This window comes from Streptomyces hokutonensis, assembly GCF_042751305.1.
Lineage (GTDB): Bacteria > Actinomycetota > Actinomycetes > Streptomycetales > Streptomycetaceae > Streptomyces > Streptomyces hokutonensis_A.
This window is the reverse complement of record NZ_JBHYWD010000012.1, coordinates 1-56,622: the sequence shown is the minus strand read 5'-3', so window position 1 is coordinate 56,622 and position 56,622 is coordinate 1. Positions and strand designations below refer to the sequence as shown.

The 56,622-nt window shown below is 70.5% G+C and carries 53 protein-coding genes (1 of these 53 only partly in view); 27 read left to right on the top strand and 26 right to left on the bottom strand.

Annotated features, from left to right (window positions below; genetic code table 11):
• Both pepN (ACFXC1_RS29470) and ACFXC1_RS29465 read left to right on the top strand, forming a co-directional pair.
• Positions 1–792: the 3' portion of an aminopeptidase N gene (gene pepN / locus ACFXC1_RS29470; protein WP_381247920.1), read on the top strand. Its footprint begins 1,806 nt before the window's first position; 792 of the gene's 2,598 nt are visible here — the last part of the coding sequence; its start codon lies beyond the left edge, outside the window; its stop codon occupies positions 790–792.
• 230 nt (positions 793–1,022) lie between these two features.
• Positions 1,023–2,060, top strand: a complete 1,038-nt coding sequence (locus ACFXC1_RS29465; protein ID WP_381247917.1) for a hypothetical protein — start codon at positions 1,023–1,025, stop codon at positions 2,058–2,060.
• Positions 2,061–2,159: 99 nt separating this feature from the next.
• Here the strand turns inward: ACFXC1_RS29465 and ACFXC1_RS29460 are convergent, their stop codons facing one another.
• Together ACFXC1_RS29460 and ACFXC1_RS29455 are read right to left on the bottom strand one after the other, a co-directional pair.
• Positions 2,160–3,365, bottom strand: coding sequence for a glycosyltransferase family 4 protein (locus ACFXC1_RS29460; protein ID WP_381248421.1), 1,206 nt, complete (start codon positions 3,363–3,365; stop codon positions 2,160–2,162).
• A gap of 154 nt (positions 3,366–3,519) precedes the next feature.
• Complete coding sequence (locus ACFXC1_RS29455; RefSeq protein ID WP_381247914.1) at positions 3,520–3,915, bottom strand: ATP-binding protein; 396 nt, start codon at positions 3,913–3,915, stop codon at positions 3,520–3,522.
• Positions 3,916–4,115: 200 nt separating this feature from the next.
• On the opposite strand from ACFXC1_RS29455, the gene ACFXC1_RS29450 reads away from it, so the two are divergent.
• Positions 4,116–4,997, top strand: a complete 882-nt coding sequence (locus tag ACFXC1_RS29450; RefSeq protein WP_381247911.1) for a helix-turn-helix domain-containing protein — start codon at positions 4,116–4,118, stop codon at positions 4,995–4,997.
• A 4-nt stretch (positions 4,998–5,001) separates the two neighbouring features.
• Positions 5,002–5,208 (top strand): DUF397 domain-containing protein, encoded by a 207-nt coding sequence (locus tag ACFXC1_RS29445; protein WP_381247908.1) that lies wholly within the window; start codon positions 5,002–5,004, stop codon positions 5,206–5,208.
• Positions 5,209–5,215: 7 nt separating this feature from the next.
• Here the strand turns inward: ACFXC1_RS29445 and ACFXC1_RS29440 are convergent, their stop codons facing one another.
• From ACFXC1_RS29440 to ACFXC1_RS29415, 6 genes are all read right to left on the bottom strand, one after another.
• Complete coding sequence (locus ACFXC1_RS29440) at positions 5,216–6,244, bottom strand: aldo/keto reductase (protein ID WP_381247905.1); 1,029 nt, start codon at positions 6,242–6,244, stop codon at positions 5,216–5,218.
• A 95-nt stretch (positions 6,245–6,339) separates the two neighbouring features.
• Positions 6,340–7,476: a serine hydrolase domain-containing protein gene (locus tag ACFXC1_RS29435; protein WP_381247902.1), complete on the bottom strand. Its 1,137-nt coding sequence runs from the start codon at positions 7,474–7,476 to the stop codon at positions 6,340–6,342.
• A gap of 116 nt (positions 7,477–7,592) precedes the next feature.
• A complete protein-coding gene (locus tag ACFXC1_RS29430) occupies positions 7,593–9,365 on the bottom strand; it encodes a TIGR03767 family metallophosphoesterase (RefSeq protein WP_381247899.1) in 1,773 nt (590 codons plus the stop codon).
• A gap of 252 nt (positions 9,366–9,617) precedes the next feature.
• Positions 9,618–10,076: an NUDIX hydrolase gene (locus ACFXC1_RS29425; protein ID WP_381247896.1), complete on the bottom strand. Its 459-nt coding sequence runs from the start codon at positions 10,074–10,076 to the stop codon at positions 9,618–9,620.
• Positions 10,077–10,205: 129 nt separating this feature from the next.
• Entirely contained in the window at positions 10,206–11,096 is an 891-nt protein-coding gene (locus ACFXC1_RS29420; RefSeq protein ID WP_381248418.1) for a pyridoxamine 5'-phosphate oxidase family protein, read from the bottom strand.
• Between the two features lie 11 nt (positions 11,097–11,107).
• Positions 11,108–11,557 (bottom strand): VOC family protein, encoded by a 450-nt coding sequence (locus tag ACFXC1_RS29415; RefSeq protein WP_381247893.1) that lies wholly within the window; start codon positions 11,555–11,557, stop codon positions 11,108–11,110.
• Positions 11,558–11,665: 108 nt separating this feature from the next.
• On the opposite strand from ACFXC1_RS29415, the gene ACFXC1_RS29410 reads away from it, so the two are divergent.
• Positions 11,666–12,208 (top strand): CGNR zinc finger domain-containing protein, encoded by a 543-nt coding sequence (locus ACFXC1_RS29410; RefSeq protein ID WP_381247891.1) that lies wholly within the window; start codon positions 11,666–11,668, stop codon positions 12,206–12,208.
• 129 nt (positions 12,209–12,337) lie between these two features.
• On the top strand, positions 12,338–15,631 hold the full coding sequence (locus tag ACFXC1_RS29405) for a S8 family serine peptidase (RefSeq protein WP_381247888.1): 3,294 nt from the start codon (positions 12,338–12,340) through the stop codon (positions 15,629–15,631).
• 57 nt (positions 15,632–15,688) lie between these two features.
• Here ACFXC1_RS29405 and ACFXC1_RS29400 read toward each other — a convergent pair whose 3' ends face one another.
• Both ACFXC1_RS29400 and ACFXC1_RS29395 read right to left on the bottom strand, forming a co-directional pair.
• Positions 15,689–16,444: a hypothetical protein gene (locus ACFXC1_RS29400; RefSeq protein ID WP_381247885.1), complete on the bottom strand. Its 756-nt coding sequence runs from the start codon at positions 16,442–16,444 to the stop codon at positions 15,689–15,691.
• Position 16,445: 1 nt separating this feature from the next.
• Positions 16,446–16,955, bottom strand: a complete 510-nt coding sequence (locus ACFXC1_RS29395) for a sigma-70 family RNA polymerase sigma factor (protein ID WP_359614267.1) — start codon at positions 16,953–16,955, stop codon at positions 16,446–16,448.
• A gap of 200 nt (positions 16,956–17,155) precedes the next feature.
• On the opposite strand from ACFXC1_RS29395, the gene ACFXC1_RS29390 reads away from it, so the two are divergent.
• Entirely contained in the window at positions 17,156–18,187 is a 1,032-nt protein-coding gene (locus ACFXC1_RS29390) for an aspartate-semialdehyde dehydrogenase (RefSeq protein WP_381247880.1), read from the top strand.
• Positions 18,188–18,257: 70 nt separating this feature from the next.
• Here the strand turns inward: ACFXC1_RS29390 and ACFXC1_RS29385 are convergent, their stop codons facing one another.
• On the bottom strand, positions 18,258–18,752 hold the full coding sequence (locus ACFXC1_RS29385; RefSeq protein ID WP_381247878.1) for a DUF1203 domain-containing protein: 495 nt from the start codon (positions 18,750–18,752) through the stop codon (positions 18,258–18,260).
• A 112-nt stretch (positions 18,753–18,864) separates the two neighbouring features.
• Between ACFXC1_RS29385 and pepN (ACFXC1_RS29380) the strand changes: the two genes are divergently transcribed.
• Entirely contained in the window at positions 18,865–21,438 is a 2,574-nt protein-coding gene (gene pepN, locus ACFXC1_RS29380) for an aminopeptidase N (protein ID WP_381247875.1), read from the top strand.
• A gap of 56 nt (positions 21,439–21,494) precedes the next feature.
• Here pepN (ACFXC1_RS29380) and ACFXC1_RS29375 read toward each other — a convergent pair whose 3' ends face one another.
• The 3 genes from ACFXC1_RS29375 to ACFXC1_RS29365 all read right to left on the bottom strand — a co-directional run bounded on the left by ACFXC1_RS29375 (position 21,495) and on the right by ACFXC1_RS29365 (position 24,559).
• Complete coding sequence (locus tag ACFXC1_RS29375; RefSeq protein ID WP_381247872.1) at positions 21,495–22,268, bottom strand: SDR family NAD(P)-dependent oxidoreductase; 774 nt, start codon at positions 22,266–22,268, stop codon at positions 21,495–21,497.
• Between the two features lie 72 nt (positions 22,269–22,340).
• A complete protein-coding gene (locus ACFXC1_RS29370; protein WP_381248415.1) occupies positions 22,341–23,495 on the bottom strand; it encodes a sigma-70 family RNA polymerase sigma factor in 1,155 nt (384 codons plus the stop codon).
• Complete coding sequence (locus ACFXC1_RS29365) at positions 23,492–24,559, bottom strand: EamA family transporter (RefSeq protein ID WP_381247869.1); 1,068 nt, start codon at positions 24,557–24,559, stop codon at positions 23,492–23,494. Before ACFXC1_RS29365 ends, ACFXC1_RS29370 begins: the two co-directional genes overlap by 4 nt.
• 106 nt (positions 24,560–24,665) lie before the next feature.
• On the opposite strand from ACFXC1_RS29365, the gene ACFXC1_RS29360 reads away from it, so the two are divergent.
• Positions 24,666–25,190, top strand: coding sequence for a MarR family winged helix-turn-helix transcriptional regulator (locus tag ACFXC1_RS29360; RefSeq protein ID WP_381247866.1), 525 nt, complete (start codon positions 24,666–24,668; stop codon positions 25,188–25,190).
• Between the two features lie 24 nt (positions 25,191–25,214).
• On the opposite strand, the gene ACFXC1_RS29355 is transcribed toward ACFXC1_RS29360, so the two are convergent.
• From ACFXC1_RS29355 to ACFXC1_RS29335, 5 genes are all read right to left on the bottom strand, one after another.
• Positions 25,215–25,451, bottom strand: coding sequence for a helix-turn-helix domain-containing protein (locus ACFXC1_RS29355; protein WP_381248412.1), 237 nt, complete (start codon positions 25,449–25,451; stop codon positions 25,215–25,217).
• Between the two features lie 125 nt (positions 25,452–25,576).
• Positions 25,577–25,894, bottom strand: coding sequence for a cupin domain-containing protein (locus ACFXC1_RS29350; RefSeq protein ID WP_381247863.1), 318 nt, complete (start codon positions 25,892–25,894; stop codon positions 25,577–25,579).
• 179 nt (positions 25,895–26,073) lie between these two features.
• Positions 26,074–26,361: a hypothetical protein gene (locus ACFXC1_RS29345; protein WP_381247861.1), complete on the bottom strand. Its 288-nt coding sequence runs from the start codon at positions 26,359–26,361 to the stop codon at positions 26,074–26,076.
• A gap of 66 nt (positions 26,362–26,427) precedes the next feature.
• Positions 26,428–28,560: a 4-alpha-glucanotransferase gene (malQ, locus tag ACFXC1_RS29340; RefSeq protein WP_381247858.1), complete on the bottom strand. Its 2,133-nt coding sequence runs from the start codon at positions 28,558–28,560 to the stop codon at positions 26,428–26,430.
• Positions 28,561–28,803, bottom strand: coding sequence for a hypothetical protein (locus ACFXC1_RS29335; RefSeq protein ID WP_381247855.1), 243 nt, complete (start codon positions 28,801–28,803; stop codon positions 28,561–28,563). It lies immediately after the preceding gene.
• A 189-nt stretch (positions 28,804–28,992) separates the two neighbouring features.
• On the opposite strand from ACFXC1_RS29335, the gene ACFXC1_RS29330 reads away from it, so the two are divergent.
• Genes ACFXC1_RS29330 through ACFXC1_RS29320 form a run of 3 tightly spaced genes read left to right on the top strand, consistent with a single transcriptional unit; the run spans position 28,993 to position 31,579 of the window.
• Positions 28,993–29,526 carry a PadR family transcriptional regulator gene (locus tag ACFXC1_RS29330; RefSeq protein WP_381247852.1) on the top strand — a complete coding sequence of 178 codons (534 nt, stop codon included), beginning with the start codon at positions 28,993–28,995 and terminating at the stop codon, positions 29,524–29,526.
• The gene (locus ACFXC1_RS29325) at positions 29,523–30,221 is read left to right on the top strand and encodes an ABC transporter ATP-binding protein (RefSeq protein WP_381247849.1); all 699 of its coding nucleotides are present in this window, start codon (positions 29,523–29,525) and stop codon (positions 30,219–30,221) included. The genes ACFXC1_RS29330 and ACFXC1_RS29325 overlap by 4 nt, the downstream gene beginning before the upstream one ends.
• Positions 30,218–31,579, top strand: a complete 1,362-nt coding sequence (locus tag ACFXC1_RS29320; RefSeq protein WP_381247846.1) for an FtsX-like permease family protein — start codon at positions 30,218–30,220, stop codon at positions 31,577–31,579. Before ACFXC1_RS29325 ends, ACFXC1_RS29320 begins: the two co-directional genes overlap by 4 nt.
• A 95-nt stretch (positions 31,580–31,674) precedes the next feature.
• Here ACFXC1_RS29320 and ACFXC1_RS29315 read toward each other — a convergent pair whose 3' ends face one another.
• The gene (locus ACFXC1_RS29315) at positions 31,675–32,211 is read right to left on the bottom strand and encodes an HNH endonuclease (RefSeq protein WP_356017467.1); all 537 of its coding nucleotides are present in this window, start codon (positions 32,209–32,211) and stop codon (positions 31,675–31,677) included.
• 336 nt (positions 32,212–32,547) lie between these two features.
• Between ACFXC1_RS29315 and ACFXC1_RS29310 the strand changes: the two genes are divergently transcribed.
• Complete coding sequence (locus ACFXC1_RS29310) at positions 32,548–33,642, top strand: mechanosensitive ion channel family protein (RefSeq protein WP_381247843.1); 1,095 nt, start codon at positions 32,548–32,550, stop codon at positions 33,640–33,642.
• Positions 33,643–34,458: 816 nt separating this feature from the next.
• On the opposite strand, the gene ACFXC1_RS29305 is transcribed toward ACFXC1_RS29310, so the two are convergent.
• From ACFXC1_RS29305 to ACFXC1_RS29280, 6 genes are all read right to left on the bottom strand, one after another.
• Positions 34,459–34,875 (bottom strand): DUF6234 family protein, encoded by a 417-nt coding sequence (locus ACFXC1_RS29305; protein WP_381247841.1) that lies wholly within the window; start codon positions 34,873–34,875, stop codon positions 34,459–34,461.
• Positions 34,876–34,916: 41 nt separating this feature from the next.
• Positions 34,917–35,129: a hypothetical protein gene (locus tag ACFXC1_RS29300; RefSeq protein WP_381247838.1), complete on the bottom strand. Its 213-nt coding sequence runs from the start codon at positions 35,127–35,129 to the stop codon at positions 34,917–34,919.
• Positions 35,129–35,314, bottom strand: coding sequence for a hypothetical protein (locus ACFXC1_RS29295; protein ID WP_381247835.1), 186 nt, complete (start codon positions 35,312–35,314; stop codon positions 35,129–35,131). Before ACFXC1_RS29295 ends, ACFXC1_RS29300 begins: the two co-directional genes overlap by 1 nt.
• A gap of 105 nt (positions 35,315–35,419) precedes the next feature.
• A complete protein-coding gene (locus ACFXC1_RS29290) occupies positions 35,420–35,767 on the bottom strand; it encodes a hypothetical protein (protein ID WP_381247833.1) in 348 nt (115 codons plus the stop codon).
• A 179-nt stretch (positions 35,768–35,946) separates the two neighbouring features.
• Positions 35,947–36,381 (bottom strand): VOC family protein, encoded by a 435-nt coding sequence (locus tag ACFXC1_RS29285; RefSeq protein ID WP_381247830.1) that lies wholly within the window; start codon positions 36,379–36,381, stop codon positions 35,947–35,949.
• 52 nt (positions 36,382–36,433) lie between these two features.
• Entirely contained in the window at positions 36,434–36,892 is a 459-nt protein-coding gene (locus ACFXC1_RS29280; RefSeq protein ID WP_381247828.1) for a hypothetical protein, read from the bottom strand.
• Positions 36,893–37,242: 350 nt separating this feature from the next.
• On the opposite strand from ACFXC1_RS29280, the gene ACFXC1_RS29275 reads away from it, so the two are divergent.
• From ACFXC1_RS29275 to ACFXC1_RS29210, 14 genes are all read left to right on the top strand, one after another.
• Positions 37,243–38,076 (top strand): hypothetical protein, encoded by an 834-nt coding sequence (locus ACFXC1_RS29275; RefSeq protein WP_381247826.1) that lies wholly within the window; start codon positions 37,243–37,245, stop codon positions 38,074–38,076.
• Positions 38,077–38,265: 189 nt separating this feature from the next.
• Positions 38,266–39,492, top strand: a complete 1,227-nt coding sequence (locus ACFXC1_RS29270) for an ROK family transcriptional regulator (protein WP_381247823.1) — start codon at positions 38,266–38,268, stop codon at positions 39,490–39,492.
• A gap of 93 nt (positions 39,493–39,585) precedes the next feature.
• Positions 39,586–40,923: an ABC transporter substrate-binding protein gene (locus ACFXC1_RS29265; protein WP_381247820.1), complete on the top strand. Its 1,338-nt coding sequence runs from the start codon at positions 39,586–39,588 to the stop codon at positions 40,921–40,923.
• Positions 40,924–40,930: 7 nt separating this feature from the next.
• Complete coding sequence (locus ACFXC1_RS29260) at positions 40,931–41,872, top strand: carbohydrate ABC transporter permease (RefSeq protein ID WP_381247817.1); 942 nt, start codon at positions 40,931–40,933, stop codon at positions 41,870–41,872.
• Between the two features lie 3 nt (positions 41,873–41,875).
• Positions 41,876–42,769, top strand: a complete 894-nt coding sequence (locus tag ACFXC1_RS29255) for a carbohydrate ABC transporter permease (RefSeq protein ID WP_381247815.1) — start codon at positions 41,876–41,878, stop codon at positions 42,767–42,769.
• Positions 42,770–42,775: 6 nt separating this feature from the next.
• Positions 42,776–44,041, top strand: a complete 1,266-nt coding sequence (locus tag ACFXC1_RS29250; protein ID WP_381247813.1) for a 6-phospho-beta-glucosidase — start codon at positions 42,776–42,778, stop codon at positions 44,039–44,041.
• A complete protein-coding gene (locus ACFXC1_RS29245; protein WP_381247811.1) occupies positions 44,032–45,003 on the top strand; it encodes an N-acetylglucosamine kinase in 972 nt (323 codons plus the stop codon). Before ACFXC1_RS29250 ends, ACFXC1_RS29245 begins: the two co-directional genes overlap by 10 nt.
• A gap of 185 nt (positions 45,004–45,188) precedes the next feature.
• Entirely contained in the window at positions 45,189–46,634 is a 1,446-nt protein-coding gene (locus ACFXC1_RS29240) for a hypothetical protein (RefSeq protein ID WP_381247810.1), read from the top strand.
• Positions 46,635–46,648: 14 nt separating this feature from the next.
• Positions 46,649–47,707, top strand: coding sequence for a glutamate ABC transporter substrate-binding protein (locus tag ACFXC1_RS29235; protein WP_381247807.1), 1,059 nt, complete (start codon positions 46,649–46,651; stop codon positions 47,705–47,707).
• Between the two features lie 69 nt (positions 47,708–47,776).
• Positions 47,777–49,108 carry a hypothetical protein gene (locus tag ACFXC1_RS29230; RefSeq protein ID WP_381247806.1) on the top strand — a complete coding sequence of 444 codons (1,332 nt, stop codon included), beginning with the start codon at positions 47,777–47,779 and terminating at the stop codon, positions 49,106–49,108.
• Between the two features lie 26 nt (positions 49,109–49,134).
• Complete coding sequence (locus tag ACFXC1_RS29225; protein WP_381247803.1) at positions 49,135–51,663, top strand: serine/threonine-protein kinase; 2,529 nt, start codon at positions 49,135–49,137, stop codon at positions 51,661–51,663.
• Complete coding sequence (locus ACFXC1_RS29220) at positions 51,664–53,007, top strand: PP2C family serine/threonine-protein phosphatase (RefSeq protein ID WP_381247800.1); 1,344 nt, start codon at positions 51,664–51,666, stop codon at positions 53,005–53,007.
• Between the two features lie 98 nt (positions 53,008–53,105).
• Positions 53,106–54,452, top strand: a complete 1,347-nt coding sequence (locus ACFXC1_RS29215) for a vWA domain-containing protein (RefSeq protein ID WP_381247797.1) — start codon at positions 53,106–53,108, stop codon at positions 54,450–54,452.
• Positions 54,453–54,513: 61 nt separating this feature from the next.
• Positions 54,514–56,394: an FHA domain-containing protein gene (locus ACFXC1_RS29210; RefSeq protein WP_381247795.1), complete on the top strand. Its 1,881-nt coding sequence runs from the start codon at positions 54,514–54,516 to the stop codon at positions 56,392–56,394.
• Positions 56,395–56,622: the final 228 nt, after the last annotated feature.

Here is a 56,622-nt window from a genome sequence, read left to right as displayed (position 1 = left end):
GAGACCGACATCGGTGTGCTGCAGATGCTGCACGCGTGGGCGAACTCGGCGCTGGTCAACTACTCGCCGCCGTGGTGGCGGGAGACCGGTGCGAAGCTGCTGGCGCACATCGCGGAGCGGGATCTGCGGGACGCCGAGGCCGGCAGTGAGCAGCAGCTGGCCTGGGCGCGGTTCTACGCGTCGGTGGCGTCGGCGCCGGAGGAACTGGCGCTGTTGCAGGGCCTGTTGGACGGTACGGAGAAGATCGACGGTCTGGTGGTGGACCAGGAGCTGCGCTGGGCGTTCCTTGAGCCGCTGACCGCGCACGGGGTCGCCGACGAGTCCGTGGTGGCCGCCGAGCTGGCCCGGGACGACACCGCGTCCGGCAAGCGGCACCAGGTCCGCTGTCTCGCCGCCCGCCCGTCGGCGGCCGTCAAGGCGCAGGCGTGGGCGCAGGTCGTGGAGTCGGACGCGCTGTCCAACGCGTTCGTCGAGGCGACCATCGCGGGCTTCGCGCAGCCGTCGCAGCGGGAGCTGCTGGCGCCGTACACGGAGAAGTACTTCGCGGCGATCGAGCGGGTGTGGGAGGAGCGGTCGATCCAGATCGCCATGGATGTGGTGAAGGGTCTGTTCCCGGCGTTCCCGACCGCCGAGGAGGGTCCGGCGACGCTGGCCGCGACGGACGCGTGGCTGACCTCCCACGAGGATGCGGCCCCCGCCCTGCGACGGCTGGTGCTGGAGGCGCGGGACGATCTGGCGCGGGCGCTGCGGGCGCAGGAGGCGGACAACGGGGGCCGGGGCGATCAGGGCTGACGGGCCGCGGGGCTGACGGGCTGATCGTTGGCCTGTGATTGGCCTCTGCGTGACCGTTACTGAATACAGGTAATCGCAGCCGTAACCCCTGGTCCACCCCATCCGGACCAGGGGTTTTCGGTGCCTACTCGGCACCCGAACACCCGTCCTTTAGTACCGCCTTGTCCGGATTTGTCGACGAGCGTGTAACAGCGGTTAGGGAGCTGATCCGGCGCGGGAAACCCCGGTTCATGAACCACAACACCCCGCTCTCCCCCCGCCCCCTCAGCCACCTCTCCGAGGTGCACCGCCGCGTTCTGACGACGGCTCAGCTCCGCGCCCACGGCGTCCCGGCCGCCGAGGTGAACGAGCAGTGCCGTCCCGACGGCCCCTGGCAGCAGCTCCTCCCCGGCGTCGTCCTGCTGCACTCCGGTCCGCCCACGGGCGAGGAGCGGCTGCACGCGGTGCTGACGTACGCGGCGCGGGAGCGGACAGCAGGTGTCCCGGTCCAGCCCGGCGCGGAGGAGCCGCACCGGCCGACGTACGCGGAGGCGATGGTCACCGGCCTGGCCGCACTGGCCCTGTACGGCTTCACCTCGGCCGGGCAGCTCGCCTCCCTCGACCACATCGACGTCCTGGTCCCCCGGATGCGCCGGCTGCGCTCCACGGGCTGCGCCCGCATCCTCCGCACCCCGGCGCTCCCGGCCGCGCGCCAGGTGAAGGGCGTCCCGGTCGCCCCGGTGCCGCGTGCCGTCGCGGACGCGGTGGCCGGGCTGTCGGACGCGAACGCGGTCCGCCGGCTGCTCACCGAGGCGGTACGCGGCGGCCACTGCGAACCGGCAGCGGTGGTACGGGAGTTGAACGACGCGAAGCTGCTGAGCCGCCCGCACGTGGTGGACGCGGTGGACTCGCTGCTGGCCGAGGGCCGCGCGATCGCCGAGGACCGCCTCTACCGGATGGTGAGCGAGTACGGCCTTCCCGACCCGGTCTGGAACGTCGACCTCCGCCTGCCCGGCGGCCCGCACCTGGGCGGCCTGGACGCGTACTGGCCCGAGCAGGCGGTCGCGGTGGAACTGGACACCCGCGCACCCCGGCAGGACGAGGACGCGCTGTGGTCGGAGTACGCCCGCAAGCGCGAGCACCTGGAGCGGCTCGGCATCACGGTCGTCCACATCACGCCCAGGAAGCTCCGTGACGGTCTTGAGCAGCAGGCGGCGGTCGTCCGTACGGCACTGATGGCGGCGGCGGACCGTGATCCCGCCGCGTATGTCGTGGTGCTGCCCCGGTAGTGACGGACCGGGACGGCATCAGGAGGGGAGAGGAGGGGCCACCGGGGGTCGGTGGCCCCTCCTCATTGTTTATGCCTGCATTTACGGCTGCTTTTTTGGCTACAGGGGTTCGGGGAGAGGGGGCGGGGTCGCGCTGGTCGTCGTGTGACTGGTGTGGAGGCCGTCGAGGAGGGCGGCGTAGGAGGCGATCATGCGCGTACGGCTGAAGCGTTCGCGGCTGCGGGCGTGGGCCTTGGCGAACTCCGCGCGGCCGATGACCGCATCGGTCCAGGCCGACGCGATGGCGTCCGGGTCGGGGGGCGTGATGATGCCGTGCCCGGCGACGATGGACGCGCTGTCGCCGATGTCCGTGGCGACGGGTACGGCCCCGCACATCATGCCCTCGATGAGACAGAGGGGTGCGGCCTCACCGAAGGACGAGGTCAGCGCGACGACGTCCGACCCTGCGTAGACGGTCTCCATGTCCCGCCGCACACCGAGGAGATGAAGCCGCGAGGCGAGTTCGTTTCTGTCTTCTCCGAAGGCGGCGTCGATGTCGGCGGAGAGGGCGGGCTGGTTGTCGGTCATGCCCGTGCCGCACATGACGACGTGGCCGGCGGGTTCGCGTCGTAGCCACTCGTGGGCGGCGCCGAGGAAGAGCGGGATGTTCTTCATGGTGGCGTAGCGGGCGGCGAACACCACGACGGGGGCGGTGTCCGGAATCCCCAGGGAGGCGCGGAACGCGAGCCGCCGGGCCGGGTCGGGCCGGAAGCGCAGCAGATCGACCCCGTTGGGGATGACGTGGAGGACCTCGGGCGGGATGCCGGCGGCCTGGTAGGCGTCGCGGGTGGACTCCGCGCAGCAGACACAGGCGACGACCTTGCCGTCGGCGATGGCGGCCTTCAGTTCGTCGAGGGCGGCACCCTGGTGTTCGGGGTCCGAACGGTGCAGGCACACGACGACCGGGCGGCGCGGCAGGCCTCCCTGGTTCAGCAGGGAGAGCGGCTGTTCCTTGAGCGACAGCACGACGTCGGCGTCGGCCAGGGCGCGGGCCGCGTCGGCGAGCTCGGGCCCGGTGAAGCCGGTACTGACCTGGCCCTCACCACCGCCGAGACTGCGGCCGAGGGTGGAGACCCCGACACCGGCCGCGGTCAGCTGCTGATAGCAGGCGTCGTTCTCCATGGCCTGCCGGGTCGCTTCCCGATGGACTTCTCCGTGGATGCTCAGCACCGAATGATGCTGGCCGCCCTCCACCAGTCCCAGAACGACGTCGCTGTGGACGATTCGGGCTCCTCCGGAGAAGAAACCCTCGTAGACCGACAGCACGTGCAGTTCGTGTCTAGCGCGCACACGACCACCCGCCTTGCGTATGAATCGAGCCATCCCCGTGAACAGCGGGTTAGCCGTTATGAGGCGGCACGGACATTTCGCTTGAATGAACTGGGCGTCTCGTGTCTGAGTCCGGTTGGTTATCCCGGGGTCAATTGGTGGCGAGGCGGGCGCGGACGGTCTTGCCGATGTCGCCCCGCAGAAACCAGTCAAGAGACTCGGACACCCCGGAAACGACCAAAAGCCCACGCCCGGATTCCCCACCGGTCGTCTGCTTCACCACGGGAAACTCCAGCACCGGGTCCGATACGTCGATCGTCAGCACGGAGTCCTTTTCTTCGTCTACGGCGACCCGAAGCCAGACCTCGTGTCCGGGTCGCCGTCCGTGCCGCACCGCGTTCGCGACGAGCTCGGAGGTGACGAGGACGGCGTCCTCGATGTCACCGGGCCAGTTCCAGAGGGTGAGGCGACGGCGGGTGTGGAGACGGGCGAGACGGACGCTGCGGGGGGTCATGGGGTAGCTCATGGACCAGTCGGGGGTGGGCATGGGGTTCCTTTCGGGTGGGGGTGCCCAACCACGGTGAGGGGAGTGGCCGTTCGACTTCAATCGAAACTCAGCTGATTAATCAGGCGGTTGGAAATTGGACTATGCCGAGTTCTGCACAACCGGCTGCGCCGTCCGCGCACGGGATGTCACACTCTGCACACGCGGATCAGCCGTGCGTACATGGACGAGGAGAGATGCACATGGCGGCAAAGCGCGGGCGCACGGCCCAGCGCCTGGAACTCGGCTTGCAACTCCGCCAGTTGCGAGAGAACTGCGGACTGGGCGACCGAGGCGGCGGCTTCACGCGCAAGCAGGCTGTCGTAGGGCTCCGCATCTCGGAGGCGTCGCTGCAGCGCATCGAGTCGGGTTCCCTGAACTTCCGCAATGTGGGCGACTTGCGCAAGTTACTGAACAAGTACGGAGTGGCAGACGAAGAGGTCATCGAGTCACTGATCGGCCTCAACCGGGATTCCAATCAACAGGATTGGCTGACCCAGTACCGGGGGCTCCTGCCGGCGGGCATGCCAGGTTTCGTCGGCCTTGAGCCCGAGGCCCATTCCATGAAGGCGTACCACCCGACACTGGTGTACGGCTTGCTCCAGACCGAGCGCTACGCGCGGGCCGTGCACGAAGTGCAGAAGCCGATCGAGGAGTACACGTCGGAATTCATCCGCAGCAGCGTGGAGTTGCGCATGCTGCGCCAGGAGGTCCTCACACGGGAGAACCCGGTGAAGTTGCACGTCATCCTCGGGGAGGCCGCACTGCGATATCCGATCGGGGGTGTTGACGTGATGCGTGAACAGTTCGGCCACATCGAGAAGTTGTCAGCGTGGGACCACGTCACCATCCAGGTGCTGCCGTTCCGCCAGAGCTACCGCTCGATCAACGACTTCGCGATTCTCGACTTCGGCAACGAGCTGCCACCGCGTGTCCAGGCCGACAGCGCCTGGGGCTCCGTCTCCACCTCGGACAAGCCACGCGAAGTCGACCGCTTCACACGCCGGTTCGACGCCATGACAGCATCAGCACTGCCACCCGAGGACACCCCGGAATTCCTTCGCCGACTGGAACGAGAGCTGTAGACCCATGAACCCCGAGATCGCTCCTGAGTCCGCCTGGTTCAAGTCCTCCTACAGCGACGCGGGCCAGAACTGCATCGAAGCCGCCCACCTCGCCCCCACCGCCATAGCGATCCGCGACTCCAAGAACCCCACCGGTCCCGCCCTGCTCCTCCCCGCGACCGCATGGGCCCCCTTCCTCTCCCACCTCCGCGAGCCGGGCTCACGCGACTGACGGCAGGTCAGGCCGCCGTACGTTGGCCAAGTGCCCGCCTGCGCAGTGACGTTCGCTGGATGGCCTGCGGTGCGTACGCCATGTCGAGGGTGCCGACGTCCGTGCCGGGCGGGACCAACTCGTCGATCTGGTAGAGGAGTTCGTCCGACAGGACGGTCTCCGCGCCGGCGAGCAGGTCCTCCAGGTGGGCCATCGTGCGGGGGCCGATGATCGCCGAGGTGACACCGGGGTGGGCGATCGCGAAGGCCATGGCCAGGTGGGTCAGCGGCAGCCCCGCCTTCTCGGCGAGGGCGATGAGTTGTTCGACCGTGTCCAAACGGCCCTCGTCCGCCAGGTGCTTGAAGCCGAAGGCCGAGCGGTGGGTGTCCGGCCGGCCGTCCTTGCGGTAGCGGCCGGTGAGCAAGCCGCCCGCCAGTGGGCTGTAGACCAGCGTGCCCATGCCGTAGCGCTCGCAGACGGGCAGCACTTCGCGTTCGATACCCCGGTTGAGGATCGAGTACGTCGGCTGTTCCGTGCGGAAGCGGGTCAGGCCGCGGCGCTCGGCCACCCACTGCGCCTCGACGATGTCCGACGCGGGGAAGGAGGACGTGCCGACCGCCCGCACCTTGCCCGCGCGCACCAGGTCGGTGAGGGCGGAGAGGGTTTCCTCCACGTCCGTGTCCGGGTCTGGGCGGTGGATCTGGAACAGGTCGACGTGGTCCGTCTGCATGCGGCGCAGGGAGTTCTCCAGTGCCCGCACCAGCCAACGCCTGGAATTTCCGCGCTCGTTGGGGTCGTCGCCCATCGGGAGGTGTGCCTTCGTGGCCAGTACGACGTTGTCGCGGCGGCCCTTCAGCGCCTTGCCGACGATCTCCTCGGACTCGCCGCGCGAGTAGGCGTCGGCGGTGTCGACGAAGTTGATGCCCGCGTCCAGCGCCCTGTGGATGATCCGGACGGAGTCGTCGTGGTCGGGGTTGCCGATCGCGCCGAACATCATCGCGCCCAGGCAGTAGGGGCTGACCTTGATACCGGTGCGGCCCAGTGTGCGGTAGTGCATGGCTCTCCTCGGGAGGACAGATAAGCGGAACAGCGTTCCGGAATACCATACGGAACGCCGTTCCGCTTATGCAAGCCAAGTCCTACAGCCCAGCCCTACTTGCCGCAGAACTCCCCCACGACCACCGCCCCCGCGTCCCCCGACCAGTCCCCGTTGAAGTTGAACGCCAGCGAATGGCGGCCGTCCGCCGTCGCCACCACGACCGACGACGAGCCGTGGATACCGCCGTCGTGGCCCCAGAGATGGACACCGCAGGGCAGCTTGATGTCGGAGATGCCGAGGCCGTAGCGCGTGGTCGGGCTGTCGCCCGCCGGCACCGTCGTCTGCATCTCCTTGAGCTGCTTCGCCGGGAGGAGCTTTCCGGTGAGCAGTGCGCCGTAGAAGCGGTCCAGGTCGGCGGAGCTGGAGATCATCTCGCCCGCCGACGACGCGATGGACGGGTTCAGCTTTGTGACGTCGTACGTCGGGCCCGTCGTATCCTCCGCCAGCTTGCTGTAGGCGCGGCTGCTCGGGCCCGGCACCGTCACCTTCGTGCCGGGGAGTGAAGTCGCCCTCAGGTGCAGGGGGTTGATGACGCGGTCGCGGATCTCCGTCGCGTACGAGTGGCCGGTGACCTTCTGGATCACCATGCCGGCGAGGACGTAGTTCGTGTTGGAGTAGTGCCACGACGTGCCCGGCGCGAAGTCCGGCTTGTGGGACATGGCGATCGCCACCAGGTCGGCCGGGGTCTTCGTGTCGTAACGGTGCTGGAAGAAGCCGTCCTTGGTGAAGTACGCGCGGCCGAAGTCGTCGTCCTCCGTGTAGTTGAAGATGCCGCTGGTGTGGTTCAAGAGTTGGCGGACGGTGAGGTGCGCGCCGTCGTTGCCGTTGTCCCGGACCACGCCCGGCAGCCACTTCTCCACCGTGTCGTCGAGCGACAGGCGGCCCTCCGCCTCCAGTTGGAGCAGCACCGTCGACACGAAGGCCTTGGTGATGCTGCCCACCCGGTAGCGGTCGTCGGCCGAACGCGGCTTGCCGGTGCGGAGGTTGCCCACACCGGCTGTCGCCGACCAGGTGGTACGGCCGTCCCTCACCGTCGCAGTGACCCCGGGTACGCCGTCCTGCACGGCCGCCTGGATCGCCTGCCGGGTCGCCGCGTGGTCTCCTCCGGCGGGTGCCGCCATCGCGGGACCCGCCACTGCCACCGACAGCGCCACCGCCGTCGCACCCATCACTACCGCACGAACTGCCATGTCTTCCCCCTTCGTTGAGCCCGGTCGGGGCCCGGTCGGGGGAAGGGACACAGCCACGCGATGCGAAGTTGCTCCGGTGTACGTCAGTTGAGCGCGTTTCAGCCGTTCTGAACGGCTCAGCTCTTCTTGAGGATCAGCTCGGTGTTGCGGTCCTTCGCGTCGCCGCCCAGGACCGTGCTGGAGCCCGGCGCGTTGTACGACAGTTCGCGGTAGAGGGCCGCGAGGCCGGTCTGGGTGAGGTCGGAGAAGTCGGTGCGGTGCGGGGCCGCGGACTCGATCAGCGTGGTGAAGAGGGAGAGCGTTCCGTCCTTGTTGTCCACCAGCTCGATGACGCGGGCGAGTTGGGGGGAGTCGACGTGCGAGGCGGTGGAGATCTCCCAGAAGCTGCGGCCGTCGGGCGCCGAGTGCGGGGTGATGACGTTGCGGTGGATGTGGCCGTTGACCCAGGCCAGCACGTTCGGGTGGCTGCCGAGGAGGGAGACGACCGCGTTGCCCTCGTAGCGGCGCTCGGTGGGGTGTGCCGGGTCGGGGCGGGTGTTGTCCATCGTCTTGCTGGTGTGGTGGCTGAAGACCACCGCGTACGAGTCCTTGTTGTCGCGGAGTGTCTTGTCGAGCCACCTCAACTGCGTTGCCCCGATGGACCCTTCGTAGTGGCCGCCCGCGTCCGTGGTGTCGAGGCTGATGCCGATCACGTCGTCGGCGATGCGGAACGCGTAGTACTGCGTGCCCGCGTCGACGTTCGCGGAGGAGTAGCCGTGGCCGACCGGGCCGAGGCCCTGGTAGGCCGGGTCGAGGTGGGCCTTGAGGTACTCGGCCTGGGTGTACGGGGCGCGGTTCTCGTCCGGGGTGACCGAGCGCATCGAGCGGGCGTGGGCCTTGAGGAAGTCGGCGTATCCGACGCCCTTGGGGTCCTTGGCCTTCCTGATGGAGTCCCGGAGCTTCTTCGACTCGGACGCCGGCACGCTCATCAACTTCTTGCCGCCGATGGCGAGTTCGGTGAGGTAGGGGTCACCGTGCGAGCCGTAGCAGCCGAGCGGGAGCGCGTCGTGGTTGCCGACCGTGGAGTACCAGGGCAGGTTGAGGCCGGGGCTGCGGACCTCGCGGATCGCGGCGGCCAGGAAGCCGTGCAGGTGCGGGAAGCCGAGCTGCTTGTCGCCGTCGCGGAGCGCGGAGTCGGGCTGCCAGTACAGCTTGAGGCCGCTGTTCTGGACGCCCTCGTAGTGGCGCGGGTCACCGGTGTTGGGGGTGAACCGGCCGCCGCTCATGGTCTTCATGAACCATTCCAGCTCGGACTTGGCGTTGTTGTCCGTGTTGTCGCCGGTGGTCATCACGAAGTGCAGTGGGGAGCCGGTGACCGGGGCGCCGCGCAGCGCGTTGACCCGCTCGACCAGCGAGATCCCGCCCTGCACGGTCAGCGCCTCCTGCGGGCGCCAGGTGTTCACGGCGGCCGAGCGGAAGTACTCCAGGCGCAACGGGTGCTGGGTGTCGGCCAGGTGCAGGTCGGTGAACTGCACGAACGACGCGAGTGCGGTACGGCGGCCCGCGCGCCCGGACTTGGCGGCGGCGAGGTCGGCGCGCACGACGCGCTTCCAGCCGGCGCCGTCACCGAGACGGCGGTAGCCTGAGTGGGTGCGCGGGGCGGCGACCGTGGCGAGGGTGGTGCCCTTGGTGTACGGGGCCAGGGGTGCGGCGGGTGCCTTGCGGGACTGGGCCACGGGCGCCTCGGCGGCGGCGTTGGTGCCCGCGGCGCCGGTGGTGGCGGCCTGGCTGTCGGTGGGCCGTAGGGCGTAACCGACACCTGCGGAGACGGACACGGCCGCGGTGGCGGCGAGGACGGTACGGCGGTTGACCCCCAGCGCGGAGCTGGCGACAGAGCGTGTGCGCGACATGGCGCGATCTCCCCGAGTACGAACTGCGTCGGCAGTGGTCGCGGGTGTTCGCGTCGACCGGTTTTCGATCGCGGTCGCGAACTACCCGCTCGTACTGGATGCTTGGCATCGGGGATGACCTGCGCGTAAACGAGGCGGCAACGGGTGGCGCCGATCACCGTACGTGGATCTTGGCGCCCCCTGTGCGTTCGTGAACGCTCGTCGAGTCGCCGGGAGGCGGCTACTCAGCGTTCATCTGCCGGGGTACTGAAGCTATTCCGGGACGCGTTCGACCCGTCCTACGGCCGGCCGCTCGCGCCACAGCCGCAGCGCGATGTCGATCAACGGGACCCGGCGCAGGCCCGACACGTCGTCCAGCGGGTGCCAGGCGGCCATGTCGGTGGAGCCGCCGATCTCGTTGCGGAGCTCGCCGCCGACGATCCGGGCCTCGTAGACGAGCCGGAGGCCCTGGTGGTCGACCTTGCGGCCGTAGCTCCAGGGAAGGACATGGTGGTTCGAGTCCATGCCGAGGAAACCGGTGACCTCGATGTGGTAGCCGGTCTCCTCCTCCAGCTCCCGTACGACCGTGTCGTTGGGGTGCTCGCCGTGGTCCATGCCGCCGCCGGGGAGTACCCACTCGTGGCCTCCGCCCTCGGCGGGCGACCTCGCCAACAGGAGCTGTCCGTCCCGGACGCAGACGGCGTAGGCGGCGACCCTCAGCTTTTTGCGCATCTGGAGACGTTAGGTGGTCTGCAGGAACGGCCGCAATGTGAATTCTTTCGGGTGCCTCGCCGTTGTGGCCGGTCGCGCCCACGCGGCGGAGCCGCATATCGATACAACCCCGCGCCCCTGAAGGGGCGCTCAGCGCGCCGGGGTCGGGTTGGCAGGGGAGTATTCGGGAGGCGACCAGCGCAGGGGGAGCGCTCCCGGGGTCTCTACGGCCTCGTCGAGAGTGAAGCGGACCCTGCGTTCGCCGTCCTGCCCGAACTCCGTCCTTGCCTTGCCGGTCAGTTGGAGGGTCGTGCCCGTGTTCCAGTCCAGGAAGAGGAGGCCGGCGCGCGGGTCGGCGTGGAGGTTGCCCAGGCTCAGGAACATGGCGTTGCCGGCGTAGTCCTGCCAGGTCAGTTCGTGGGGTGAAACGGCTTGTACGAAGCCGGAGTTGCCGCCCCGGTGGCTGGCGTCGGCGCCGTGCTCGTGGACGGTGGCGAGGAAGAAGGTGTCGGACGACGCGATGAACTCGGCCTGGGCGGGGGTGAGTTCGCCACCGTGCTGGGAGGGCGCCGGCGCTCGGTCCGCGACCGTCTCGTACGACTCTCTCCGCTGGATGTACTTGGGGCAGTTGGAGAACACCCGCTCCGCCTCGATCGCGAACCCCCGTGCGGTGGACCGGAGTCGGCCGTCGACTCGCATACGGCGGCGGGTGCGGGGGTCGAGGGCGATCGTGCCGACCGGCAGGTCCCGTGCGCCGGTGAGGGCCGGGGTGAGGGGGTCGGTGGGGCGTGGGCCGCCGGTGACCGAGATCCGGTGGGGGCCTGTCGCCCGTACGAAACCGGGTGGGCCGGTGAGCGGGGAGGCCCAGACCCGGTTCGTCGTCGGGTCGGCGGCGCCCAGGATCAGGAGGGGCTGGAGTTCGAGGAAGGCGGCGGCGACGGGTTTGATGCCCTGGCCGATGATCTGGCCGACGTGGTCGGCGATGTCACGCACTCCCGCCCGGTCCTGCACGGCACGGGATCCCGCGTGGTACGTCTGCATGGCGGCCATGGCTAGAAGAAGCCGCAGGTCGGGGCTTCCGCGTGCGGGGCCGGGGCGTGTTCGGCGCCGCTGGGCACGGAGATCTCCAGGCGGGTGCCGTCCGGGTCGTGGAAGAAGATGCCGCCGGAGGCCGCGCCCTCGCGATGGGCGACCACGCCTTCGTACGCGAACTCGGCGCCGTAGGCCTTGAGTGCCGTCTCGTAGCGCTCGACCTGTTCGATCGAGTCGGCGGCGTACGCGAGGTGGTGGAGGCCTGCGCGGTCGCCGCCGTACGGCCCCTGCGCCTGCTGCCAGAGGGTGAGGACGGGGTGGTCGCCGCCGTCGCCGAGGAACGCGTACCGGCGGTCGTCGTCCTCCTTGCCCTCGGCGAGGACGGCGAAGCCGAGGACGTCCCGGTAGAAGGCGAGCGAGCGGTCGAGGTCGGTGACGTTCAGGCCGATGTGGCCGGCATGCAGGGTCATGAAAAAGCCCTCCTCTGATCTAACCGTTGTCGATGACATTAGTGGTTAGAATCGAGAGGGTCAACCGGTCACGTACTCTTGACCGGTTAGATCAGAAGGGACACCTCCGTGACCACGACCCCCGACCCCCGCCCGCTCGTCGGCGAACCGCTCGCACTCGATCTGCTCAACACGCGGTGGATGAAGGACGGAGTCGTGCAGGATCTGCTCTCCGGCTCCCGCGGACTCGCGGTATGGCTCGGCTCGGCCGGGCTCGGCGAGCGGTTCGAGGCGAATCCGATCACCCTGGCGCACACCAAAATCGCGCGCGACGCGCTCCACGCCGTGGTGGACGGTTCACTCGCGCAGGGCGCGGAGAACCTCGACCTCGTCCTCGACCAGGGACGGATCCGGGCCACGCTCACCGCCGAGGGCCCCGGCGAGATCCCCGAGTTCGACGACCCCCGGTGGGGTCCCGGCTGGCTCGCCGCCCGCAACTACCTGGAGCTGCTCGCCGCCGCCCCCGACCGCATCCGCCGCTGCGCCCACGAGGCGTGCATCCTGCACTTCTACGACACGTCGAGGAACGGCACCCGCCGCTGGTGCTCGATGGCGGCCTGCGGCAACCGCGCGAAGGCGTCCCGCCACTACACGCGCGTCAAGGAGTCCTGAACCCCCGGCCGGATATGGGGTTTTCCCCATACATCCATATCGATTCGGTCAACACTTCCCAAACAACTGTCCCTTGGGTAAAGCTGTGCCCTCGTCCGGCACTGGATTCTTCACCTACAAGGGATGCCGATGACCCTCACCCCCAAGAGACGCGTGGCCCGAATAACCGCGGCCGCCGGTCTCGTCGCCGCGCTCTCCGCGGCCGGGCCGATACCCATGGCCTTCTCCGCCGACGCACCGTCCACCGCCGCGCCCACGGACGGAACCGTCAAGTCCGCGGCCGCCAAGCTAGGTTCGGACGACGCCGATCTGCTCGCCACGGCCAAGGCCGACGGCGACAAGAACGTCACGATGATGATCGCGACCGCTCCGGGCCAGACCGAGCAGGTCGCCGACCAGCTGGACGCGGTCAAGGGCGGCTCCGTGGGCCGTACTTACGACAAGCTCGGCTACGTCCGCGCCACCGTCCCGACGGGCAAGGCCGACTCGGCCATCGCCGCCGCCGCGAAGCTGTCCTCCGTCCACGCGATCGACCTGCGCCAGGAGATCGCCCTCGACGACCCGACCCCGAGCGCGGACACCGCGAAGGGCGCCGCCAAGGCGACGAAGACCGTCACCTACCCGGGGCCCAGCAAGACCACCCCCGCCGAGAACCCGTACAACCCGTCCTTCGAGACGGGCGCCGTCGACTTCGTGAAGAAGAACCCGAAGGCGGACGGCCGCGGCATCACCATCGGCATCCTCGACTCCGGCGTCGACCTCGGCCACCCTGCGCTGCAGAAGACCACCACCGGCGAGCGCAAGATCGTGGACTGGGTCACCTCGACCGACCCGATCCTCGACAACGACCAGACCTGGCGCCCGATGATCACGGCCGTGTCCGGCCCGACCTTCACCTACGGCGGCTCGACATGGACGGCGCCGACGGGGTCGTACGAGATCAGCACCTTCAGGGAGTCGTACACCACCGGCGGTGACGCGAAGGGCGACGCGAACCGGGACGGTGACACCACCGACTCGTGGGGCGTGCTCTACGACCCGGCGGCCGGCACGGTGACGGTCGACCTGAACAACAACCACGACTTCGGCGACGACACGCCGATGAAGCCGTACAAGGACGGGTACCAGATCGGCTACTTCGGTACCGACAACCCGGCGACGGACGTCGTCGAGCGGCAGCCGTTCGTGGTGCAGATCCGCAAGGACGTACCTATGGACCCGTACGGCGGGTCGTGGGTCGGCAAGACCGCCGACTTCGTCAACATCGGCGTCATCGAGTCCGAGCACGGCACTCACGTCGCCGGTATCACCGCCGCCAACGGCCTGTTCGGCGGCAAGATGAACGGCGCGGCCCCGGGCGCGAAGATCGTCTCCTCGCGCGCCTGCACCTGGACCGGCGGCTGCACCAACGTGGCGCTCACCGAGGGCATGATCGACCTCGTCGCCAACCGCGGTGTCGACATCGTCAACATGTCGATCGGCGGCCTGCCCGCGCTGAACGACGGCAACAACGCGCGCGCCGAGCTGTACACGCGGCTCATCGACACCTACGGCGTGCAGCTCGTGATCTCGGCCGGCAACTCCGGTCCGGGCGCCAACACGATCGGCGACCCCGGTCTGGCCGACAAGGTGATCTCGGTCGGCGCGGCCATCTCCAAGGAGACCTGGGCCTCCAACTACGGCTCGCAGGTGGAGCGGAAGTACCAGCTGCTGCCGTTCTCCTCGCGCGGCCCGCGTGAGGACGGCGGCTTCACGCCGACGCTCGTCGCGCCCGGTGCCTCGATCAACTCCACCCAGACCTGGCTGCCGGGCTCCCCGGTCGCCGAGGCGGGCTACACCCTGCCGGCCGGCTACTCGATGCTCCAGGGCACCTCGATGGCCTCCCCGCAGGCCGCGGGCGCCTCGGCGCTGCTGCTGAGCGCCGCCAAGCAGAAGCACATCGCCCTCACCCCGGCGACCCTGCGCACGGCGCTGACCTCGACGGCCCATCACATCAAGGGTGTTCAGGCGTACGAGGAGGGCGCGGGCCTCATCGACATCGGGGACGCGTGGCAGTCCATCCGGGACGGCGCCACCGCCCACGACTACACGGTCAAGGCTCCCGTCGACACCGCGATCGACTACGCGCTGAAGACCCCGGGCTTCGGCACGGGACTGTACGACCGCGAGGGCGGCCTCAAGGCCGGCGGGAAGAAGACGTACGACGTCGTCATCACGCGAACCACCGGCGCGGACAAGGCCGTTCGGCATGAGCTGAGCTTCGCGAACAACGCCGGCGGCACCTTCCGGATCGCCGGCTCCGACGAGGTGAAGCTCCCGCTGAACCAGCCGGTGACCGTCAAGGTGCAGGCGGCGCCGAAGAGTTCGGGCATCAAGAGCGCGATCCTCGAGGTCGACGACCCGAAGACCGAGGGCCTCGACAAGCAGATCCTCACCACGGTCGTGGTCTCGACTCCCGTCAACTACACCTACTCCAAGTCGAGTTCGGTGCAGCGCAACAGCACGCAGTCGTACTTCGTGACCGTCCCCGAGGGCGCCAAGGCCTTCGAGGTCGCGATCAGCGGGCTGAAGGACAAGAGCCAGACGCGGTTCATCTCGATCCACCCGTACGGCGTTCCGGTCGAGGACACGGGCACCCCGTACTGTTACAACAACTACCTCGACGGCAACGGCTGCAAGCCCGACGTGCGGTCGTACGCCGACCCGCAGGCCGGTGTCTGGGAGATCGAGGTCGAGTCGCGCCGTACCTCGCCGCTGCTCGACAACCCGTACAAGCTGGACGCCACCGTCCTCGGCGCGGCCTTCGACCCGGAGACCGTGACCGTGCCCGAGGCCAAGGTAGGCGTCCCGGCCACCGCCTCGTGGAAGGTGACCAACAAGTACGCGGCGCTGGACGGCACGTTGAAGGGCGGCCCGCTCGGTTCCTCGCTGACCGCGCGGCCCACCATCACCGAGGGCGTCACCCAGACCACCACGGTCGACGTCCCCGCCGGCGCCACCTCGCTGGACGTCTCCATCGGCAACGTCTCGGACACGGCGGCGGACCTGGACCTGACGGTGAAGAACGCCGCCGGTACGGTCGTCGGCCAGTCCGCCGACGGCGACTCGGAGGAGGCGGTCTCCGTCGCCAACCCGGCCGCCGGGACCTACACCGTCGAGGTCGCGGGCTACTCGGTACCGTCCGGGTCGACCGCGTACGACTACCTGGACGTCTTCTACTCGGCCGCGCTCGGCACGGTCACCGTCGACGACTCGACGCCGGTCAAGCTCGCGACGGGCGCCTCGGCGACCGTCTCCGGCAGCGTCACCGCCCTCGCGGCGGCTCCGGCGGGCCGTGAGTTCTTCGGCCGGGTCCAGCTGGTCAACGCCCACGGCACGGTCGCGGGCCTGGGCAGCGTGAAGATCGAGAAGGTCACGTCGTAGCAGTCGATACGGCGATGAGGGGGCGGGCGTCCGTGCGGGCGCCCGCCCTTCGCGTTGTCAGCCGGCCGGGCAGTCACCCGAGCCCGTGCCGGCACCGGTGAGTGCCCCGACGATCACGGCACGGTCCGCGGCGACGGCATCCTCGCCGACGACCCAGAGGTTCGCCGTGTGCGCTCCCTTCGGGACTCCGACCAGCACATGCTGCCCCTGGCGCGGCGCCGGGTGCGCCCCGGCGGGCAGCACGACCGTGACATCGGCCGGTCCGTGCGCGGGCCGGTAGGAGCGGGTGACGGCGACCGTGATCCGTTTCCGCGGGTCCGAACTCGGCTGTACGCCCGTCACGGTCCCCTCGACGAGGAGGCTGGAGCAGGCCACGTACAGCTCCGGGTCGGACATCGGTCCCGGTGCCTTGGAGCCCCCGCCGGAGCCGCCCGCCGCCTTGGACCCGGAGTCCGCGCTGCTGCTCGACGCCGAGTCCGTGGCGCCCCCGCTGTGCGCGACCAGCCAGGCGAGCCCGGTGATCATGCCCACCACCACCGCCATCGCGAGCGTGCCGTAGGCGAGGGCGCGCAGGCCCGGATGGCGCCGCGGTCGCACCTCGAGCGTGCTGCGCCTCTCGGGCACGGGCCGTTCCGCGGCCAGCGCCTCCCCGATGATCCCCAACTGCTCGCGCAGCAGCGCCACATCGGCCGTCGCGGCCCGGTGCTCGGCCAGGTAGGCGGCGTCCGCGCGGGCCGCCTGAGGCACCGGCTCGCCCGTGATCGCGGCCATCAGCGCGTCCACGCCGTCGTACTCCTCGTTCTGCGTGGCCACGTCACACCACCTCGTCCTCGTGCAGGCGGTCGCGCAGCGCGCGGACCGCCGTGTGCAGCCTGCTCTTGACCGTGCCCTCCGGGATGCCCAGCTCGTGCGCTATGGAACGCACCGGCAGATCGGCGAAGAAGCGGAGGACGAGGACCTGGCGCTGCTGGTCGGGCAGCTCGTCGAGACCCTGGGCCACCGCCAGGGACAGGACGCTCGTGTCCTCGCCGGAGGGATGCGCGAGCTGGCGCAGGGAGGCCAGCCGCTCCCCCACCCGCTCCTGGCGGCGCCTGGCCCGGTGCCAGTCCATGGCGAAGTTCGAGGCGACGACCGCCGCCCACGCCGAGACGTCGCGCGGCGCCTCGTCGCCCTTCGCCGCGCGCTCCAGCAACCGCAGCCGTACCTGCTGGACCCCGTCCGGCAGATCCGCCTGCGGCACCCCGCCGAGCGCGAGCACCGCCCGCACCCGCCGCTCCTGGGCCGCGTCCAGTGGATCATCACCCTCCCGGACCCGACGGGCCATTCTGCGCAGCACAAGCCACCCCCTTCCCGCGTTTCCTCTACGACGCCGCAGCGCACGGAAACGTTCGGAGACGTAGGTCACACTGGCGAGGGCCGTGTCCCATTCCTCGGGCATGCGGGGCAAAGAATTGGACAGGTGGACCGGGGTCGGCCGCATGATGGAAACGCCGCAGATGTACAGGAACAGGTGAAGGAGTCGCTGTGAGGGTCGGAATCGTCGGAGCCACCGGTCAGGTCGGCACGGTCATGCGCAGGATCCTCGTCGAGCGGGCTGCATTTAATTCTCTGGGCCCGACGACCGAGCTGCGTCTGTTCGCCTCGGCCCGTTCGGCGGGGACGGTCCTCGACGGTGTGACGGTGGAGGACGCGGCGACGGCGGACTACTCCGGCCTCGACATCGTGCTGTTCTCGGCGGGCGGCGCGACCTCGAAGGCGCTGGCCGAGAAGGTCGCCTCGCAGGGCGCGGTCGTCATCGACAACTCCTCCGCCTGGCGCAAGGACCCGGACGTACCCCTCGTGGTCTCCGAGGTGAACCCGCACGCGATCGTGGACCGTCCCAAGGGCATCATCGCCAACCCGAACTGCACGACGATGGCCGCGATGCCGGTCCTGAAGCCGCTGCACGCGGAGGCGGGGCTGGAGGCGCTGGTCGTCGCCACCTACCAGGCCGTGTCCGGTTCCGGTGTGGCCGGCGTTGCCGAACTGCACGGCCAGGCGCTGAAGGTCGTCGCCGACGCGGACAAGCTCACGCACGACGGCAGCGCGGTCGACTTCCCCGAGCCGCAGGTCTACAAGCGGCCCATCGCCTTCAACGTGATCCCGTTCGCCGGCTCGATCGTCGACGACGGCCTGAACGAGACCGACGAGGAGCAGAAGCTCCGCAACGAGTCCCGCAAGATCCTGGAGATCCCGGAGCTCAAGGTGTCCGGAACGTGTGTCCGGGTCCCGGTCTTCTCGGGCCACTCGCTCCAGGTCAACGCCCGTTTCGCCCGCCCGATCTCCGTCGAGCGCGCCACGGAACTCCTCGGCGGCGCCCCGGGCGTGGCCCTCTCCGACATCCCGACCCCCCTCCAGGCCGCCGGCCAGGACCCGTCCTACGTCGGCCGCATCCGCGCCGACGAGACGGTCGAGAACGGCCTCGCCCTCTTCATCTCCAACGACAACCTCCGCAAGGGCGCCGCGCTGAACGCGGTACAGATCGCGGAGCTGGTGGCGGCGGAGCTCCAGGGCTGACCCGGTTTTCCTCGCCCCCGCCGCCCCTACCCGTCCCATCCTTCCGGGGCTCCGCCCCAGACCCCGCTCCTCAGACGCCGGAGGGGCTGATTTCGGGCCGCTGTACCTCGTAGAAGAAGCAGCCGTACTCGACGGCCCTGACGTGGACCAGAACCACGGACGGGTCGTCGAAGGCCCTCTGGAAGGCCCCGTCGCCGAGGCTGTCGACCAGCTCGCCCCCGAGGATGCGGCCGTCGGCCGAGTAGCGCCGCAGCACCCGATGGGCGTCCGCGAAGGGGTACCCGGAGCTGGTCGCCGGCCCCCCGCACTCCTCCGCGTGGACGAACACCGGCCCCTGCTCGTCGTACGCCCCCGGATCCGCCCCCGTCTCCGCCGCCCACCGCCGCAGCGGGGCGTACGAGACGAGGGCGATCCGCTCACCCTGTTCGCTGCGGCGCAGGCAGCAGCGGAGCGGAGCGCCGCCCTCCTCATCCGTCGCGGGAACCATTCCGCGCCCCGCATCGTCAGCAGAGCGCAGCTCCTTCAGAACCGTGGGGTCGATGGGTCGTGCCGTGTACGTCGTCATGACTCCAGGCTCGCGCTCGTCCGCCCCGCTGACCGGCGGGATACGGACATCGCGTTCCGGTCAGGTCCCGTGGAAGGATGGCGCAACCCACACATAACGAGGAGATGACCGCGTGCCTGGCACAAACCTGACTCGCGAAGAGGCGCAGCAGCGGGCGACGCTGCTCACCGTTGACTCGTACGAGATCGATCTCGACCTCTCCGGCGCGCAGGAGGGCGGGACCTACAGGTCCGCGACGACGGTGCGCTTCGATGTGACGGAGGGCGGCACCGAGTCCTTCATCGACCTGGTCGCCCCGGCCGTCCACGAGGTGACGCTGAACGGTGACCCGCTCGACCCGGAAGAGGTCTTCAAGGACTCGCGGATCGCGCTGGCCGGGCTGTTGGAAGGGCCCAACGTCCTGCGCGTGGTCGCGGACTGCGCCTACACCAACACCGGTGAGGGACTGCACCGGTTCGTCGACCCGGTCGACCAACAGGCGTACCTCTACACCCAGTTCGAGGTCCCGGACGCGCGCCGCGTGTTCGCGAGCTTCGAGCAGCCGGACCTGAAGGCCACCTTCCAGTTCACCGTGAAGGCGCCGACGGGCTGGACCGTCATCTCCAACTCCCCGACGCCCGAACCCCGGGACGACACCTGGGTGTTCGAGCCGACGCCCCGCATCTCGACGTACATCACGGCGCTCATCGTCGGGCCGTACCACTCGGTCCACAGCGTGTACGAGAAGGACGGGCAGTCCGTCCCGCTCGGCATCTACTGCCGGCCCTCGCTCGCCGAGTACCTCGACTCCGACGCGATCTTCGAGGTGACGCGGCAGGGATTCGACTGGTTCCAGGAGAAGTTCGCCTACGCGTACCCCTTCAAGAAGTACGACCAGCTGTTCGTCCCGGAGTTCAACGCGGGCGCGATGGAGAACGCCGGTGCCGTCACCATCCGGGACCAGTACGTCTTCCGTTCCAAGGTGACCGACGCCGCCTACGAGGTGCGCGCGGAGACGATCCTGCACGAGCTGGCCCACATGTGGTTCGGCGACCTCGTGACCATGGAGTGGTGGAACGACCTGTGGCTGAACGAGTCGTTCGCCACGTACACCTCCATCGCCTGCCAGGCGTACGCGCCGGACTCGCGCTGGCCGCACTCGTGGACGACGTTCGCCAACTCGATGAAGACCTGGGCGTACCGGCAGGACCAACTGCCGTCCACGCACCCGATCATGGCCGAGATCCGCGACCTGGACGACGTCCTCGTCAACTTCGACGGCATCACGTACGCCAAGGGCGCGAGCGTCCTGAAGCAGCTCGTCGCGTACGTCGGCATGGACGAGTTCTTCGCGGGCGTGCAGGCGTACTTCAAGCGCCACGCGTACGGCAACACCCGTCTGTCCGACCTGCTCGGCGCGCTGGAGGAGACCTCCGGGCGCGACCTGAGCGCCTGGTCGAAGGCGTGGCTGCAGACCGCCGGCATCAACATCCTGCGCCCGGAGATCGAGACGGACGCCGACGGCGTGATCACCGCCTTCGCGATCCGCCAGGAGGCCCCGGCACTGCCCACCGGCGCCAAGGGCGAACCGACCCTGCGCCCGCACCGGATCGCGGTCGGCCTCTACGAACTCGACGAAGAGACCGGCAAGTTGGTGCGTGACGAGCGCGTCGAGCTGGACGTGGACGGCGAGTTGACCGCCGTACCGCAACTGGTCGGCAAGCGCCGTCCGGATGTCGTCCTGCTCAACGACGACGACCTGTCGTACGCGAAGGTCCGCCTCGACGAGCAGTCACTGGCCTTCGTCACCGAGCACCTGGGCGACTTCGAGTCCTCCCTCCCCCGCGCCCTGTGCTGGGCCTCGGCCTGGGACATGACCCGCGACGCCGAACTCGCCACCCGCGACTACCTCTCCCTCGTCCTGTCGGGCATCGGCAAGGAGTCCGACATCGGTGTCGTGCAGTCGCTGCAACGGCAGGTGAAGCTGGCGATCGAGCTGTACGCCGACCCGGCCGCCCGGGAGGCCCTGCTCACCCGCTGGACGGACGCCACGCTGGCGCACCTGCGCTCCGCCGAGGCGGGCAGCGACCACCAGCTGGCGTGGGCCCGCGCGTTCGCCGCCACGGCCCGCACCCCGGAGCAACTCGACCTGCTGGACGCCCTGTTGGAGGGCACGCAGACCATCGAGGGCCTGGCCGTCGACACCGAGCTGCGCTGGGCGTTCGTCGAACGCCTCGCGTCCGTGGGCCGGTTCGACGAGTCGGAGATCGCCGGCGAGTACGAGCGGGACAAGACGGCCGCCGGTGAGCGCCACGCGGCGACCGCCCGTGCCGCCCGCCCGACCGAGGAGGCGAAGGCGGAGGCCTGGGCACAGGTCGTCGAGTCCGACAAGCTCCCCAACGCCCTTCAGGAGGCGGTGATCTCGGGCTTCGTCCAGACCGACCAGCGCGAACTGCTGGCGCCGTACACGGAGAAGTACTTCGCGGCGGTCAAGGAGATCTGGGACGCCCGTTCGCACGAGATCGCCCAGCAGATCGCGGTCGGCCTCTACCCGTCGATCCAGGTCTCCCAGGACACCCTGGACCGCACGGACGCGTGGCTGACGGCCGCCGAGCCCAACGCGGCCCTCCGCCGCCTGGTCTCGGAGTCCCGCTCGGGCGTGGAGCGCGCCCTGAAGGCCCAGGCCGCGGACGCGGCTGCTTCGTAGTCACTTCTTCTACGGCCATGAGGGGCGCCCGGCGTGACGCCGGGCGCCCTTTGCCGTCACCCCGGGAACATCCCGCCCGTGACATTCACGAACGTGCCGGTGATGCTCGCCGCATGGTCCGAGGCGAGGAACACGGCGGTCGCGGTGATCTCGGCGAGGGTGGGGTTGCGGCGGGTCATGCGCAGGCTCGACAGGTGGTCCAGGATCCCCTGGATCGCCGCCTCATTGAGGCCGGGGTTGACCTTGCCGAGCTTCTCGACGGTGAGCGTCTCGGGGATGCCCGCGGCCCAGATCCCGACCGCGCGCACCCCGCGCGGGCCCAGCTCCATCGCCAGGTTGCGCACCAGGCTGTCGGTCGCCGCGTCGGCCGGACCGGTGCCGCCCATCATCGGACTGCCGTGCGCGGAACCGCTGTTGAGGGTGAGGACGACACCGGAGCCGCGCTCGGCCATGCGGCGGGCGGCGGCGCGGGCGGTGATGAAGTTGGCGCGGGTGCCGTTGATCACCGGCGCCAGGAAGTCGTCGACGGGCATGTCGGTGATGGGCAGGCCCTGAACGTCGCCGCGCGAGACGAGGTTGAAGGACACGTCCACGTCCCCGACCCGGGCGAGGTGTTCCTCCACGGCCGTCTCGTCGAGCGCGTCGACGACGGCCACCTCGGCGTCCTTGAGGCCCGTTTTCTCGATGTCGGCGGCCACGGCCTCCAGCGTCTCCAGGGTGCGTCCCACAAGGTGGACGCGGGCGCCCTCGGCGGCGAAGGCACGGGCGACCGCGCCGCCGATCGAGCCGCCGGCGCCGTAGACGACCGCGGTCCTGTCGGTGAGCAGCATGGTGATCTCCTTGTGGGTCGGGTGTCGTTCGAGTCGGCTGTACAGACGCACGCGGGGCCCACCACTCATCGGTCACAGCCGCAGGGGCAGTCCGAAGGCCGGGAACAGGTGCGGTTCGAAGGAGGTGATCTCCACGATCCGGTCGTCGGCGCCGAAGCGGAGCACGTCGAGAACCTGCGCGCGGTAGACGGTCGTTCCGGGCCGTCGGACGTAACCCCCGGCCGCGAGCTGCCCGTTGGCGCGGGCGGGGAGATGACGCCAATGTCCGAGGAACATGGGCGAGTTGGGGTCGAGGCTGACGCTCAGGAACTCCACGAGCGCGTCGCGGCCGGTGAACCAGAACGGGTTCGGCGGCATGGTGAGGGTGACGTCCTCGCTGAGCAGCGCGGCGACCTCGGACAGGTCGAGGCGTTCGGCGGCGGCCATGTACCGCTTGACCAGGGCGCGTTGATGCTCGGTGGGTCCCTCGGCCGTCCAGTCCGCACGCCGGCCGGGGAGCCGGTCGCGCAGGGTGGGGCGGGCGCGTTGCAGCGCGCTGTTGACCGAGGCCACGGTCATGTCGAGGGCCTCGCCGGTCTCGACGGCGGTCAGCCCGAGCACATCGCGCAGCACCAGCACCGCGCGCTGGCGCGGCGGGAGATGCTGGACGGCGGCCAGGAAGACCAGTTCGAGGGTCTCCCGGGAGACGGCGGCGGCCTCCGGCTGCTCCTCGGCGGAGGCGGAGGGCAACTCGTCGTCGGGGTAGGGCTGTAGCCAGGTGATACGGGCGGGCGGCTCCCCGCCACCGTGGTTCATGCCGGGCAGCGGCTCGTAGCGCTTGGGGCGGCGGGCCGTACGGCGCTGGAAGTCCAGGCAGGCGTTGGTGGCGATGCGATACAGCCAGGTACGGGCACCGGCCCGCCCCTGAAAGGTGTCCCGGGCCCGCCAGGCCCGCAGGAACGTCTCCTGCACCAGGTCCTCGGCATCGTCGTACGACCCGGTCATGCGGTAGCAGTGGACCTGGATCTCACGACGGTGGGACTCGACGAGCGCGGCGAAGTCGCCTTCGTCCACCGGGACTTCCGTAACGGCCGTGCGGGTGACGGATTCCTGAGCGGTGTCACGCGCCGTACGGGCCACCCGCCTCAGCCGCGCGACGGACGAGGACAGTTCCGTCACCCCGGAGTAGAGGACGGAGGGCGGCTGCGGCACCAGCTGCTCCACCTGCCGCCCGATCTCCTTGATCAGTCCGTCGACACCTGGCTCGGCACTCCCCTGCCGCTCCCGGTAGGCCTTCTGCCGGCAGGCGGCGGAGCAGTAGACGGAACGCCGACCGGTACGGCCCGCCCGCGCGGTGAGCGGCTTGCCACAGCTGGGGCAGGATTTATCGGCCACGGGCGCCTCCGGCGTTGCGTCACGGCGTTCCCGCGTGACGCTACCTCCCGGACGGGAACGGACGGGGGACGCGCCCCGATCTGTCCGGCGACCGTCGCCCCGAACGCCAGCGCCATCCCGGCGAGCTGCAGCGGTGTGAGCGCCTGCCCCAGCGCCGCCCAGCCGACGACGGCAGCGGTCAGCGGGGACAGCGGGCCGAGGAGGGTGACCTGGGTGGCGGAGAGCCGGCCGATGCCGCGGAACCAGAGCCAGTACGCGACCGCCGTGTTCGCCAGCGCGAGGTACAGATAGCCGCCGACCGCCCGCCCGTCGAGCGCGGGCGGCGCCCCCTCGGCCAGGAAGGCGACGGGGGCTGTCAGCAGGCCGCCCGCGGTGAGCTGCCAGCCGGTGAGGGCGAGCGGGCCGACGCCGTCCGGGCGGCCCCACCGCTTGGTCAGCACGGTGCCGGTGGACATGGAGGCCGTGGACGCGAAGGCCGCGAGCACGCCGACCGGGTCGAGCGCGCCGGCCGCCTTCAGTACGACGAGACTGACGCCGAAGGCCGCGAGGGCACCGGTGAGCACGCTCCGGGCCGTGGGCCGCTGCCCCAGCAGGACCGCCGAGAGGCCCACGACGATCAGCGGCCCGATCGAGCCGACGACCGCCGCCATCCCGCCGGGGAGCCGGTACGCGGACAGGAACAGCAGCGGGAAGAAGGCCCCGATGTTCAGCGCGCCGAGCACCGTCGCCTTCCACCACCAGGCCCCGCGCGGCAGCACCCGGGCCAGCGCGAGGAGCACGAGACCGGCGGGGAGGGCGCGCATCAGGCCGGTGAAGAGGGGGCGGTCGGGCGGAAGGAACTGGGTGGTGACGGCGTAGGTGGTGCCCCAGGAGACGGGGGCGAGGGCGGTGAGGACGATGGTGGCGGAGCGGTTCATGCCATCTCCTTCAGAAGTAGCTTGCCGTTAATTAGCTTAGCCGCAAGCAACTTTCCGTCAAGTCACTTTCTTGCGGTCGACCCGTCGACCGGCCGATACTCGACCCATGAGTGCACGCCCCGAGCAGCGCAAGGACCCCGTCGACGCGATCGTCGAGCAGTGGGCGGTGGTGCGGCCCGACCTGGACACCGCCGCGATGGAGGTCTTCGGGCGGATCTTCCGGCTCTCCCGGGCCATGGGCGACAGCATGGAGAAGGCCTACGCGCCGCACGGCATCTCGCGCGGCGAGTTCGACGTCCTCGCGACCCTGCGCCGCGCCGGCGAGCCGTACACCCTCTCGCCGCGCCAGCTCTCGGCGACGCTGATGCTCACCACAGGCGGCATGACCGGCCGCCTCGACAAACTGGAACGGGCCGGCCTGCTCCGCCGCTCCCCCGACCCGCACGACCGGCGCGGGCTCCAAGTGACCCTGACGGAGAAGGGGTTGACGCTGATCGACGAGGCGGTCGACGCGGGACTGGCAGCCCAGCAGAAGGCCCTGTCCGCCGCGCTGGACGAGGAACGGGCCGGACAACTTGCCGATCTACTACGGGAGTTGCTGAACGGGACGGCGGCCGCCGCGCGGGAGTGACATCGCTTCGAGGAGCCCGCCGTGTCAGGCGCTTCGGTCGCCCGGTCGCCGGGGCGACTGCCCGTACGTGCCGCGGTAGACGCGGCGGAAATGGCTGGGGTCGGCGAACTGCCGGCGTGCCGCGATGTCGGCGACGGTGTACGGGCTGCCCGGAAGGCCGAGTTCGCGGCGGGCGCCTTCGAGACGGCGGCGGCGCACATGGGCCATGACGGACTCGCCGTCCGCGAAGGCCCGGTGGAGGGTGCGGACGGAGACGTTCAGCGCCCGGGCGATGGCGGCCGGGGTCAGCTCCGGGTCCCTCAGCCGGCTGCCGGCGCAGGCGGCGGCCGCGGCCCTCGGCGACCGGAGCGGGACCGCGACGGTTGCGTGGGTGCGGATGAGTCCGGTCAGCAGCCGGCCAACGCCTCGCCGGCCGCGTGCGTGGCCGCCGGGCCGAGCTGGTCCGCGAGGGACCAGGCGGCGTCGGGATGGGCGAGGAACAGCCGGGACTCCGGGGCCGTGACGGGAGCGACGGTCAGGGCCGGCAGCCGGGTCCGGTGCAGATGGTCGAGCAGGCCGGCCCTGGGCACGATGAGCACCCGGCAGTCGGTCGGTGCGGTGTAGGCGAACTGCCAGAAGGTGTGCAGGTCACGGACACGGAGGGTGCCGGGGCCCAGGTCGGCCCGCCGGCCGGTGTCCTGGCCGGCGCCTACGCCGGCCGGCACGAGGGCGAACCGCGCAACGCCACGGCGTCGTCAACCCCGATCTCGGCCGCGAGATCTACGGCCGCAGCCTGCTCGGCATCGCCGGACAGCCCACGTTCATGATCTGACCGGCGGGAGAACACGCCGAGGGCGTCCGCCGCACCGTCGTGGTGAGGTGGACGCCCTCGTGAAACGTGAGGTCAGACCTTCGCGTCGGCGGCGGTGCCGGCGCCGGTCTTCGTGGTGGACTTGGCCTTCGGCGCACGGTCCTTGGACTTGTCCAGCACCAGCACCAGGCCCGCGATGATCGCGAACAGGGCCAGCGGGCACAGGACAAAGAGCCCCAGCGTCTCGGCGACGCTCAGGCCGTTGCCCGGGTCGTCACCGTCGTCGCGGGTGAGCGCGAGCGCGGGGGACGTCATGAGCAGCATCATCAGCGTCGTACCGGCAACCAGGGCACCGGCGCGCAGGGCGTTCTTCTTGTCCACAACGCAAAAGTAGCGAACGCCCGAACGAGCCGCGCGCCCGGGGGTGCCGTATGGGGCGTACGGGCGTCACGGCCCCCCTTCCGCGCCCCCGCCCGAGCCCCCTTCCGTACCGGTCTCCAACCCCGCCCGCAGCACATCCACCAGCGCGTGCAGCCTCGGGGACGCGGCGAGTTCCTCCAGGGTCACGGGCCGGCCCTCCGCGTCGGCGACCGGGAGGCGCCAGTTCGGGTACTGGTCCCAGGTGCCGGGGAGGTTCTGCGGGCGGCGGTCGCCGATCGTGTCGGGGAGCCAGACGCCGATCATGCGGGCGGGGGTGCGGAGCAGGAAGCGGTGGACGGCGTGGATCTCCGCCTCCTCCTCGGACGCGGGCCGCCCGCCGCCCGTCGCGGGTTCGTAGAGGCCGAGCCGGGCCAGCAGGGCCAGCCACTCCCCCACATCGGTGGCGGACTCGACGCGCTCCTCCTCCACCGGGCGGGTCAACAGGCCCAGCCGGTGCCGGAGTTCGACGTGTTCGCCGGTGAGCCGGGCCGCGGTGGGCGGCAGGTCGTGGGTGGTGGCGGTGGCGAGGCAGTCGGCGCGCCACTGCTCGGGCGCGAGGGGCCGGCCGTCGCCGTCCCAGTCCCGTTCGAACCACAGCACCGACGTGCCGAGCACCCCGCGCTCCTGCAACTCCTCGCGCACACCCGGCTCCACGGTCCCCAGGTCCTCGCCGATCACCACCGACCCGGCGCGGGAGGCCTCCAGCGCGAGGATCGCGAGCATGGCCTCGGCGTCGTAGCGGACGTAGGTGCCCTCGGTGGGCGGGCGGCCCTGGGGGACCCACCACAGGCGGAACAGGCCCATGACGTGGTCGATGCGCAGGGCGCCGGCGTAGCGGAAGAGCGCGCGGAGCAGACGGCGGTAGGGGGCGTAGCCCGACTCGGCGAGGCGGTCGGGGCGCCAGGGGGGCAAACCCCAGTCCTGGCCGAGGGAGTTGAAGGCGTCGGGAGGCGCGCCGACCGACATGCCGGCTGCGAAGTGGTCCTGCTGCGCCCAGGCGTCGGCGCCGTCGGGATGCACGCCCACGGCGAGGTCGTGCACGACTCCGAGCGGCATGCCCGCTTCCCGTGCGGACCTTTGGGCTGCGGTGAGTTGGGTGTCGGTGAGCCAGGCGAGGCGGGAGTGGAAGTCGACGCGGTCCATCAACTCGGCGCGGGCGCGGGCGGTTTCGGGCGATCGGGGGTCGCGCAGACCGGCGGGCCACCGGTGCCAGTCCGAACCGTGCACCTCGGCCAGGGCGGACCAGGTGGCGTGGTCCTCCAGCGCCTCGCCCTCGCGGGCGAGGAAGTCGGCGTAGGCGGCCCGCCGTCCGGGCCCGAGCGGCACCTGGCGCACCAGTTCCAGCGCCTCCCGCTTGAGCTCCCACACGGCGTCGCGGTCGATCAACGCGCCCTTCTCCAGCACGGATTCACGCAGCCGCGCGGCTCGTTCGAGGAGCCCGCGCACCTGCTCGTGCTCCTCGACGTACGCGAACTCGGGGACGTCCTCGACCCGCAGATATACCGGGTCGGGGAAGCGGCGCGAGGAGGGGCGGTAGGGCGAGGGGTCGGTGGGGGCGCCGGGCACGGCCGCGTGCAAGGGGTTGACCTGCACGAATCCGGCGCCGAGCGCCCGCCCGGCCCAGGCGGCCAACTCGCCCAGGTCGCCGAGGTCGCCCATGCCCCAGGAGTGCCGGGAGAGCAGCGAGTAGACCTGCACCATCAGCCCGTACGACCGTCCGGCGGGCGTCGGCAACCGGTCCGGGGCGATGACGAGATGGGCCTCGGCGCTGCGGCCGTTCGGGGCGGTGGCGGTCAAGTGGTGGACTCCGGGCGGGAGTTGCTCGACGCCCGTGCGGGTCTCGCCCTGTTCGGTCTCGATGTGCAGCCGGGTGCCCTCGGGCAGCGCGTCGAGCGCGGCGGGGGTGCTGCCGTGCCGGGCCACGACGGTGGGCGGCAACAGCCGTTCGGCCGACTCCTGTTGGCGGGCGGCGAGCGCGGCGCGTACCGCCTGCGGGGTGCTCGCGTCGACGCCGAGGGCGGCCAGTACGGCGACGACGGCGCCGGGCGAGGCCGGGACCGCGCGGTCCGGGGAGGGGCTGTAGGCGGTGGCGACGCCGTGCAGTTCGGCGAGCCGGGACAACTCCTCGCCGAGGGCTTCGACCGGCCGGGGTGCTGTCATCTAGGGCCTCGTCGAGTCCGGGTCGGCGAACACCGCGGACTCGCTGGTGAGCGGGGCCGTGTCGGCGAGTGGCGGCTCGCTGGTGAGGGGTTCGGCGTCGGTCAGCGGGGGTTCGCTGGTGAGCGGGGTCTCGGCCCAGGCGCCCTCGGAGTCGACGTGGAAGAGCTCGGGTTCGAGGGTGGCGGAGGGCTCCGCGGTGCGTTTGGAGCGGGCCGGGAGCGGAAGTGATGCCGATGCGGCCACGGTGGCCTCCTTGTCGGGATGGTCGGGTCGGGCGACGGTCCGGTTACCGCAGCCCTACCCAGTGGGCGCGACGGCAGACCTCCAGGTTGGAGTACGGGCGGCACCGTGGCCACTCCCGTACCGCACACCCGCTGCTTTCCTACTGATCACTATTCACTCAGTACATGTATTCAGTGCATACTGATGCCCATGAGCACCCGCCACATCCTGCTGGGCCTGCTCGCGGGAGGACCGAGCCACGGCTACGACCTCAAGCGACGCCACGACGAACGCTTCCCGCAAGCCCGCCCGCTGGCCTACGGGCAGGTCTACACGACCCTGCAACGCCTGGTCCGGGACGGTCTCGCGGAGGTCGACGGCACCGGCTCGGACGGCGGCCCGGAGCGGACGGCGTACCGCTCGACCGCCGAGGGTTCGCGTGAACTCGCCCACTGGGCAGGGGAGATCGCGCCGCCCGCGCCCTTCGTGACGAACGAGATCTTCGCCAAGGTCGTCGTCTCGATCCTGTCCGGCGGCGACCCCGAGGCGTACCTCCGGGCCCAGCGCGCCGCCCACATGGAGCGGATGCGCGAACTCACGGCGCTCAAGACCGCCAAGGGCGCCGACCTGGCGACCGTCCTCTCGGCGGACTACGCCCTCAACCACCTTGACGCGGACCTCCGTTGGATGGCGACGACGGCGGCCCGGCTGACCACTCTGACCGCGGAGGTCGACACAGCATGAGCGACAACGGGGGTACGGCGGCGCCGCTGCTCACGGCCCGGGACCTCGCCAAGACGCACGGCAGGACCCGGGCGCTGGACGGCGCCTCGGTCGACCTGGCGGCCGGCGAGATCCTCGCCGTCACGGGGACCAGCGGCAGCGGCAAGAGCACCCTGCTGCACTGCCTGGCCGGGATCGTCCGCCCCGACGAGGGGACGGTGACGTATGCCGGGGAGCGGCTGGACGAGCTGCCGGAGAAGCGCCTCAGTGAGCTGCGGCGGACCGAGTTCGGGGTGGTCTTCCAGTTCGGTCAGCTGATACCCGAGCTGACGGCCGCCGACAACGTGGGCCTGCCCCTGCTGCTGGCCGGGGCCACCCGCGCCGAGGCGCGGCAGCGGGCCGGTGAGTGGCTGGAGCGGTTCGGGGTGCGCGGGCAGGCCGAGCTGCGGCCCGGCGCGCTGAGCGGCGGCCAGGCCCAGCGGGTCGCACTCGCCCGGGCCCTGGTGACCGGCCCGCGGATCGTCTTCGCGGACGAACCGACCGGCGCCCTGGACTCCCTGGCGAGCGAGCAGGTGATGACGGCCCTGGTCGGCACGGCCCGCGAGTCCGGTACGGCGGTCCTGCTGATCACCCATGACGCGCAGGTCGCGGCCTACGCGGACCGCGAGATCCGGCTGGCGGACGGAACCGTGGCGCGGGCGGGGGTGACGGCATGAGTTCCCTGAGATCCGATCTCCGGCTGGCCTGGCTGCTCACCCGGGGGTCCGACCGCCGGGAGTGGTGGCGCGTCCTGCTCACCGCTGTCGGGGCGGCGCTGGCGACCGGCCTCGGTCTGGTCGTCGCCGCGCTGCTGCCGCTGAAGGGGCACCACACCGTGCCCGTGGGCGGCGGGCTGCTCGACAGGGCCGATACCCGGATCGGTACGGTCGCCGCGCTGTTGCTGCTGTTCATCCCGGTGCTCGGCTTCCTGGGCCAGTGCGCCCGCGTCGGCGCTGTGCACCGCGACCGGCGGCTGGCCGCCCTGCGGCTCGCGGGGGCCACCCCCGGCCAGACCCGGCGGATCGCGGCGCTGGAGTCCGGGCTGGCCTGTCTGGCGGGCTCGGCGGTGGCCACGGCCGTCTCCGTACCGGCCCTGTTGCGGCTGTGGCACAGCCCCGTGCCCCTGGCCTGGGCGGGCATCGCCGTGGTGACCGTCGGAGTGCCGGTGCTGGGCGCGACGGTGAGCGCGCTGATGCTGCGCCGGGTGGTGACCTCTCCCCTGGGGCGGCTGCGGCGGCTGCGGCCGGCCGAAGGCCCGGGGCGGCTGTTCCGGGTGGCGACGGCGGTGCTGGCGCTGACGGTGGTGTACATCGTGACCACGCCCTTCCACGACGTGCCGTTCCAGTTCGCCCTCACCCCGCTCACGGTCGTCGGCCTGTGCCTGCTGATCGGCGCCGTCGCGGTGTGGCTGACCGGTGCCTCGGCCCGGCAGCTCGGTGAGGGCCTGGCCGCCCGCGCCCAGCGCCCGGCGCTGCTGATCGCGGCGGAGCGCCTGCGCGAGGATCCCTGGGCGGCGGCCCGTACGCACGCCGCGGTACTGCTCGTGACGGTCGTCGGCTCGGGCTTCATGGGGATACGGCAGGTGCTGCTCTCGGTCCTGCGCGACCGGGCGGACCGGTACGCGAAGGGCATCGGGTTCTACGAGAACGGGCTGAACCTCGTGGGCCTCGCGCTCCTCTTCGCGCTCGCCCTGGTCCTGACCGCGCTCGCCGTCGGCACCGCCGAGTCCGTCGCCACCCGGCGCCGCGGGCTCGCCGCCCAGGTGGCGGCCGGGGTGCCGTACCCGGTGCTCGCGCGGGCGACCCTGCTGGAGACCGCGGTGCCGCTGGCACCCGCGCTCACGCTGGCGGGCCTCGGCGGCCTGACGATCGGCGTCTGGTACGGCAGCGCCGCCTCGGAGCACACGGCCGTCCCGGTGCCGTACGACGCGCTGCTGGTCCCGGTCGCGGTGTACGCGGCCTGTCTGCTGGCGGCGGCCACGTCACTGCCGCTGCTGCGCCGCTCGGTGCGTCCCGGCGAACTGCGCTACGCATGACCGTCCGCCCCGGGGGCACAGGGGACTCCCGGGGCGGACCGCTCCGTACCGTCGTACGGAACCGGGTGTAGCGGGGTACACAAAAGCCCGGATCGTCAGGCGGAGATGCCGTCGATCCGGGCCATCGCGTCCTCCGCGCCGTATGGCTGCAGGTACGGCAGCCAGCGCGGGTCCCTGTGCCCGGTCCCGATGATGCGCCAGGCCAGGCCGGTGGGTGGGGCGGGTTTGTGGCGCAGCCGCCAGCCGATCTCGAAGAGATGTCGGTCGGCCTTCACGTGGTTGCAGCGGCGGCACGACGCCACCACGTTGTCCCAGACGTGCTTGCCCCCGCGGCTGCGCGGAATGACATGGTCGACGCTGGTTGCGACGCCACCGCAGTACATGCACCGGCCCCCGTCGCGCGCGAACAGCGCCCGCCGGGTAAGAGGAACGGGCCCCCGATAGGGAACCCGCACGAATCGCTTGAGCCGGACCACGCTGGGTGCGGGGACTGTGACGGTTGCGCTGTGCATATAGGCGCCGGATTCCTCCAGGGAGACAGCCTTGTTCTCCAGGACGAGGACGAGCGCGCGGCGGAGCGGTACGACGCCGAGTGGCTCGTACGACGCGTTGAGGACCAGGACATGCGGCACGGATGCCTCCTTGTGCGTCGGCGGCGCGTGGCTCGCGCCGGGACGATCTGTAGTCAGTCTCCCCTCATGCCTGGTGGAAGCGCCACCATGTCCCGGTAACGGGCTGGGAGTGTTTTCGACCACATGTGATCCATCCCCGGGACGGCCGTGGGTTCGTCCCACCTGTTCTTTCCCGGCTGAGCACAGCCTCTCCCCCGAAGACGGCAACGATCCTCACGCGTTGCCCCGATAGTGTGGTGGGTCTGCCCCTACGGTGACCTATTCGTGACCTAGAACCGCGTGTACGACCTTGACCGCAGCGCCGGGGGTGGGCCGCAGCACCTGGAGGTACCTGCCGTGTCCTTGTCCGCCGTCCTACTGGCCGCCGCCTCGCCGTCGCCCTCTCCGAGCCCCTCGGAGACCACGGTGACCGTGCCCTCGCTCCAGGACGCCCAGGAGAGCGCGACCAACGCAGCGAGTTGGGTCGAGCAGAACTGGTCCACCTGGCTGGCGATCGGGCTGCGGGTGCTGCTGATCCTGGTGATCGCGGCGGTGCTGAGAATGACGGTACGGCGGGCGATCACCAAGCTGATAGACCGGATGAACCGCACGGTCGAATCGGTCGACGGCACGGCACTCGGCGGCCTCCTCGTGAACGCCGAACGCCGCCGCCAGCGCTCCCAGGCGATCGGCTCGGTCCTCCGCTCGGTGGCGTCCTTCGTGATCCTGGGCACGGCGGCGCTGATGATCCTCGGCACGTTCGAGATCAACCTCGCGCCGCTGCTGGCCTCCGCCGGTGTCGCGGGCGTGGCGATCGGTTTCGGCGCCCGCAACCTCGTCACGGACTTCCTCTCCGGCGTCTTCATGATCCTGGAGGACCAGTACGGCGTCGGCGACCAGATCGACGCGGGCGTCGCCTCCGGCGAGGTCATCGAGGTAGGCCTGCGCGTGACAAAACTCCGCGGCGCCAACGGCGAGATCTGGTACGTCCGCAACGGCGAGGTCAAGCGCATCGGCAACCTCTCCCAGGGCTGGGCCACGGCGGGCGTCGACGTCACGGTCCGCGCGTCGGAGAACCTGGACCGCGTGAAGGCGACGCTGGACGCGGTCTCGGAGCGCATGAGCAAGGAAGAGCCCTGGAACGAGCTGCTCTGGGGCCCCATCGAGGTCCTCGGCCTCGACAGCGTCCTCATCGACTCGATGGTCGTCCGCGTCTCGGCGAAGACGATGCCGGGCAAGTCGGTGGGCGTGGAGCGGGAACTGCGCTGGCGCATCAAGCGCGCCTTCGACGAGGCGAACATCCGCATCGTGGGCGGGGCGACGGCGGACCCGGCGGACGACGTGGCGGACCCTACGGAGTCGGTCGCGGCGCCTTCGGTGTACTCCAACTCGGACTCGCCTCAGGTGGCGGCGACTTCGCCTATTTCCTCACAGCGGCCTTCTGCGCGGTAGCGGGACGAGGGCGTACGGCGCGGGGCGCGGGGCGCGGGGCGCGGGCGGAACAGTTCAGCACGCTCGTTCGAGGGACCGGGGGCGGAATCCCAGGTCATAGGCCCACCGGACGGCTCATGGTTCTGCCGGGGCACCCGGCACGGGGCCGAGTCCAAGGTCGGCCTGGGCAATCCCCTCGTCCTCCCGGGCCCGTACCCCACCCTGGACACGGCACCTTTCCTGGAGAACTGATTCCGGGACCACGGGCACGCCTCAACTCCCTCCCGCTCCGCCCCCGTGGCGAAGAACCGCCCCACATACTCCCCCGCCGGCAACCCGCTCTCCGTTTCTGCTTCTGCCGGATGGGGCTCGGGCACCTGAAGACGTCCTGGTGGACAGCGCGGTCGCTCCCAGATCCGACATCGGGCACTCGGCCGTCGTGCAGTTCCTTTGCTCACGCCGCCTTCAGGACGGCGGGGGCGAAGTCTTCGAAGCGGGCCGTCTCGCAGTGCGCTGGTTCGAGCAGCAGGTCGGGCCCGAGCGACATCAGCTCCTGACCGAGGAGACGAGCCTTGTCTGGAAGGCCCTACGAGCGGCGACCAGGCCGGCCGTCGTCGAAAGCACACGGGGCCGACGACTCTCCGGCATGAGGATCGGCCCCGCCGCCCATGACCTCGTGACCAACAGCGGGATGCTGCTGACACGTGGCGGTGTCCAACATCTGTACCTGGCCACAGCGTCCCCAACCGGTCAGCTGCGGGAGAGGCTTCAGGGCTTGCCGCCGCGCCCAACGAACGGGCCTGGACCGGTGGGAGCCTGATCTGCGTGAGGAACACCTCATCGCGGGGGCGAAGGTGTGTCACAGGCCAGACCTGAGAGACAGGCATCCCGGTAGGAGGAGTCGTAAATGCGTTCACCGGCGGTCTTCGCGCTGGTCAGGCCCGCGCAGATGGCGAGGACCATGACAAGTTGGGTGACGGCAACCACAGGTACCCGGCGGACTACGGCTACGACAGCCGCAATCAGGGCGGCTGCCGCCACGAACACAGCCTTCTGCAGGTAGGGACCCGGCGGTGCGCCGTAGGCCTGGTCGCCAAAGGACGACCAGTAGGACGAAATCCAGAACAACCAGATCAGGCCCAGAGCCAACAGCTCGAAAACAGCCAGGCCCACGGACACGGCAACGGCCCGACCAGTACGTTCAGGATCTGTACTCACCCGGCCAGAATCCATCCGGCAGGCACGCAGTGTCATGAGTAGCCGTACTTAGTAATGCCGCCCGCGTCACCATTCACTCAGGCGCACGGAGTGATGATCTCCCAGTCCTTCGCGGGATCTCCGGTCAGCAGGTACTCGCTCAAGTGCATGTCCGTGTCCTCTTGGAGGTCGTCCTCCAGTTCCCATACTGACTCGCATTCCGGGCACAGGAAGAATTTCTTGCCCGTGTCCTTACGCTCGTAGCAGCGCACCCAGTCCTGGCCACAGTGGGCGCAGGCAACCTTTTCCATCAGTTCCAACTCCTCGGAAAAGCCGTGACCACTTCGTTGCCGTGTTCGACGGTGATCGAAATATATTCTGCTCCGGAGTTGTAACCCACTTGCCGGGCCATCGGGATGACGTAAGCGGTACGAGCGCCCTGTCGGCTGACCGACACCGCTGCGGCCCGCCGGTTCCATGCCTCGTCGAGTGTCACCAACACCCCCTGGTTGCCCGTGTCGAACGCACATGAGCGAGAGGCCGGTCAAGAAGACAGCCCCCTTCCGTATAGCTGGAGGGGGGCTGTTTTTGTCGTCGGCGCTCAGCAGTTCACGTGCACTCGCTCGACGTAGTTGCTGCCGTCCAGGGTCCGCTGGCCCCCTGCCCAGACGTAATCCCACGTGCCGTTCACGTAATACACCGTGAAGCTGTTGCCGTGGGCCCTGGCATAGTTGAAATGGCCGTAGATCCAGTTGTCTCCACAGCCGTCCATATTCCAGACACCCCCGGAAGTGTCGTATACGCAGGCCCGCCCGGGATCGCACTTGTAGGTCACGTACTGGGGATGGACGTCGGCAGCCGAAGCAGTGCTGGAGCCGCCGATGAGCGCGCCGATCCCAAGAGTGAGAGCCACCGCTGTACGGGTCACGTTCTTTTTGAGCAACTGCATCCAGAAGTCTCCCTGCCCGTGAGGACCTGCCTTTCGGTCGACCGACGCAACTCCCTGTGGCCGACCTCTTCGCGCCACACCGTAGGTGCCGTCCGTGGATACCAGCCATCATTTCGAACACCGTCGAAACGGGCGGTGCCGGCTCCTTCGCTCGGGACCGGTTGACGACCTGCCGACGTTCAGTCGATGCAGAACTCGTTGCCCTCGATGTCCAGCATCGGGATGCAGGACTCGTTCTCCTCGTCGGCGTACAGCGTCTGCACGTGGGTCGCGCCGAGCGCGACCAGTCGTGCGCACTCGGCCTCGAGAGCGGCGAGGCGTTCGTCGCCGACGAGCCCGGTGCCGACCCGGACGTCGAGATGGACCCGGTTCTTGACGGTCTTGCCTTCGGGGACGCGCTGGAAGTACAGGCGCGGGCCCACGCCCGAAGGGTCACTGCAGGCGGCCCATGCTCCCCGCTTCTCGGGAGGCAGGGTCCGGTTGAAATCGTCCCAGGTGGTGAACCCCTCCGGTGGCGGCGGCATGACGTACCCCAGCACTTCACACCAGAAGCGAGCTACGCGCTCCGGTTCCGCACAGTCGAAGGTGACTTGGAACTTCTTGATCGCAGACATCGGCGCACCGTACCGCCTGCCCGGGAACCCCGCCGCTCATTTCCCGGGCGGATCAGCTCCCGGCCGCCACCAGCCCCAACCCGCCGGCCACCTGACACAACGCCACGAAGGACGCCCCCGGCCGCACCCCCGAGACCCCCGTATAAGCCGCACCCTCGCGCAGATCCAGCAGCACCGTCCCCGCCGCCTCGTCGAACGTGATCGAGCCCCACACCGTGTGCCTGCGCCAGCCCGGGCGCCACTGGAACCAGACCTCCTCGCGCCCCTTCTCCGCGGTGACGACGGCCCGGTCGGACGCCTTCAGGTCCGTGCGCATCCGGTCGGGCCAGCCCACGGAGGGCCGTAGTACGCGGAGTTGGTGTGTCTGGCGGCGGGCGAGGGTGTCGGGGGTGAGGGGGATACCGGCCGCGCGGGCTCGTCGTCGCAGGGACGGCCGTACCGCTACGGCCCATACGACGTTGACGGCGGGCACGGCCCCCGCCTCCTGCCGACACTCGGCCAACACGCTCATGCCCGCACCCCTCTCGCCGTTCCCCGCATCCCGCGAACGTGGTTGATCAAAAGTCAGGATTCTGTGAGGTGGCTGGCAGGCGTCGGCGGTGACATTACGAATCGGCCTCGGCGGCAGAGTCGTAGCGGCCGAAAAGCGCCCAACAGGCCTCGCAATTGCGGCAGATCAGTCGAATCGCCGCCACCCGCTCCCACCTGCTGCTTTCCCCATCGTGACGAAGCCGTGACGCGATCACCTTCACAGGTTGATCTCATTTCCCTCGCAGGCCCCTCATGCCTAAGGTCGCCCCACGACGGGCCCTTGTTCTGGAGCGCAACGCCCAGGGGTTCGTTTCGAATGTGGGGACAAGAATGAGGAAACTCGCCATCGGCGCCGCCCTGACCGGTGCCCTGGCCCTGACCGGTCTGGCCGCGCCGCTCGCGCAGGCCGCGACGCCGGATCTGGTCTTCTCGGGTGTGACGGTCAACAAGGGGAAGGCGATCGTCGTCGGCACCACCGCCGCGGTGAAGGTGCCCGTGACGTACACGCTGACGCGGCCGTCGGACGTGGTCATCGACAGCAAGACGACGTTCGCGGGGATCATGCTCTACCGCGGCCGGCTCGCCGACATGGACAACGACATCGAGAGCACCCTCGCGCCGACCTGCAGGACGACGGCGACGACGGACACCACCGTCACCGAGTCCTGCTCCGACACGATCACGATCGATCCGGAGGAGAGTCTGTACGAGGCGGCCGACGCGACCACCTGGAACGTCGGCGGTTTCTACGGTCACATCGACGTCGACGCGGACGACTCCGACGACAAGATCAGCACGTCGACCGACTTCGCGGCCTGGGGCGGCAAGGGCAAGATCAAGGTGCAGCGGACGGCCAAGCTCACCGCCAACGCCTCGCCCGAGCCGGTGAAGAAGGGCAAGACCATCACCGTCACCGGCAAGCTGACCCGCGCCGACTGGGAGAACGGCGTCTACACCGGTTATGTGTCCCAGCCCGCCAAGCTTCAGTTCCGGGCGAAGGGTTCGAGCACCTACACCACCGTGAAGACCGTCACCTCCACCACCGGTGGCGCGCTGAAGACGACCGTGAAGGCGGCCAAGGACGGCTACTTCCGCTATGTCTTCGCCGGCACCGCCACCACCGGCGCGGCCACCGCCGCCGGTGACTACATCGACGTTCAGTAGGACAAGAAGTAACACCAGTTCCTCTCCCGCCGCCCCCGCAGGTAACGAGTCTGTTGCCTCGGGGGCGGTGTCTATTGACGCCCCCTTCGTCCCGGGCTTACGTTCCTCCCACCCAATAGGAAACTTTCCTAACAGTGATCACATGACACGCTGGGTGGTTCGAGAGTTCGAGAGGCAGGTGGCGTCGACATGGCAGGAACCTCCGGTACCCCGGGCACGGGTACCCCGGGCACCCCCCGCGTCCTGCGCGCCATGAACGACCGCGCCGCCCTGGACCTCCTCCTGGAGCACGGTCCGCTCTCCCGCACCCGGATCGGCAAGCTCACCGGGCTCTCCAAGCCGACCGCCTCCCAGCTGCTCGCCCGGCTCGAAGCGGCGGGACTCGTGCTCGCCACCGGGACCAGCGAGGGGCGGCCGGGGCCCAACGCCCAGCTGTACGTGGTCAATCCGAGTGCCGCCTACGCCGCCGGGCTCGACGTCACCCCGGAGCGCATCCGCGCCGCCGTCGCCGATGTCACCGGCCGCACGGTGGGCGAGTTCGAGCTCGCCACCCCGGGCCGGCGGCCCGCCCAGCCCGTCGTACGGCAGGTGACGGACGCCCTCGACGGTGCGGTGAAAGCCGCCGGCCTCGCCCGGGACGACATCCACCGCCTCGTCATCGGGACCCCCGGCGCCTTCGACCCCAACACCGGCCGGCTGCGGTACGCCTCGCACCTGCCGGGCTGGCACTCCCCCGCCCTGCTCGACGAACTCGCCGCCGCGCTGCCGATGCCGGTGGAGTACGAGAACGACGTGAACCTCGTCGCCATAGCCGAGCAGCGGCTCGGCGCGGCCCGCGGGCACGGCGACTTCGTGCTGCTGTGGAACGAGGGCGGTCTCGGCGCCGCCCTGGTCCTCGGCGGCCGGCTGCACCGGGGCTGGACCGGCGGCGCGGGCGAGGTCGGCTTCCTGCCGGTGCCCGGCGCGCCCCTGGTCCGCCAGGTGACCAAGGCCAACAGCGGTGGTTACCAGGCCCTGGCCGGCTCGCAGGCCCTGCCCCAACTCGCCCGCGAACTCGGCATCACCGAGATTCCGACGGGTCCCTACGCCGAGGTCGCCGCCGCCCTCGTCGCCGCCGCCGCCGACCACACCACCGGCCCCCGGCGGCGGCTCCTGGAGATCTACGCGACCCACCTCGCGACCGGTCTCGCCTCGCTCGTCTCCGTGCTCGACCCCGAACTCGTCGTCCTCAGCGGTGCGTCGCTGACCGCCGGCGGCGAACCGCTGCGTGCCCTCGTCCAGGCCGAGTTGGAGGAGCTGGCGGCGTCGCGGCCCCGGCTCGTCGTCGGCGACGTCCATGAACAGCCCGTGCTGCGCGGCGCGCTGGAAAGCGCGCTGGCAACCACCCGCGACGAGGTCTTCGACACCTCGCGCTGATCCCCCGACCCACCCCCCTCGGCTTCCCGCACCCAACTCGCCCCGCCCCGCCCGCCCTTGGGAGACCTTGCCATGCCCGGAACATCCCGGAAGATGTCCATATCATCCCGGAAAACGGCTGTCGCGCTCGCCGCCTCCGCCTCCATCGCCCTCCTCGCCACCGCCTGTACCGGCCAGTCCTCGTCCGGTGCCTCCGACGACGCGTCGAAGGACGTCACGATCAACTTCTGGCACGCATGGAGCGCGGCCTCGGAGCTGAGCGCCGTGAAGTCGCTGGTCGCCGGGTTCGAGAAGGCGCACCCCAACATCCATGTGAACGTCGTCGGCAACATGACGGACGACAAGATCAACCAGGCGCTGCGCACCGGCGGCGACAAGTCCCCGGACGTGATCTCGTCCTTCACCACCAACAACGTGGGCAAGTTCTGTTCCTCGGGTGCCCTGGTCGATCTCAACCCCTTCTTCAAGAAGGACGGCATCGACCCGGAGACGACGTTCCCGAAGGCGATGAACGAGTACACCCAGTTCGACGGCAACCGCTGCACCGCTCCCCTGCTGGGCGACGCGTACGGGCTCTACTACAACAAGACGGAGTTCAAGAAGGCCGGCATCACCAGCCCGCCGAAGACCTGGTCCGAATTCGAGGCCGACGCGAAGAAGTTGACGATCGCCAAGGGCGACACGTACTCGCAGCTCGGGTTCATGCCGGACTACCACGGCTGGGAGACCACGACCGAGCACTACTTCGCGCAGTTCTCGCCGACGTACTTCGACAAGAGCGGAAAGTCGACGCTCGCCACGGACCCCGCGTTCAAGGCCGGGTTCACCCTCCAGAAGAAGCTCGTCGACGAACTCGGCGGATTCAAGAAGCTGGAGAGCTACCGCTCCACGCTCGGTGACGAGTGGGGCGACAAGCACCCCTTCCACACCGGTCAGGTCGCGATGCAGCTCGACGGCGAGTGGCGGCTCGGGATGGCCTCGGCGGCAAATCCCAAGCTGGACATCGGAGTTGCCCCGCTGCCCGTCCCGGACGACCAGGTCGCCCAGTACGGCAAGGGCTACATCACCGGCACGATCGCCGGTATCGCCGCCACCAGCAAGAAGCAGAACGCGGCTTGGGAGTTCGTCAAGTACATCACCACGGACACGGACGCGGTGGTCGGCTTCTCCAACGACATCCACAACGTGCCGTCCACCCTCGCCGCCCTCAAGTCCCCGAAGCTGAAGTACGACCCGCGCTTCAAGACCTTCCTGGACATCGCGTCGAACCAGTACTCGACGACAAGTCCCGCCTCCATCAACGGCGGTGTGTATCTGACGACGATCCAGAACCTCGGCTACGACTACGAGAGCGGCAAGGTGAAGGATCTCGACTCGGCCCTGCAGAGCACGGCCAAGCAGATCGACACGGACATCGCGCAGGCGAAGTAGCAACGGGATGAGCACCATCACTCTGGCGTCGAAGCGCCGCAAGTCGGCGCTTCGGACACTCGCCTTCATGTCGCCCTGGCTGATCGGCTTCGCGGTCTTCTTCGCGTATCCGCTGATCTCGACGGTCTATTTCTCGTTCATGCACTACGACGGCTTCAAGCCGCCGACGTGGGTGGGGACGAAGAACTGGACGTACGTCTTCAAGAACTATCCGTACTTCTGGCCCGCGATGCGCAACACCCTGTGGCTGGTCGTGGTGATGGTCTCGCTCCGGGTCGTGTTCGGGCTCGGCGTCGGCCTGCTGATCACCAAGATCAAGACGGCGACGGGCGTGTTCCGCACGCTCTTCTACCTGCCGTACCTGGCCCCGCCGGTCGCCGCGACGATGGCGTTCGCGTTCCTCCTCAACCCCGGTACCGGGCCGGTGAATTCGATCCTGGAGAAGGTCGGCATCCCGGCCCCGGGCTGGTTCAACGACCCCACCTGGTCCAAGCCGGCCCTCACCCTGCTCGCCCTCTGGGGCATCGGCGACCTCATGGTCATCTTCATGGCCGCACTGCTCGACGTGCCCCAGGAGCAGTACGAGGCAGCCGAGTTGGACGGCGCCTCGGCCTGGCAGCGGTTCCGGTACGTCACGCTGCCGAACATCTCGCCGATCGTGATGTTCGCCGTCGTCACCGGCGTGATCCAGACCATGCAGTACTACACACAGCCCCTCATCGCCGGGAAGGTCGCGTCCGGCGTCATCCAGGGCGCGGGCACGCAGTTCGAGCCCGGCTACCCGGAGAAGTCCACGCTCACCCTTCCCCAGCTCGTCTACAACCTCGGCTTCCAGCGCTTCGACTACGGCTCTGCCTGCGTGGTGGCACTCGTCCTGTTCGCCCTGTCGATGGTGTTCACCGCGTTCCTGATGCGGCGCCGGGGCGGCCTCAACCTGGCAGGTGACTGACCCATGGCCCAAGTACTGGACAAGCCCGTGGAGTTGCGGGCGTCGGTGACCCCAGCCGAGCGCGTCGCCCGCCGCAAGGCGCTCATGGAGTGGATCGCGGTCCACTCGCTCGGCGTCGCCGCCGCGCTCTTCTTCACGCTCCCCTTCGTGTTCGTGTTCCTGACCTCGCTGATGAGCGACAGCCAGGCCCTGAGCCGGGACCTGATCCCGCACACCTGGGAATGGGGCAACTACAAGAAGGTCTTCGACACCCCGGGCTTCCTCACCTGGTGGAAGAACACGCTGATCTACGCCGGTCTCGGCACCGTCCTGACCGTCGTGTCGTCGATCCCGGTGGCGTACGCGCTCGCCAAGTTCCGCTTCCGGGGCCGGAATCTGTCGCTGATGCTGGTCATCTCGATGATGATGCTGCCGCCGCAGGTCGTCATCATCCCCATGTACCTGTTCTGGGCGAAGCAGTTGGACCTGTCGGGCACGCTGTGGCCGCTGATCATCCCGATGGCGTTCGGGGACGCGTTCTCGATCTTCCTCCTCCGCCAGTTCCTGATGACGATCCCGAACGAGTACCTGGACGCGGCGAAGGTCGACGGCTGCGGTGAGTTCAAGACGCTGCTGCGGGTCGTGCTGCCGATGGCCAAGCCGGGGATCGCGGCCGTAGCGCTCTTCCAGTTCTTCTACGCCTGGAACGACTACTTCGGGCCGCAGATCTACGCGTCCGAGAACCCCGGTGCCTGGACGCTGAGTTACGGCCTGGAGTCGTTCAAGGGCGCGCACCACACCGACTGGAACCTCACCATGGCCGCGACCGTGCTGGTCATGGCCCCCGTGATCCTCGTGTTCTTCTTCGCGCAGAAGGCGTTCGTCGAGGGCGTCACGCTCACCGGAGTGAAGGGTTAACCCCGTATGAAACTCACCGTGGTCGGCGGAGGCTCGACCTACACACCCGAACTCATCGACGGCTTCGCCCGGTTGAGGGACACCCTGCCCGTCGAGGAACTGGTCCTCGTCGACCCGGCGCCCGAACGCCTGGAGCTGGTGGGCGGGTTGGCCCGCCGGATCTTCGCCAAGCAGGGGCACCCCGGCAGGATCGTGACGACGGACGACCTGGACGCCGGTGTCGAGGGCGCCGACGCGGTGCTGCTCCAGCTCCGCGTCGGCGGCCAGGCCGCCCGTGAGCAGGACGAGACCTGGCCGCTGGAGTGCGGCTGCGTCGGCCAGGAGACGACCGGCGCGGGCGGCCTCGCCAAGGCGCTGCGGACCGTACCGGTGGTGCTCGACATCGCGGAGCGGGTCCGCCGTACGAACCCGGACGCCTGGATCATCGACTTCACCAACCCGGTGGGGATCGTGACCCGCGCCCTGCTCCAGGCCGGCCACAAGGCGGTCGGGCTGTGCAATGTGGCGATCGGCTTCCAGCGGAAGTTCGCCGGGCTCCTCGGGGTCACCCCGACCGATGTGCACCTCGAGCATGTGGGCCTCAACCACCTCACCTGGGAGACCGGTGTGCGGCTGGGCGGTCCCGAGGGCGAGAACGTGCTGCCCAAGCTGCTCGGCGAGTTCGGCGACGACATCGCCGCCGACCTGAGCCTGCCCCGGGTGCTGCTCGACCGGCTCGGCGTCGTCCCGTCGTACTACCTGCGGTACTTCTACGCGCACGACGAGGTCGTACGGGAACTCCGTACGAAGCCGTCGCGGGCCTCCGAAGTGGCCGAGATGGAACGGAACCTGCTGAAGATGTACGCCGATCCGGCGCTCGACGAGAAGCCCGCGCTGCTCGCCAAGCGCGGCGGGGCCTACTACTCGGAGGCCGCTGTGGACCTGGCCGCCTCGCTGCTCGGCGGGGGCGGGAGTCCCTACCAGGTGGTGAACACGTACAACCGGGGGACGCTGCCGTTCCTGCCGGACGACGCCGTCATCGAGGTGCAGGCGGCCGTCGGCGGGAAGGGCGCGACGCCGCTCGACGTGGCCGAGGTCGACCCGCTGTACGCGGGGTTGATGGCGAACGTGACCGCGTACGAGGACCTCGCTCTGGAGGCCGCGCTGCGCGGTGGCCGGGACCGGGTGTTCCGGGCGCTGCTCTCGCATCCCCTGATCGGCCAGTACGAGTACGCCGAAGCCCTGACCGACCAGCTGGTCGCGCACAACCGGGAGCACCTCGCGTGGGCCTGACCGCAAGTGTCCTCGCCATCGACGCGGGCAACAGCAAGACCGACGTCGCGGTCGTGGCGGCCGACGGGGAGATCCTCGCCACGGCCCGCGGCGGCGGGTTCCGGCCTCCGGTCGTGGGCATCGGGGCGGCCGTGGACAACGTCGCCGAGGCCGTCGCCCGTGCCTTCGCGGACGCGGGGGTGAGCACGGTCCAGCATGTGTCGGCCTGTCTCGCCAACGCCGACTTCCCCGTGGAGGAGGAGCAGTTGGCCGCCGCGCTGGGCGCGCGCGGGTGGGGCACGAGTGTGGAGGTGCGCAACGACACGTTCGCGGTGCTGCGGGCGGGCATCCCCGAGCCGCGCGGGGTCGCCGTCGTGTGCGGGGCGGGCATCAACTGCGTCGGCATGCGGCCCGACGGCCGCACCGCCCGCTTCCCGGCGCTGGGCCGTATCTCCGGTGACTGGGGCGGCGGTTGGGGCCTGGCGGAGGAGGCCCTGTGGCACGCGGCCCGCGCCGAGGACGGCCGCGGCGGCCCTACGGCCCTGGCGCGTACGCTCCCGGCGTACTTCGGCCTGGACTCCATGTACGGCCTGATCGAGGCGCTGCATCTCGAACAGGTCACGCACGAGCGGCGGCACGAGTTGACGCCGGTGCTGTTCGCGACGGCGGCGGACGGCGACCCGGTGGCCCGTTCGATCGTGGACCGGATGGCGGAGGAGGTGGTGGCGATGGCGACGGTCGCGCTGACCCGCCTGGAGCTGCTCGACGAGGAGGCACCGGTGCTGCTCGGCGGCAGCGTCCTCGCCGCCCGGCACCCCCAACTGGACGACCGTATAAGGGAGTTGCTGGCCGCCCGGGCACCCAAGGCGGTGCCGACGGTGGTCACCGCGCGGCCGGTCCTCGGGTCGGTGCTGCTGGGGCTCGACCACGTGGGTGTTCCGGCCGGGGCGCATGTGCGGGCGCGAGGGTATTACGAGCACTGACACCCGGGAACCGAACAGATTCCCACGGCGTATTCATGGACAAGGGGGCGGTGGGGGGCGTTGTGTGGTGCCGGAAATCCGGTCATCACGCTGCGATCCGATCAAGATCCAGTGAAGGCCCGTGCGGAATGTCAGTCCTGGCGGCGATACTTGCGGCGACGGGATGACCCTGGGGGAGGTCAGCGGTGACACAACCGCCGAAGAGCAGTACGGCGCCACCGGGCGCCGGCGTGCCCACGATGCCGGCGCTGCCGCCGCAGTCGGGCCGGCCGGGGGCGCCCGCGCCCCGGCGTGCGCCGGACGCGGCACCCGCGCGCCGTACGGCCCTCGCCGAGGGCGTCGACCAGTTGCGTGCGGCCGCCACCACCGAGCCGGGGCGGCTGCGGGCCATCGGCGCGCTGCTGGCCCTGCTGGTGGTCGCGTTCGGCGCGGTCACCGCCTGGCAGACCGACAGCCGGGCCTCGGCGGCCGACGACGTGCTCCACCACAGCCAGCCGCTCAGCTCGGACGCGGCGGACATCTACCGCTCGCTCGCGGACGCCAACACGATGGCGGCCACGGGGTATCTGGCGGGTCTGCAGGAGACGCAGGCGACCCGCGACCAGTACGAGAAGGACATCAGGACGGCCGCCGCGAAGCTCGTCACGGCCGCCGCCAACACCGACCCGGGCACGTCGTCCGCGGCGATCATCACGGATCTCAACGAACTCCTGCCGCAGTACAAGGGTCTGGTCGAGTCGGCCCGCGCCAACAACCGGCAGGGTTTCCCGGTGGGCGGCGCCTATCTGCGCGCCGCGAACGACACCATGCAGAACCAGATGCTCCCGAAGGCCCAGGACCTCTACAAGAACGAGAACGCGCGGCTGAGCACCGACTACGGGAACGCGACGCCGTACCCGTGGTTCGCGATCGCCCTCGGACTCGTCGCGCTCGGCGGTCTCGCCTGGGCCCAGCGGCGCAACTACCAGCGCACCAACCGGGTGTTGAACCACGGCCTGGTCGCCGCCTCCGCCACCACCGCGGTCGTCCTGCTCTGGGTGGTCGTCGGCCACACCGTCGCCCGCGCGGGCCTCAACGATTCCTACGACCACGGGGTCAAGTCGCTCAACGTGCTGCACGACGCCCGCATCGCCTCCCTGAAGGCCCGCAGCGACGAGAACCTGACACTGGTCAGCCGCGGCGCGGAGACGAAGACCCTCCCGGACGACACGGTCATGGACGCCTACGACTGGGGCTACGACCAGGAGATCGCCGCGCTGGGCAAGGGCCTGAAGCTGGCCGACTCGCTCGCCGACGACTCCGCGGGCCGCAAGCCCGTCGCGGTCGCCAACAGCTCCATGACGGTGTGGATCTCCCGCCACAAGAAGGTCAGCGCGGACAACAACGCGGGCGACTACCAGGCGGCCCGCGACGGCGTCATCGGCAAGGACGGTGCGACGGCCGAGTGCTTCCAGGCCGTGGACGCCTCGCTGGACACGGCGCTGAAGCACGAGACCAAGGAGTTCCAGCGGTCCGCGGGTGACGGTCTGGACGCCATGACCGGTCTCACCGTCGGCGCCGCGGTGCTCGCCGTGCTCGGCGCGGCCGGCGCCGTACTGGGCATCGGGCGCAGGCTGTCGGAGTACCGGTGAAAGGGGGCGTGACCATGCGAGCACGCGATGACTTTCTTCGCCGCCTGAGGGCCGTACGACGCCTGCGGATCAGCCTGAGGGGCTGGGGCGGGGTGGGTGCGATGGCGGCCGTCTGCGTCCTCGCGCTCGCGTTCGTCCTGCTGCTGCCGCTCACCCAGTCGCGCGGCGAGGCCGGCGCGGACCTCGGGGGACAGCGCACCACCCAGGGCGTCCAGGCCAGGGCCCCCCAGTGCGACGAGAGCACCGTCCAGAACCAGAGCCCGACCCCTTCGGACGCCGGGGGCACCACGATCGACGCCATCAAGGCGCGCGGCGTCCTGAAGGTGGGCGTCGACCAGAACAGCTACCGCTGGGGCTACCGCGATCCGAACAGTGCCAAGGGCGACCTGGCCGGCTTCGACATCGACCTCGTCACGGCCATCGCCAAGAACATCTTCGGCAGCGCCTACACCGACAAGAGCATCCAGTTCCTGGCCATCCCGACCAACGAGCGCATCCCGGCGATCCAGGACAACCGCGTCGACATGGTCGTCCGCACCATGACGATCACCTGCAAACGCGCCGGGCAAGTCGCCTTCTCCGCCCCGTACTTCGTCACCGGCCAGCAGGTCCTCGCCCCGAAGGTGTCGACGATCACGGGCTACAACGACACCCTCGCGAACAAACGGGTCTGCTCGGCGGCGACCTCCACGGCGAACGACCACCTGAACGCGGACAAGGGTCACAAGATCCCCGCCAGCGTCACGATCATGGACCCCGTCCCCAACCAGCTGGACTGTCTGGTGAAGCTCCAACTCGGCGAGGCCGACGCGGTGGTGACCGACGGCGCGCTCGCCGCCAGCCAGGCCGCGCAGGACCCGACGGTGGAGCTCAAGGGCAGCCCCTTCACCACCGAGTACTACGGCGTGGCGATGAACCTGAAGGCCACCGATCTGGTACGCCGGGTCAACCGAATACTGGAGACCTACCGCACCAGCCCCACCGGCTGGCGGGCGTCGTACACGAAGTGGCTGCTGCCCACCCTGCGCGCGGACTCGAAGTCGGCCAACCCGCCCGTACCGCAGTACAAGTGACGGATCGTCAACCACCGAACGGCACAGACACGGACCACCGACGGAACACAACGCAGCGAGAGGTGATCGATGGGCGTCACGGGACCCCCCGGGCCGGTAATGGACCGGGACGAGGTGGACCGTGCGCTGGCGCGGCTCGGCGCGGAGCACGAGGCCATCGAGACCTCGCTCCTCGCCCTCCAGGACCACGCGGGCCGCAGACTCCTCGAAGGCGCCGAGCTCACCGGCACGACCAAGGAGCGCTGGGCGGCCACCGACGCGTCGATCACACTGCTGTGGGCGTACTTCGACGCGTACACGGACGCGTTCCACGCCGCCCAGAGCATCCGTTCCCGGCGCCGCTGGTCCAACCGTGAGGACCTGGTCGAGCTGACCGAGCTGCTGCGCGGCGAGTCGGTCACGGTCGCCGGATCCACCACGGCGACGGCCAACGCCCCGACGCTGACGGGCGGTTCGAGCAAGCTCAGCCACCAGTTCTCGCTGAGCGCGCTGGTCGACGAGATGAACGAGCTGTACGCGACCTCTCTCGACATGGTCGTCACGTCCGACGCGGTGTGGTCCGCGCTGCCCGCCCGGATCGATTTACTGGCCGCGGAGCTGCAGCGCACCCGGCAGCTGGCCCACTCGGTCGGCGTCCGCCCGGGCGAGCACCCGGCGGGCGACGACCTGGAGCGCATCACCACCACCCTGACCGAGCTGCGCGAGCGGGTCATCTCCGACCCGCTGGCCTTCTGGGTGCGGGCGCAGGGCAGTTCGGCCCCCGGCGGCGGCCGGCCCGACACCACGGTCTACGACCGGGAGGCGCGCGCCCTGGAGGAGGTGCGCCGGGAGATCGACGCGGTGCTGACCGTCCGGCAGGACGCGGAGGCACGCCTGGTGAAGCTGCGGGACGTGCTCTCCCGCGCGGACCGCACACTCGCCGAGGCACGCACCGCGCGCGGTGAGGTCCTCGCGAAGATCGCGGCCACGGAGGTGCCGGTCGTCAGCGGACCGCCGACCGTGCTGCAGGAGCAGCTGTCGACGGCCGCGGAGTACCGCAGACACGCCCAGTGGCACCGGCTGTCGCCGCTCCTGGAGTCCCTGGAGCAGAAGGCGGAGGACGAACTGCTGCGCGCCCGCGAGTCGTTGACGGCGGTCACCCAGCCGCTGGCGGTCCGCGCGGAGCTGCGCGGCCGCCTCGACGCGTACAAGGCGAAGGTCGCCCGGCACGGCCTCGCGGAGGACCCGTTCCTCATCGAGCGGTACGACGCGGCGCGCCGCATGCTGTGGAGCGCGCCCTGCGACCTGCGCGTCGCGGAACAGGCGGTGCTGCGCTACCAGCACGCCGCCGCCGAGCAGTTGAGCGCTTCCCGGACCCCGCCGCAGGGCGGTCCCGAGGACTCGAGGGGGCCGGGCGCGTGAGTGACGAGGGAGAAGCGGGGTCGGTCATGAGTGAGGCACAGCGGAAGTGTCAGCGGCCCGGCTGCGAGGGGTCGTACGAGGACGTGGGCGGCGGCGAGCTGTACTGCGACACCTGCGGTCTGGCGCCGGTGGTGTCGGCCGACGGCGCGCTGGGTTCACCTCCCACCGGGATGACCGGCGGCGGCAAGGGCTCGCGGGGTTCGGGCAGCAGTTCCCGTTCCAGCGGCCGCAGTTCGCGTACGTCGTCGCAGTCGTCGAAGTCGCGGCGCTCGGTGTCGGGCCGGCTCTCGCGCTCGGTGTCGGGGCAGTCGTCGGGCCGCTCGGTGTCGGTGCGCAGCTCCGGTTCGTCGTCGGCGTCCTCGACGCGCGGCCGGCTCGGGGTCGGCCTGGTGCAGGTGCCGGACGTGCCGCGGCCCGACCCGCGCGCGATGGTGCTGGAGAACCCGGAGGTGCCCGAGCGCAAGCGGTTCTGCTCGCGCTCGGACTGCGGTGCGCCGGTGGGGCGGGCGCGCGGCGACAGCCCGGGGCGCACGGAGGGCTTCTGCACCAAGTGCGGCAACCCGTACTCGTTCACGCCCAAGCTGACCGGCGGCGACGTCGTGCACGGCCAGTACGAGGTCGTGGGCTGTCTGGCGCACGGCGGTCTGGGCTGGGTCTATCTCGCCGTGGACCGCGCGGTCTCCGACCGCTGGGTGGTGCTCAAGGGTCTCCTCGACACCGGCGACGAGGACGCGATGGCCGCCGCGATCTCCGAGCGGCGCTTCCTCGCCGAGATCGAGCACTCGAACATCGTGCGGATCTACAACTTCGTGGAGCACCTGGACCAGCGGACGGGTTCGCTGGACGGGTACATCGTCATGGAGTACGTCGGCGGCAAATCCCTGAAGGAGATCGCCAACGACCGCCGTACGGCGACCGGGAAGCGCGATCCGCTGCCGGTGGAGCAGGCCTGCGCGTACGGCATCGAGGCCCTTGAGGCGCTCGGCCATCTGCACAGCCGCAACCTGCTGTACTGCGACTTCAAGGTCGACAACGCGATCCAGACCGAGGACCAGCTCAAGCTGATCGACATGGGCGCGGTGCGCAGAATGGACGACGAGGAGTCGGCCATCTACGGCACGGTGGGCTACCAGGCGCCGGAGGTCGCGGAGGTCGGCCCCTCGGTCGCGTCCGACATCTACACCGTCGGCCGCACCCTGGCCGTCCTCACCTTCGACTTCCAGGGCTACACGAACGTCTTCGTGGACTCGCTGCCCGACCCGGACAACATCGAGGTGTTCCGCCGCTACGAGTCGTTCTACCGGCTCCTGGTGCGCGCCACCGACCCGGACCCGGCCCGCCGGTTCGCCTCCGCGCAGGAGATGGCCGAGCAGCTGACGGGCGTACTGCGGGAGGTCGTCTCCCTGCAGACCGGCCGCGCCCGCCCGTCCCTGTCCACCCTGTTCGGGCCCGAACTCAAGGTCACGGACACGGAGTTGTTCCCGCAGCTGGACGGCGACGTGTCACTTCTGGGGGCGCGGGTGGTGCGGCCCCGGAAGAAGGCGGCCGCACGCGCCGACGCCGCGCTTCCCGCCGCCAACGGGGCGGCCAATGGGTCGGTCGGCGCGACCCCGGAGATCGTCAAGCAGGTCGACTCCCCCGCCGTGGCACTCGCCCTGCCCGTGCCGCACGTCGACCCGACCGACCCCAACGCGGGCTTCCTGGCCGGGCTGATGACGACCGCGGCGACCGAACTGCTCGGCGCCCTCGCGTCCGCGCCCTCGCCGTCCGTGGAGACCCGGCTGCGGCAGATCAGGGCCTGGCTGGAGAACGGCGACTCGTACACCGCGCTGGACGCCCTGGCGAAGCTGGAGGACGAGCGGCCCGACGACTGGCGGGTGGTCTGGTACCGGGGCGTGGCCGCGCTCGCGACCCGCGACTACGAGGCCGCCGCGCTCTCCTTCGACGCGATCTACGACGCATTCCCGGGCGAGCCCGCGCCGAAGCTGGCGCTCGGGCTCTGCGCCGAGGTGCTGGGGCAGCTGGACAACGCGGCCGAGTACTACCACCTGGTGTGGTCGACCGACCCGAGCTATGTGAGTGCGGCCTTCGGCCTGGCCCGCGTCCAGCTCGCCACCGGCGACCGCGCGGGCTCCGTACGGACGCTGGAGTCGGTGTCGGAGGCCTCGATCCACTACACGGCCGCGCGGGTGGCGGCCGTACGGGCGCGGCTTCGGTGGCGGACCGCGACGGCGGGCGACACGCCGTTCCTGGACGATCTGACCGCGTCCGCCGGACAGGTGGAAGCGCTGGAGGGATACGGTCTGGACGCGGTGCGGCGCGAGCAGTTGTCGGCCGAGGTCCTCGGCTGCGCGCTTGACTGGATACTCTCCGGAGGCCAGGGTTCCGTGCCGCCGACGCGGCGGGAACTGCTCGGCAACGAGCTGGACGAGCGGGGACTCCGCTTCGGCCTGGAGCGTTCGTACCGCACGCTGGCCCGGCTGGCGCGGGGCGGCGAGGAGAGGATCGACCTGGTGGAACGTGCCAACCGTTACCGCCCCCGGACGTGGGTGTAGTTGATGTCCCAGATGCCCCAGCTGTCCGCCTGCCCGAGCTGCGAGGAGCCGCTCGAATCGGGTGACCGCTTCTGCGGCGCGTGCGGGTACGACCTGTCGGCCGTGCCCGCGCCGCCGGACGACCACCCGACGCTCACCATGAACGGCGCGGGTTCACTCCCGCCCGAGGAGGCCACGGACGTGAACTGGCCCGTGGTCCCCCAGCCGGAGGGCGCCGAGACCGCGCCGACGGTCCATCTGCCCACCGATCTGCCCGGCACCGACTCGGGCGGCACCCCGCTGCCGTCCAACTCCCCGCTGCCGCCCACCGGTTCACCGCTCTCCCCGGCCACGGGCGTACGGTTCGACCGGCCGCCGGAGCCCGACGAGTACCCGCTCCAGGCGCCGGACCCGCGGGTCGCCGCCGATCCCCCGACCCCGGCCGAGGGCACCAAGGTGTGTGTGGCCTGCCGGTCCGGCCGGGTCGATCCGGACGGCTACTGCGAGAACTGCGGGCACGCCCAGCCCCGCGAACGCGACCACATGGAACAGGAGTCGGGCCCGCTCGCGGCGGTCAGCGACCGCGGGCTGCGCCACCACCGCAATGAGGACGCCTTCGCCGTAGGACAGTGCGCGCTGCCCGACGGGGCGCCCGCGCTCGTGGCCGTCGTGTGCGACGGGGTGTCCTCGGCGACCCGGCCGGACGCGGCCTCGCTGGCCGCGTCGCGGAAGGCCGGCGAGTCGCTGCTGGCCGCGCTGCCGCAGGGCACGCACCCGCAGCAGGCGATGCACGAGGCGATCATCGCGGCCTCGCACGCGGTCAACTCCCTTGCGGAGGAACCCGCGACGGCCCGCGAGCACGCCCCGCACCAGAACGCGCCGGCCTGCACTCTGGTCGCCTCCGTCGTCACCCCGGCGCTGCTCGTGGTCGGCTGGGTCGGCGACAGCCGCGCCTACTGGATCCCGGTGGACCGCAGTTCACCGCCGGCCCGGCTCACCGAGGACGACTCGTGGGCCGCGCAGATGGTCGCCGCGGGCCTGATGAGCGAGGCGGAGGCCTACGCCGACGAGCGCGCCCACGCGATCACCGGCTGGCTCGGCGCGGACGCGTACGAACTGGAGCCGCACACGGCTTCCTTCAAGCCGGACCGGCCGGGTGTAGTGGTCGTGTGCACGGACGGCCTGTGGAACTACGCGGAGTCGGCCGAGGAGATGGCCGAGGTCGTACCTCCCGATGCCATGGTCCGCCCGCTGCACAGCGCCCAGGTCCTGGTCGGCCACGCGCTGGACGGCGGGGGCCACGACAACGTAACAGTGGCCGTCGTGCCGTTCCCGGCCCCGCCGCAAGGGGCAGTAATCGGCTGAGGCCGCGCAAACGGGGACGGTCTCGGACCGGAGGGGACCGGTCCGCACATAGTCATCGCCCCGCCCAGGTGGGGTAGTTGAGGGGGATCAGAGCAGTCATGGCCAATTTCTCGAAGTCGAACGTGCCGCAGTTCTCGGTGGACGTGTACCAGAACGAGTACCTGCCCGAGGGCGGCCGGGAGGTCAACGCGATCGTCACCGTGACCTCGACCGGCGGCGGCACCGTGGGGAGCGCGGTCGCGGCACCCCACCTGTACTCGCCCGGTCAGGGCCCGGACGCGGCCGTTGCGATCATGGTCGACTGTTCGGGGTCGATGGACTACCCGCCGACCAAGATGCGCAACGCCCGGGACGCCACCGCCGCCGCGATCGACACCCTGCGCGACGGGGTGCACTTCGCGGTGATCGGCGGCACGCACATCGCCAAGGAGGTCTATCCGGGCGGCGGCGCGCTCGCGGTCGCCGACTCGCGGACCCGCGACCAGGCCAAGCAGGCGCTGCGCAAGCTGAGCGCGGGCGGCGGCACCGCGATCGGCACCTGGCTGCGCCTCGCCGACCGGCTGCTGTCCTCGGCGGACGTCTCCATACGCCACGGCATCGTCCTCACCGACGGCCGCAACGAGCACGAGGCGCCGGAGGACCTGAAGGCCGCCCTCGACTCCTGCGCCGGACGCTTCACCTGTGACGCCCGCGGCGTGGGCACCGACTGGGAAGTGAAAGAAGTCACAGGGATCGCCTCCGCGCTGCTCGGCACCGCCGACATCGTCGCCGACCCGGCCAACCTCGCCGCCGACTTCACGAAGATGATGGAGACGGCGATGGGCAAGGAGGTCGCGGACGTCGCGCTGCGGCTGTGGACGCCGGTGGGCACGGCCATCAAGTTCGTCAAGCAGGTCGCGCCCCGGGTCGAGGAGTTGACCGACCGCCGCACCGAGGCGGGCCCGCGCGCCGGGGACTACCCCACCGGGTCCTGGGGAGACGAGTCCCGTGACTACCACGTGTGCGTCGAGGTCCCGACCGCCAACGTCGGCCAGGAGATGCTCGCCGCCCGGGTCTCGCTGGTCGTCCCGCAGCCCGACGGGACAACTCAGAACCTGGGCGCCCAGGGCCTGGTGAAGGCCGTGTGGACCGACGACATGGTGGCGTCGACGTCCATCAACCCCCAGGTCGCGCACTACACCGGCCAGGCCGAACTGGCGGAAGTCATCCAACAAGGGCTCGATCTCCGCAAATCGGGAGATGTCGACGGAGCAACGGCCAAACTGGGACGGGCCGTTCAGCTCGCCAGCGTCTCCGGAAACGCGGATACTGCGAAACTGCTTGCGAAGGTGGTGGACGTGGTCGACGCCGCGGCGGGTACTGTGCGACTGAAGGCGAAGGTCGCGGAGGCCGACGAGATGACTCTCGAGACCCGGTCCACAAAGACTGTTCGTGTAAAGAAGTGACCTGGCCCGCACAACTTCGTGAGACCTAGAACGACCCTGTGAGAAAGGGGGACGCGCCGACATGCCGACCTGCCCGAACGGACACCAGTCGGGTTCCGACGACTGGTGCGAGGTCTGCGGTCACCGCATGGCCGGTGCCGTACCCCCGCCCCCTCCACCGCCCCCCGGCGGCGGCTACGGCTTCCCGCCGCCCGCGCGCCCGAGCGCGGAGGCCGAGCTCTGCCCGCAGTGCCGCACGCCCCGTGAGGGCGGTGCGCCGTTCTGCGAGGAGTGCCGGTGGAACTTCCTCACCAACACGGCGACCTCCTACACCCCGGCGGCCCCGCGCCCGTCGAACCCCGGCCCGAGCCCGGCGGCCCGCTTCCAGCAGCCGCCGCCCGGTCCGACGTACGGCGGTGACTCCTACGAGTACCAGGGCTCGCGCCCCTCGCAGATGAACCGCCCGGCGGAGCCGATACCCCCGTTCGGCAGCGAGCCGACGAACCGGTCGGGGAGGCCGGGGGGTGCCGGTGGACCCGGAGGTCCCGGAGGCGCCGGCGGTCCTGGGGGTCCGAACGGCCCCGGTGGTTTCGGTGGGGAGCGGCAGCAGGGTGGCCCCGGCGGCGCTCAGGGCTTCGGCGGCGAACGCCAGGGCGGACCGGGCGGTTCCGGCGGCCCGGGCGCGCAGGGGTTCGGTGGCGAGCGGCAGGGCGGTCCCGGCGGGCCTGGTGGTCCCGGTGGCCCGGGTGCGCAGGGCTTCGGCAATGAGCGGCAGGGTGGCCCCGGCGGTCCCGGCGGCTCCCAAGGTTTCGGCGGCGAGCGGCAGGGCGGTCCCGGCGGCTCGCCGGGCTTCGGCAACGAGCGCCCAGGCGGCCCCGGCAACTCCTCCGGCTTCGGCAACGAGCGCCAGGGCGGCGGTCCCGCGCCCTTCGGCAACGACCCGTCCGGTCCGCCGCGGCCCTTCGGCAACGAGCCCTCCGGCCCGCCCCCTCCCCCGCCCTTCGGCAACGAGGCGTCCGGTCGGCGGCCGTTCGGCAACGAGCAACCCCCGGGCCCCGGCGGCCAGTTCGGCAACGAGCGCCCCGGCCAGGGCGACTTCGGCGGCGGCCGACCCGACGCGTTCGGTGGCCAGCGGCAGGGTGGCGGTCCCGGCAACGCGCAGGGCTTCGGCGGCGACCCGTCCGGTCCGGCGCGGCCGTTCGGCAACGAGCCCTCGAACCCGCAGGGTCCGCCCAACTTCGGCCCCGACCCCTCGCGGCCGGTCCCGCCGCCGCCCGGCCCGACCCCGGGTCAGACCAGCGGCGCCCCGCAGGCGTTCCAGCAGTCCGCCCCGCCGGCCCCGCCCGGGTTCCCGCAGGAGACGAGCCGTCCGCAGCAGGGCGGCCCGTCCTTCGGCGGCGGTGACGACGACTGGGTGATCTCCCCGCCGACCCCCGGATCCCCGGGCGGTCCCGGTGGCCCCGGCGGTCCCGGTCAGGGCGGTGGCGGCTACGGCTACCCGCAGCCCGGTTCCACCCAGGCCCCGCCCCCGCCCCGTCCGGCGTACCAGCAGCAGCCGACGACCTGGCTGGCGACGATCGGCCCGGACCGCGAGTACTTCATGGCGATGATGCAGCGCTCGGGCCCGGAGGCCGCGGGTCTCAACCTGCCCGCGTACTCCCCCGAGCAGCAGCGCCAGCTCACCGGCAACCAGATCACCATCGGCCGCCGCCGGCACTCCACCGGCGAGTCCCCCGACATCGACCTGTCGGTGCCGCCGGAGGACCCGGGCGTCTCGCACCAGCACGCCGTACTGGTCCAGCAGCCCGACGGCAGCTGGGCGGTCGTCGACCAGAACTCGACGAACGGTACGACGGTCAACGGCGGCGAGGAGCCCATCCAGCCCTTCGTGCCGGTGCCGTTGCAGGACGGGGACCGGGTGCATGTGGGGGCGTGGACGACGATCACGGTCCGCCGGGGCTAGGCCGGGTCCGCAAAGTCCCGCCTGCCCCGCGTCCGGCACGCACTCTCGCCGTGCCGGGCGAAAGCCCAAGTACGTCCAGTACGAGGGCTTCCGCCCGGCACTCCCCCAGCCTTCGGCCGGGGGGACCCCCAGAGCACGCACCGGACGCCGTGGGGCCCCCCCGCCGGGCGGACGACGGGACTTCCCGGCCACGTCCGAGAAGGCGGTGGCAGATGGTTGGTTCTGGGG

What these genes read in the sequence shown, in the direction of transcription:
- ACFXC1_RS29445 (WP_381247908.1), top strand. Translation starts at nt 5,002, where the DNA reads ATGAACCCCGAGATCGCTCCTGAGTCCGCCTGGTTCAAGTCCTCCTAC.
- ACFXC1_RS29250 (WP_381247813.1), top strand. Translation starts at nt 42,776, where the DNA reads ATGAAACTCACCGTGGTCGGCGGAGGCTCGACCTACACACCCGAACTC.
- ACFXC1_RS29455 (WP_381247914.1), bottom strand. Translation starts at nt 3,915, where the DNA reads ATGCCCACCCCCGACTGGTCCATGAGCTACCCCATGACCCCCCGCAGC.
- ACFXC1_RS29255 (WP_381247815.1), top strand. Translation starts at nt 41,876, where the DNA reads ATGGCCCAAGTACTGGACAAGCCCGTGGAGTTGCGGGCGTCGGTGACC.
- ACFXC1_RS29230 (WP_381247806.1), top strand. Translation starts at nt 47,777, where the DNA reads ATGGGCGTCACGGGACCCCCCGGGCCGGTAATGGACCGGGACGAGGTG.
- ACFXC1_RS29260 (WP_381247817.1), top strand. Translation starts at nt 40,931, where the DNA reads ATGAGCACCATCACTCTGGCGTCGAAGCGCCGCAAGTCGGCGCTTCGG.
- ACFXC1_RS29360 (WP_381247866.1), top strand. Translation starts at nt 24,666, where the DNA reads ATGAGTGCACGCCCCGAGCAGCGCAAGGACCCCGTCGACGCGATCGTC.
- ACFXC1_RS29285 (WP_381247830.1), bottom strand. Translation starts at nt 36,381, where the DNA reads ATGTCTGCGATCAAGAAGTTCCAAGTCACCTTCGACTGTGCGGAACCG.
- ACFXC1_RS29405 (WP_381247888.1), top strand. Translation starts at nt 12,338, where the DNA reads ATGACCCTCACCCCCAAGAGACGCGTGGCCCGAATAACCGCGGCCGCC.
- ACFXC1_RS29320 (WP_381247846.1), top strand. Translation starts at nt 30,218, where the DNA reads ATGAGTTCCCTGAGATCCGATCTCCGGCTGGCCTGGCTGCTCACCCGG.
- ACFXC1_RS29325 (WP_381247849.1), top strand. Translation starts at nt 29,523, where the DNA reads ATGAGCGACAACGGGGGTACGGCGGCGCCGCTGCTCACGGCCCGGGAC.
- ACFXC1_RS29420 (WP_381248418.1), bottom strand. Translation starts at nt 11,096, where the DNA reads ATGCAGACGTACCACGCGGGATCCCGTGCCGTGCAGGACCGGGCGGGA.
- ACFXC1_RS29385 (WP_381247878.1), bottom strand. Translation starts at nt 18,752, where the DNA reads ATGACGACGTACACGGCACGACCCATCGACCCCACGGTTCTGAAGGAG.
- ACFXC1_RS29235 (WP_381247807.1), top strand. Translation starts at nt 46,649, where the DNA reads ATGCGAGCACGCGATGACTTTCTTCGCCGCCTGAGGGCCGTACGACGC.
- ACFXC1_RS29435 (WP_381247902.1), bottom strand. Translation starts at nt 7,476, where the DNA reads ATGGCAGTTCGTGCGGTAGTGATGGGTGCGACGGCGGTGGCGCTGTCG.
- ACFXC1_RS29440 (WP_381247905.1), bottom strand. Translation starts at nt 6,244, where the DNA reads ATGCACTACCGCACACTGGGCCGCACCGGTATCAAGGTCAGCCCCTAC.
- ACFXC1_RS29275 (WP_381247826.1), top strand. Translation starts at nt 37,243, where the DNA reads ATGAGGAAACTCGCCATCGGCGCCGCCCTGACCGGTGCCCTGGCCCTG.
- ACFXC1_RS29290 (WP_381247833.1), bottom strand. Translation starts at nt 35,767, where the DNA reads ATGCAGTTGCTCAAAAAGAACGTGACCCGTACAGCGGTGGCTCTCACT.
- ACFXC1_RS29305 (WP_381247841.1), bottom strand. Translation starts at nt 34,875, where the DNA reads ATGACACTGCGTGCCTGCCGGATGGATTCTGGCCGGGTGAGTACAGAT.
- ACFXC1_RS29450 (WP_381247911.1), top strand. Translation starts at nt 4,116, where the DNA reads ATGGCGGCAAAGCGCGGGCGCACGGCCCAGCGCCTGGAACTCGGCTTG.
- ACFXC1_RS29395 (WP_359614267.1), bottom strand. Translation starts at nt 16,955, where the DNA reads ATGGCCCGTCGGGTCCGGGAGGGTGATGATCCACTGGACGCGGCCCAG.
- ACFXC1_RS29330 (WP_381247852.1), top strand. Translation starts at nt 28,993, where the DNA reads ATGAGCACCCGCCACATCCTGCTGGGCCTGCTCGCGGGAGGACCGAGC.
- ACFXC1_RS29225 (WP_381247803.1), top strand. Translation starts at nt 49,135, where the DNA reads ATGAGTGAGGCACAGCGGAAGTGTCAGCGGCCCGGCTGCGAGGGGTCG.
- malQ (WP_381247858.1), bottom strand. Translation starts at nt 28,560, where the DNA reads ATGACAGCACCCCGGCCGGTCGAAGCCCTCGGCGAGGAGTTGTCCCGG.
- ACFXC1_RS29375 (WP_381247872.1), bottom strand. Translation starts at nt 22,268, where the DNA reads ATGCTGCTCACCGACAGGACCGCGGTCGTCTACGGCGCCGGCGGCTCG.
- ACFXC1_RS29280 (WP_381247828.1), bottom strand. Translation starts at nt 36,892, where the DNA reads ATGAGCGTGTTGGCCGAGTGTCGGCAGGAGGCGGGGGCCGTGCCCGCC.
- ACFXC1_RS29215 (WP_381247797.1), top strand. Translation starts at nt 53,106, where the DNA reads ATGGCCAATTTCTCGAAGTCGAACGTGCCGCAGTTCTCGGTGGACGTG.
- ACFXC1_RS29270 (WP_381247823.1), top strand. Translation starts at nt 38,266, where the DNA reads ATGGCAGGAACCTCCGGTACCCCGGGCACGGGTACCCCGGGCACCCCC.
- ACFXC1_RS29265 (WP_381247820.1), top strand. Translation starts at nt 39,586, where the DNA reads ATGTCCATATCATCCCGGAAAACGGCTGTCGCGCTCGCCGCCTCCGCC.
- ACFXC1_RS29425 (WP_381247896.1), bottom strand. Translation starts at nt 10,076, where the DNA reads ATGCGCAAAAAGCTGAGGGTCGCCGCCTACGCCGTCTGCGTCCGGGAC.
- ACFXC1_RS29300 (WP_381247838.1), bottom strand. Translation starts at nt 35,129, where the DNA reads ATGGAAAAGGTTGCCTGCGCCCACTGTGGCCAGGACTGGGTGCGCTGC.
- ACFXC1_RS29365 (WP_381247869.1), bottom strand. Translation starts at nt 24,559, where the DNA reads ATGAACCGCTCCGCCACCATCGTCCTCACCGCCCTCGCCCCCGTCTCC.
- ACFXC1_RS29415 (WP_381247893.1), bottom strand. Translation starts at nt 11,557, where the DNA reads ATGACCCTGCATGCCGGCCACATCGGCCTGAACGTCACCGACCTCGAC.
- ACFXC1_RS29430 (WP_381247899.1), bottom strand. Translation starts at nt 9,365, where the DNA reads ATGTCGCGCACACGCTCTGTCGCCAGCTCCGCGCTGGGGGTCAACCGC.
- ACFXC1_RS29465 (WP_381247917.1), top strand. Translation starts at nt 1,023, where the DNA reads ATGAACCACAACACCCCGCTCTCCCCCCGCCCCCTCAGCCACCTCTCC.
- ACFXC1_RS29210 (WP_381247795.1), top strand. Translation starts at nt 54,514, where the DNA reads ATGCCGACCTGCCCGAACGGACACCAGTCGGGTTCCGACGACTGGTGC.